This window comes from Nocardia sp., assembly GCF_025465275.1.
Taxonomy (GTDB): Bacteria; Actinomycetota; Actinomycetes; order Mycobacteriales; family Mycobacteriaceae; genus Nocardia.
Genome location: NZ_JAODNK010000016.1, coordinates 1 through 57671 on the forward strand (window position 1 = coordinate 1; position 57671 = coordinate 57671).

50 protein-coding genes and 1 pseudogene (1 of these 51 running past the window's edge) are annotated in these 57671 nt (G+C 64.8%); 23 read left to right on the plus strand and 28 right to left on the minus strand.

What is annotated here, in order from left to right; all coding sequences use genetic code 11:
* A pseudogene (locus JWN03_RS04090) lies at positions 1 to 293 on the plus strand (class I SAM-dependent methyltransferase); the annotation flags it as partial.
* Positions 294 to 313: 20 nt separating this feature from the next.
* Positions 314 to 814 carry a DinB family protein gene (locus tag JWN03_RS04095; protein ID WP_297609883.1) on the plus strand — a complete coding sequence of 167 codons (501 nt, stop codon included), beginning with the start codon at positions 314 to 316 and terminating at the stop codon, positions 812 to 814.
* A gap of 6 nt (positions 815 to 820) precedes the next feature.
* Here the strand turns inward: JWN03_RS04095 and JWN03_RS04100 are convergent, their stop codons facing one another.
* Together JWN03_RS04100 and JWN03_RS04105 are read right to left on the minus strand one after the other, a co-directional pair.
* A complete protein-coding gene (locus tag JWN03_RS04100) occupies positions 821 to 1288 on the minus strand; it encodes a MarR family winged helix-turn-helix transcriptional regulator (protein WP_297609885.1) in 468 nt (155 codons plus the stop codon).
* On the minus strand, positions 1285 to 1998 hold the full coding sequence (locus JWN03_RS04105; protein ID WP_297609887.1) for an SDR family NAD(P)-dependent oxidoreductase: 714 nt from the start codon (positions 1996 to 1998) through the stop codon (positions 1285 to 1287). Before JWN03_RS04105 ends, JWN03_RS04100 begins: the two co-directional genes overlap by 4 nt.
* A gap of 59 nt (positions 1999 to 2057) precedes the next feature.
* Between JWN03_RS04105 and JWN03_RS04110 the strand changes: the two genes are divergently transcribed.
* The gene (locus JWN03_RS04110) at positions 2058 to 3062 is read left to right on the plus strand and encodes a PHP domain-containing protein (RefSeq protein WP_297609890.1); all 1005 of its coding nucleotides are present in this window, start codon (positions 2058 to 2060) and stop codon (positions 3060 to 3062) included.
* 23 nt (positions 3063 to 3085) lie between these two features.
* The gene (locus JWN03_RS04115; protein ID WP_297609892.1) at positions 3086 to 3883 is read left to right on the plus strand and encodes a HugZ family pyridoxamine 5'-phosphate oxidase; all 798 of its coding nucleotides are present in this window, start codon (positions 3086 to 3088) and stop codon (positions 3881 to 3883) included.
* Positions 3884 to 3963: 80 nt separating this feature from the next.
* Here the strand turns inward: JWN03_RS04115 and JWN03_RS04120 are convergent, their stop codons facing one another.
* Positions 3964 to 4695 carry a VIT1/CCC1 transporter family protein gene (locus tag JWN03_RS04120; protein WP_297609895.1) on the minus strand — a complete coding sequence of 244 codons (732 nt, stop codon included), beginning with the start codon at positions 4693 to 4695 and terminating at the stop codon, positions 3964 to 3966.
* 215 nt (positions 4696 to 4910) lie between these two features.
* Here JWN03_RS04120 and JWN03_RS04125 point away from each other — a divergent pair, with 215 nt between their 5' ends.
* From JWN03_RS04125 to JWN03_RS04140, 4 genes are all read left to right on the plus strand, one after another.
* Positions 4911 to 5642, plus strand: coding sequence for a DUF7873 family protein (locus JWN03_RS04125; protein WP_297609898.1), 732 nt, complete (start codon positions 4911 to 4913; stop codon positions 5640 to 5642).
* Between the two features lie 589 nt (positions 5643 to 6231).
* Positions 6232 to 6936, plus strand: coding sequence for a hypothetical protein (locus JWN03_RS04130; protein WP_297609901.1), 705 nt, complete (start codon positions 6232 to 6234; stop codon positions 6934 to 6936).
* A 102-nt stretch (positions 6937 to 7038) separates the two neighbouring features.
* A complete protein-coding gene (locus JWN03_RS04135; protein ID WP_297609904.1) occupies positions 7039 to 8049 on the plus strand; it encodes an alpha/beta hydrolase in 1011 nt (336 codons plus the stop codon).
* 286 nt (positions 8050 to 8335) lie between these two features.
* Positions 8336 to 9274 (plus strand): cutinase family protein, encoded by a 939-nt coding sequence (locus JWN03_RS04140; protein ID WP_297609907.1) that lies wholly within the window; start codon positions 8336 to 8338, stop codon positions 9272 to 9274.
* An 81-nt stretch (positions 9275 to 9355) separates the two neighbouring features.
* On the opposite strand, the gene JWN03_RS04145 is transcribed toward JWN03_RS04140, so the two are convergent.
* The 4 genes from JWN03_RS04145 to JWN03_RS04160 form a co-directional block, all read right to left on the minus strand.
* Complete coding sequence (locus tag JWN03_RS04145) at positions 9356 to 10177, minus strand: YceI family protein (RefSeq protein ID WP_297609910.1); 822 nt, start codon at positions 10175 to 10177, stop codon at positions 9356 to 9358.
* The gene (locus JWN03_RS04150; RefSeq protein WP_297609913.1) at positions 10174 to 12798 is read right to left on the minus strand and encodes an MFS transporter; all 2625 of its coding nucleotides are present in this window, start codon (positions 12796 to 12798) and stop codon (positions 10174 to 10176) included. The genes JWN03_RS04145 and JWN03_RS04150 overlap by 4 nt, the downstream gene beginning before the upstream one ends.
* 11 nt (positions 12799 to 12809) lie before the next feature.
* A complete protein-coding gene (locus JWN03_RS04155) occupies positions 12810 to 13301 on the minus strand; it encodes a MarR family winged helix-turn-helix transcriptional regulator (protein WP_297609916.1) in 492 nt (163 codons plus the stop codon).
* 122 nt (positions 13302 to 13423) lie between these two features.
* Positions 13424 to 14167, minus strand: coding sequence for an AraC family transcriptional regulator (locus tag JWN03_RS04160; RefSeq protein ID WP_297609919.1), 744 nt, complete (start codon positions 14165 to 14167; stop codon positions 13424 to 13426).
* Positions 14168 to 14232: 65 nt separating this feature from the next.
* Between JWN03_RS04160 and JWN03_RS04165 the strand changes: the two genes are divergently transcribed.
* Both JWN03_RS04165 and JWN03_RS04170 read left to right on the plus strand, forming a co-directional pair.
* On the plus strand, positions 14233 to 15207 hold the full coding sequence (locus JWN03_RS04165) for an alpha/beta fold hydrolase (protein ID WP_297609922.1): 975 nt from the start codon (positions 14233 to 14235) through the stop codon (positions 15205 to 15207).
* 174 nt (positions 15208 to 15381) lie between these two features.
* Entirely contained in the window at positions 15382 to 17148 is a 1767-nt protein-coding gene (locus JWN03_RS04170; RefSeq protein WP_297609925.1) for a hydroxysqualene dehydroxylase, read from the plus strand.
* An 11-nt stretch (positions 17149 to 17159) separates the two neighbouring features.
* Here JWN03_RS04170 and JWN03_RS04175 read toward each other — a convergent pair whose 3' ends face one another.
* The 3 genes from JWN03_RS04175 to JWN03_RS04185 all read right to left on the minus strand — a co-directional run bounded on the left by JWN03_RS04175 (position 17160) and on the right by JWN03_RS04185 (position 20095).
* Entirely contained in the window at positions 17160 to 17774 is a 615-nt protein-coding gene (locus JWN03_RS04175; protein WP_297609928.1) for a TetR/AcrR family transcriptional regulator, read from the minus strand.
* A 101-nt stretch (positions 17775 to 17875) separates the two neighbouring features.
* Positions 17876 to 19351 carry a glyceraldehyde-3-phosphate dehydrogenase gene (locus tag JWN03_RS04180; RefSeq protein WP_297609931.1) on the minus strand — a complete coding sequence of 492 codons (1476 nt, stop codon included), beginning with the start codon at positions 19349 to 19351 and terminating at the stop codon, positions 17876 to 17878.
* A gap of 150 nt (positions 19352 to 19501) precedes the next feature.
* Complete coding sequence (locus tag JWN03_RS04185) at positions 19502 to 20095, minus strand: helix-turn-helix domain-containing protein (RefSeq protein WP_297609934.1); 594 nt, start codon at positions 20093 to 20095, stop codon at positions 19502 to 19504.
* Positions 20096 to 20183: 88 nt separating this feature from the next.
* On the opposite strand from JWN03_RS04185, the gene JWN03_RS04190 reads away from it, so the two are divergent.
* A complete protein-coding gene (locus JWN03_RS04190; protein ID WP_297609937.1) occupies positions 20184 to 21185 on the plus strand; it encodes an NAD(P)/FAD-dependent oxidoreductase in 1002 nt (333 codons plus the stop codon).
* A gap of 121 nt (positions 21186 to 21306) precedes the next feature.
* Positions 21307 to 22860 carry an MFS transporter gene (locus tag JWN03_RS04195; RefSeq protein ID WP_297609940.1) on the plus strand — a complete coding sequence of 518 codons (1554 nt, stop codon included), beginning with the start codon at positions 21307 to 21309 and terminating at the stop codon, positions 22858 to 22860.
* A 10-nt stretch (positions 22861 to 22870) separates the two neighbouring features.
* Here JWN03_RS04195 and JWN03_RS04200 read toward each other — a convergent pair whose 3' ends face one another.
* Both JWN03_RS04200 and JWN03_RS04205 read right to left on the minus strand, forming a co-directional pair.
* A complete protein-coding gene (locus JWN03_RS04200; protein WP_297610053.1) occupies positions 22871 to 23134 on the minus strand; it encodes a hypothetical protein in 264 nt (87 codons plus the stop codon).
* Between the two features lie 151 nt (positions 23135 to 23285).
* A complete protein-coding gene (locus JWN03_RS04205; RefSeq protein WP_297609943.1) occupies positions 23286 to 24278 on the minus strand; it encodes a GlxA family transcriptional regulator in 993 nt (330 codons plus the stop codon).
* Between the two features lie 233 nt (positions 24279 to 24511).
* Here JWN03_RS04205 and JWN03_RS04210 point away from each other — a divergent pair, with 233 nt between their 5' ends.
* The 3 genes from JWN03_RS04210 to JWN03_RS04220 all read left to right on the plus strand — a co-directional run bounded on the left by JWN03_RS04210 (position 24512) and on the right by JWN03_RS04220 (position 28689).
* Positions 24512 to 25366, plus strand: a complete 855-nt coding sequence (locus JWN03_RS04210; protein ID WP_297609946.1) for a hypothetical protein — start codon at positions 24512 to 24514, stop codon at positions 25364 to 25366.
* A gap of 644 nt (positions 25367 to 26010) precedes the next feature.
* A complete protein-coding gene (locus JWN03_RS04215) occupies positions 26011 to 27705 on the plus strand; it encodes a hydrogenase maturation protein (protein ID WP_297609949.1) in 1695 nt (564 codons plus the stop codon).
* Positions 27706 to 27798: 93 nt separating this feature from the next.
* Positions 27799 to 28689 (plus strand): MHYT domain-containing protein, encoded by an 891-nt coding sequence (locus JWN03_RS04220; RefSeq protein ID WP_297609951.1) that lies wholly within the window; start codon positions 27799 to 27801, stop codon positions 28687 to 28689.
* Positions 28690 to 28698: 9 nt separating this feature from the next.
* Here JWN03_RS04220 and JWN03_RS04225 read toward each other — a convergent pair whose 3' ends face one another.
* The 3 genes from JWN03_RS04225 to JWN03_RS04235 form a co-directional block, all read right to left on the minus strand.
* Complete coding sequence (locus tag JWN03_RS04225; RefSeq protein WP_297609954.1) at positions 28699 to 29970, minus strand: serine hydrolase domain-containing protein; 1272 nt, start codon at positions 29968 to 29970, stop codon at positions 28699 to 28701.
* Positions 29971 to 30154: 184 nt separating this feature from the next.
* Positions 30155 to 31354 carry a lipid-transfer protein gene (locus JWN03_RS04230; protein WP_297609957.1) on the minus strand — a complete coding sequence of 400 codons (1200 nt, stop codon included), beginning with the start codon at positions 31352 to 31354 and terminating at the stop codon, positions 30155 to 30157.
* Positions 31347 to 31793 (minus strand): Zn-ribbon domain-containing OB-fold protein, encoded by a 447-nt coding sequence (locus JWN03_RS04235; protein WP_441342933.1) that lies wholly within the window; start codon positions 31791 to 31793, stop codon positions 31347 to 31349. Before JWN03_RS04235 ends, JWN03_RS04230 begins: the two co-directional genes overlap by 8 nt.
* A gap of 132 nt (positions 31794 to 31925) precedes the next feature.
* Here JWN03_RS04235 and JWN03_RS04240 point away from each other — a divergent pair, with 132 nt between their 5' ends.
* Together JWN03_RS04240 and JWN03_RS04245 are read left to right on the plus strand one after the other, a co-directional pair.
* Positions 31926 to 32708, plus strand: coding sequence for a GTP-binding protein (locus JWN03_RS04240; protein WP_297609960.1), 783 nt, complete (start codon positions 31926 to 31928; stop codon positions 32706 to 32708).
* Positions 32709 to 33022: 314 nt separating this feature from the next.
* On the plus strand, positions 33023 to 33760 hold the full coding sequence (locus JWN03_RS04245) for a C1 family peptidase (RefSeq protein WP_297609963.1): 738 nt from the start codon (positions 33023 to 33025) through the stop codon (positions 33758 to 33760).
* Between the two features lie 53 nt (positions 33761 to 33813).
* On the opposite strand, the gene JWN03_RS04250 is transcribed toward JWN03_RS04245, so the two are convergent.
* Positions 33814 to 35400, minus strand: a complete 1587-nt coding sequence (locus tag JWN03_RS04250; RefSeq protein ID WP_297609965.1) for an FAD-dependent monooxygenase — start codon at positions 35398 to 35400, stop codon at positions 33814 to 33816.
* Positions 35401 to 35456: 56 nt separating this feature from the next.
* Here JWN03_RS04250 and JWN03_RS04255 point away from each other — a divergent pair, with 56 nt between their 5' ends.
* Together JWN03_RS04255 and JWN03_RS04260 are read left to right on the plus strand one after the other, a co-directional pair.
* The gene (locus JWN03_RS04255) at positions 35457 to 36161 is read left to right on the plus strand and encodes a TetR/AcrR family transcriptional regulator C-terminal domain-containing protein (protein WP_297609968.1); all 705 of its coding nucleotides are present in this window, start codon (positions 35457 to 35459) and stop codon (positions 36159 to 36161) included.
* 129 nt (positions 36162 to 36290) lie between these two features.
* Positions 36291 to 36695, plus strand: coding sequence for an RNaseH domain-containing protein (locus JWN03_RS04260; RefSeq protein WP_297609971.1), 405 nt, complete (start codon positions 36291 to 36293; stop codon positions 36693 to 36695).
* A 139-nt stretch (positions 36696 to 36834) separates the two neighbouring features.
* On the opposite strand, the gene JWN03_RS04265 is transcribed toward JWN03_RS04260, so the two are convergent.
* Both JWN03_RS04265 and JWN03_RS04270 read right to left on the minus strand, forming a co-directional pair.
* Entirely contained in the window at positions 36835 to 37629 is a 795-nt protein-coding gene (locus JWN03_RS04265; protein WP_297609974.1) for a GTP-binding protein, read from the minus strand.
* Between the two features lie 20 nt (positions 37630 to 37649).
* Positions 37650 to 38195 (minus strand): RNA polymerase sigma factor, encoded by a 546-nt coding sequence (locus tag JWN03_RS04270; protein ID WP_297609976.1) that lies wholly within the window; start codon positions 38193 to 38195, stop codon positions 37650 to 37652.
* Between the two features lie 742 nt (positions 38196 to 38937).
* Here JWN03_RS04270 and JWN03_RS04275 point away from each other — a divergent pair.
* Positions 38938 to 39801: a pentapeptide repeat-containing protein gene (locus JWN03_RS04275; RefSeq protein WP_297609980.1), complete on the plus strand. Its 864-nt coding sequence runs from the start codon at positions 38938 to 38940 to the stop codon at positions 39799 to 39801.
* Between the two features lie 61 nt (positions 39802 to 39862).
* Here JWN03_RS04275 and JWN03_RS04280 read toward each other — a convergent pair whose 3' ends face one another.
* Entirely contained in the window at positions 39863 to 40198 is a 336-nt protein-coding gene (locus JWN03_RS04280; RefSeq protein WP_297609983.1) for a hypothetical protein, read from the minus strand.
* A gap of 192 nt (positions 40199 to 40390) precedes the next feature.
* On the opposite strand from JWN03_RS04280, the gene JWN03_RS04285 reads away from it, so the two are divergent.
* On the plus strand, positions 40391 to 41554 hold the full coding sequence (locus JWN03_RS04285) for a hypothetical protein (RefSeq protein WP_297609986.1): 1164 nt from the start codon (positions 40391 to 40393) through the stop codon (positions 41552 to 41554).
* A gap of 2 nt (positions 41555 to 41556) precedes the next feature.
* Here the strand turns inward: JWN03_RS04285 and JWN03_RS04290 are convergent, their stop codons facing one another.
* Both JWN03_RS04290 and JWN03_RS04295 read right to left on the minus strand, forming a co-directional pair.
* On the minus strand, positions 41557 to 43608 hold the full coding sequence (locus JWN03_RS04290; protein WP_297609988.1) for a hypothetical protein: 2052 nt from the start codon (positions 43606 to 43608) through the stop codon (positions 41557 to 41559).
* Positions 43578 to 44297, minus strand: a complete 720-nt coding sequence (locus JWN03_RS04295) for a glycosyltransferase (protein ID WP_297609991.1) — start codon at positions 44295 to 44297, stop codon at positions 43578 to 43580. The genes JWN03_RS04290 and JWN03_RS04295 overlap by 31 nt, the downstream gene beginning before the upstream one ends.
* A gap of 985 nt (positions 44298 to 45282) precedes the next feature.
* Here JWN03_RS04295 and JWN03_RS04300 point away from each other — a divergent pair.
* On the plus strand, positions 45283 to 46680 hold the full coding sequence (locus JWN03_RS04300; protein WP_297609993.1) for a hypothetical protein: 1398 nt from the start codon (positions 45283 to 45285) through the stop codon (positions 46678 to 46680).
* Here the strand turns inward: JWN03_RS04300 and JWN03_RS04305 are convergent.
* Both JWN03_RS04305 and JWN03_RS04310 read right to left on the minus strand, forming a co-directional pair.
* The gene (locus tag JWN03_RS04305) at positions 46649 to 48661 is read right to left on the minus strand and encodes a hypothetical protein (protein WP_297609995.1); all 2013 of its coding nucleotides are present in this window, start codon (positions 48659 to 48661) and stop codon (positions 46649 to 46651) included. The two genes, JWN03_RS04300 and JWN03_RS04305, sit on opposite strands and share 32 nt — an antisense overlap.
* 167 nt (positions 48662 to 48828) lie before the next feature.
* Positions 48829 to 49113 (minus strand): hypothetical protein, encoded by a 285-nt coding sequence (locus JWN03_RS04310; RefSeq protein WP_297609996.1) that lies wholly within the window; start codon positions 49111 to 49113, stop codon positions 48829 to 48831.
* A gap of 650 nt (positions 49114 to 49763) precedes the next feature.
* Here JWN03_RS04310 and JWN03_RS04315 point away from each other — a divergent pair.
* On the plus strand, positions 49764 to 52319 hold the full coding sequence (locus tag JWN03_RS04315; protein WP_297609998.1) for a tetratricopeptide repeat protein: 2556 nt from the start codon (positions 49764 to 49766) through the stop codon (positions 52317 to 52319).
* Between the two features lie 148 nt (positions 52320 to 52467).
* On the opposite strand, the gene JWN03_RS04320 is transcribed toward JWN03_RS04315, so the two are convergent.
* The 5 genes from JWN03_RS04320 to JWN03_RS04340 all read right to left on the minus strand — a co-directional run.
* Positions 52468 to 53052 (minus strand): hypothetical protein, encoded by a 585-nt coding sequence (locus tag JWN03_RS04320; protein ID WP_297610000.1) that lies wholly within the window; start codon positions 53050 to 53052, stop codon positions 52468 to 52470.
* Between the two features lie 21 nt (positions 53053 to 53073).
* The gene (locus tag JWN03_RS04325; RefSeq protein ID WP_297610003.1) at positions 53074 to 54126 is read right to left on the minus strand and encodes a DegT/DnrJ/EryC1/StrS family aminotransferase; all 1053 of its coding nucleotides are present in this window, start codon (positions 54124 to 54126) and stop codon (positions 53074 to 53076) included.
* Complete coding sequence (locus tag JWN03_RS04330) at positions 54113 to 55840, minus strand: ATP-binding protein (protein WP_297610006.1); 1728 nt, start codon at positions 55838 to 55840, stop codon at positions 54113 to 54115. Before JWN03_RS04330 ends, JWN03_RS04325 begins: the two co-directional genes overlap by 14 nt.
* Positions 55837 to 56580 (minus strand): hypothetical protein, encoded by a 744-nt coding sequence (locus JWN03_RS04335; RefSeq protein WP_297610009.1) that lies wholly within the window; start codon positions 56578 to 56580, stop codon positions 55837 to 55839. The genes JWN03_RS04330 and JWN03_RS04335 overlap by 4 nt, the downstream gene beginning before the upstream one ends.
* A gap of 62 nt (positions 56581 to 56642) precedes the next feature.
* Positions 56643 to 57671, minus strand: partial view of a hypothetical protein gene (locus JWN03_RS04340; protein WP_297610012.1) — the 3' portion only. The gene runs 252 nt beyond the window's last position; the window shows 1029 of its 1281 coding nt (coding positions 253-1281); its start codon lies beyond the right edge, outside the window; the stop codon is at positions 56643 to 56645.

Consider the following 57671-nt stretch of genomic DNA (forward strand, 5'->3'; position numbering starts at 1 on the left):
TGCACACCTCCTTCGACCTGGACCGGGCCGCCGTCCTGCGCCTGGCCGCGCACGCGCTGCGTCCGGGCGGGCGGCTGCTGGTCGTCGACCACGGCTCGACTGCGCCGTGGTCGTGGAATCAGGATCCCGGCGTCCGGTATCCGAGCCCGCGGGAGGTCGCCGCGAGTATCGATCTGGATCCGGCGACCTGGATGGTCGAGCGAGCCGAAGCACCCCGCCGGATCGCGACGGGACCGGACGGCCGCACCGCCGAAGTCACCGACCACGTCCTGCTCATCCGCCGGACTGCCTGATCCCGAGGAAGGAGACCACCGTGCCCAGCACTGCACATCGCAAGCGCCACAGTGATTCCCGGCCGCCCCGGGCGGGGAGCAGCGAGATCGAAACCCTGCGCGCATTTCTCGACTATCTCCGGGCGTCGATTGCCGCGAAGGTCGACGGCGCCCCCGAACCACAGGTGCGAACGGCCGCGGTGCCGTCGGGCACCAATCTGCTCGGACTGCTCCAGCACCTGACGTGCGTCGAACGCTCAATGTTCCTGGGGGACAATGTGACCGACTGGCAGTCGACATTCCGGGCAGCAACGGCGGACAGCGTGGCCGATATTGTCGCCCGCTACCGGGAGACGGTCGAGCGGGCGAACGAGGTTCTCGACGGGTGCACGGATCTCGGCGCGCCCGTTCCACGGAAGGAGTCGGATCGCCCCGCTCCCAGCATCCGCTGGGCGCTCGTTCACATGATCGAGGAGACCGGCCGCCACGCCGGGCACGCAGACATCCTCCGCGAATTGATCGACGGCACCACCGGGCGCTGACCGGGACTACCGAGGAGTGGACGACTTCGGTTCGGCCGCATCGACTTCGAGGAGACGCGTGAGAATCTCGGTGAGCCGCTCGAGGTCCTCGGCGGGGAGACTTCGGATCGCCGGGGGCGGGCGCAGCAGGATGGTGTCGGCGGTTGCGATGGCGTTGTGCCCGGCGGCAGTGAGCGTGACCAGCTTGCGACGCCGGTCATCGGGGTGCGGTCGGCGTTCGACCAAGCCGTGAGCTTCCAATTTGTCGACGATCAGGGTTGCGTACGGGGCGTCGACGCCATTGGCCTCCGCGAGTTGGCCGAGGGTCCGCGGTCCGTCGCGAAGCTGGAAGAGGATCTTTCCGCGACCCCCGCCGAGGCGGAATCCAAGCGCCTCGGAGAGCTCGCCTCGGCGGTTGTGCGCCTCCACGAAACGGTGCATCAGGGCCCATGCCTGCTGGACCGGCTCGGCCGCCGGTCTCGCGGAGTCGTTCACCACGCGACTGTCCGGCCGAGGAAGTCGACGTAATGCAGACCGGGTTCCCCCTGCAGGGAGTCGATCGTCTTGACGATGTTCGGGATGCTCTCGTCGATGCCGTACCGGGCGTCCGGGCCGCCGAGTTCGGTGCGCACCCAGCCGGGAGCCATCAGGACCAGAACGCGATCACCGCTCTGGCGCGCCGCGTAGCTGCGCATGAACATATTGAGCGCGGCCTTGCTGCCGCGATACACCTCGTGGCCACCGCGCACATTGTCGGCGACGCTGCCCTGGCCCGAGGACATCGCCCCGATGGTGCCCGCGGGCTCGACACGGTCCTGCAGCGCCTCGATCACCCGCAGCGGGCCCAGCGCATTCGTGACCATGACGCGGTTGAACTCCTGGGTCGAGGTCTCCGCAACAGTGCCTTCCGGCTCGTTGGTGACACCGGCGTTCACGAACAGCAGGTCGAACATCCGGTCCGCCAGCCGATCGTGCAGCGCCGCGATCTGCGCGGGCTCGGTGATATCGACGGATTCGATCTCGATGCGCCCGGCGCTGGTATCAGCCAGGTCGTGCAGCGGGGTGCGACCCGAGCCGCGCACGGTGGCCACGACCTGCCAGCCGTTGCTCGCCCACTCCTGGGCCAGCGCGAGGCCCAGGCCGCGAGACGCGCCGATCAGAAGCACGCGCTTGCCGGGATCAGAGCTCTTATTAGCTGTAGTCATAGCAATCATTGTATGGGATATAATTAAATCTGTACAGCAGCTCCAGGCACACTGGAGGCATGGACCCCGTGGTCGCCCTGCGCCGGATCGCGTACTACAAGGACCGAGCCCGCGAGGACTCGCGCCGGGTGATGGCCTATCGCAATGCCGCCGATATCGTCGAGCGGCTCGACGATGCTCAGCGGGAGACGCTGGGACGGTCGAACGGCTGGCAGTCGCTGCCGGGGATCGGCCCGAAGACGGCCACGGTGATCGCGCAGGCATGGGCCGGGCGAGAACCGGACGCTCTGGTCGAATTGCGTTCCACAGCAAAGGATCTGGGCGGAGGAGCACTGCGGGCGGCGCTCAAGGGCGACCTGCACCTGCACTCGAACTGGTCGGACGGATCAGCGCCCATCGCGGAGATGATGGCCGCCGCACAGGCATTGGGTCACGAGTACTGCGCGCTCACCGACCACTCGCCCCGGCTGACCGTTGCCAACGGGCTGTCGCCGGACCGGCTACGGCAGCAACTCGACGTCATCGACGAACTCCGCGAGCAGTTCGCCCCGATGCGCATTCTCACCGGCATCGAGGTCGACATCCTCGACGACGGCTCGCTCGACCAGGAACCCGAACTGCTGCAACGGCTCGACATCGTGGTGGCCAGCGTGCACTCCAAGCTCAAGATGGATGCCGCCGCGATGACCAGACGAATGGTGCGTGCGGTCTCGGGCGGTCAAGCCGACATTCTCGGGCATTGCACCGGCCGGCTCGTCGAGGGCAATCGGGGCACCCGGCCGGAGTCGGCGTTCGACGCCGAGCAGGTGTTCACCGCCTGTCGTGATCACGGCACCGCCGTCGAGATCAATTCCCGGCCGGAACGCCGCGATCCGCCGACCCGCCTATTGCAGCTGGCACTCGATATCGGCTGCGACTTCTCCATCGATACCGATGCGCACGCGCCCGGCCAACTCGACTTCCTCGGGTACGGCGCGCAGCGTGCGCTGGACAGCGGCGTGCCCGCCGAGCGGATCATCAACACCTGGCCTGTGGACAAACTGCTGGCTTGGGCAGGGTCCTGACACCGGCGCGTAGCCTGTGAGGCGTGCCTCTCGATCACGGTGACCCGGGCGATGCCCCGTCCACTCCCCCTCCACTGACAGCCATCGCCAATGCTGATCGGCCGTCTCCTGCCGAGGAAGCCAGAACCGTTGTGGCGGCGACGAATACCGCCACGCTGGCAAGTCTGACGGCGGAGGGTGCGCCCTGGGCTTCCTTCGTCACCTACGGATTGCTCGATGGTCAGCCGGTGCTGTGTGTCTCGCGGATGGCTGAGCACGGTCGCAATCTCGCCGTTGATCCCCGGGCGAGCCTGTCGATCGTCAGCCCTGATCTGCCGTCCGATCCGCTGGCGGGTTCACGAGTCACATTGGCAGGCATAGTCGAACAACCACAGGGTGATGAGGCGGCCGCGGCTCGCGAGGCGCATCTGGCCGCCGTTCCGGCCGCCAAGTACTACATCGACTTCAGCGATTTCACGCTGTGGGTCATGCGAGTGGAGCGCGTGCGCTGGGTCGGCGGGTACGGCCGGATGGATTCCGCTACCGCAGCACAGTATTCCGCCGCAGCACCCGACACGATCGTGTCCGCGGCGGGCCGGGCCATCACGCACCTCAATGACGATCACGCCGATGCCCTGCTCGCCATGGCCCAGGCGCGCGGCGGTTACCCCGACGCGACGGCCGCCGTCTGCGAGCGCGCCGACCGCTACGGCCTCGACCTGCGTGTCACCACCCCGCGCGGCATCGCCGTCACCCGCATCGGCTACGTCTCGCCCCTCGATTCGGTCGGCGAACTCCGTGCCGCCACAGTCGAATTGACCCGGCTTTCGCGCGCGGAGTAGCAACGACCGCGCGCCGATCGAAGCTATCGGCTCGGCCCGTGCCGCCGCTGGTCGAGCATGCTGCCCCGGAAGTCGGCTCGCTACACGGCGATCCCTACGAGGTGGCCGATGCAGTAGGTCACCGCCATCGCGAGTGCCCCGCCGACCGCTATGCGAACGGTCGACGGAAGGGGCGCCGAGCCGCCCAGGCGCGCACTGATATTGCCGGTCAGAATGAGCGCGACCATAACCGCGGCGAATGTGACGGGTAGTCGGTCGGCGGCGGGCGGCATCAGAATCGCCAGCAAAGGCAGTAGCGCCCCGAGCGTGAACGACACTGCCGAGGACAGCGCGGCATGCCAGGGATTGGTGAGATCGTCCGGGTCGATGCCGAGTTCGGCCTCCGCGTGCGCGGCGAAGGCGTCGTGGGCGGTGAGCTCCTCCGCGACAGCCTGCGCGGTCGCCGCGGTCAGCCCCTTCGCGCGGTAGATAGCGGCGAGTTCGGCGAGCTCGGCCTCGGGCTCTTCGACGAGTTCACGACGTTCGGTCGCAAGGAGCGCGCGCTCACTATCACGCTGCGTACTGACCGAAACGTACTCACCCAGGGCCATCGAGACCGCACCGGCGGCCAGCCCCGCAATGCCCGCGGTAATAATCGGCCCGCGCTCGGAGGTGGCGGCCGCGACGCCGATCACAATGCCCGCGACCGACACGATGCCGTCGTTCGCACCGAGCACCCCCGCCCGCAACCAGTTCAACCGGGACGCCAGACTGCCCGTATGCGGCTCGGACGCATGCGGCGCGATCGGGTGTTCGGCGAGTTCTTCGCTCATAGCGGTGACCGTAACCAATTCCGCAGCAGCATTCCAGCAATGAGAGCCTCACCAAAGTGAGGTAATGCGTTGCATACCAAGGTATTTCAACCCTAACCTGCGGCCCGCCGAGCGCACTGCCGCGGACTCCCCACCGGCCGAGCGGGTTTGCCGAGTGTTCATCCTGCTGTGAAAACGACTGGTTGGGTGGGCACATTCGCCGATACAGTGCCGGGATGACACGTTTGAATCAGATTGTCGCCGTGGAGAAAGGGATCAAATCCCGGACCTTTTCCGAGCTCACCGAGGCCCATCACCAGCTGGCCAAGAACCCGCTGCTGAGCGGCATTTCGCGCACCTACCGTCCCAAGGACGAGGAGGGCGAGCAGTTGCCGCCCGAGTCGACGCGCGTACAGGTGAAGTCCGAGGGCGTTCTGGAGACCACCGCGGAGATCCTGACCAAACTGTTCGATGTGGTGGCAACCAAGGATTGGGCCAACTGCGCGGCGAAAGCCGATGTGGTGGTGGACGGCCGGACCCTGGTGAAAGACGCGCCCGTCACCTACCTGCTGTTCCTGGAGAAGCAGCTGGTGGATCTGCACACCTTCGTGCGCAAACTACCGGTGCTGGATGCCTCCGAATCGTGGGAGTACGACGCCTCCGCCGACTGCTACGCGACCGAACCGGTACAGACGGTGCGTACCAAGAAGATTCCGCGCAACCACGTGAAAGCCGAAGCGACAGAGAAGCATCCGGCGCAGGTCGAGGTGTATCACGAGGATGTGGTGGTCGGCTACTGGCGGACCATCAAGTTCTCCGGCGCGCTGCCGGCCAAGCGGGTGAACGACCTCACCGAGCGTGTCGAAAAGCTGCAGCACGCAGTCAAGTTCGCGCGCGAGGAGGCCAATAATGCCGAGATCACCCAGTTGAAGCCGGGCGAGGAGATCTTCGGATATCTGTTTGGCTGACCGGGCCGCCACCGTCTAGTGTCGGTGGTGCGCAATGAGCGCAAGCTGAATCAGAAGTTCAATGTGACAGGCCCAGCGGACAAGTGGAGGTTCGAACCCTCCCCCCGCCACTCGTGGCGGGGTAGCCCAATCGGCAGAGGCACCGCGCCTTCAAATTCACATTATCGCTCCAGAATCAGCATTCGCCGCCCAATGCCGAATCGAGAGAACGGATTGTCAACGTGGAGGTTGCGGGTTCAACTCCCGCCGGCTCAGCCACCAATGGGCCGTAGCTCAATCGCAGAGCACCGCGTTCTTGAGACTGAGTCCGTTCTTAAACGTGTCGGCATGTTGCAAATGGGCGGACACCGAGGCCCCGGGGCAGGCTAGTCCCCGGGGCTTCCCCATGTCTCCACCGTGGTGATCACCCCTTTTCCAGGCATATCCAACTTGTGACATAACAACATTTCACTAGTTTCCCGATTCCCTAGACAAGCGTCCAGTAGGTGCCGTTTACTCATACGCCAGATGGCCTGTCACCGCCGAGCGGGACAGGTCATCGATCGATGAGGAATCGGTTCCGGAAGCCCTGGAACCACCGGAAGGAAACATGCGCCACACTTCACGATTGCTCGCGGGAATCGCGGCCTCCACCCTGATCGTTGCCGGTGCCGGGACTGCTCTGACCACCGGAGTCGCGACTGCCGATACGTCGACCTGCTCGGTGACCAGCCATGCCAGCAAGAACGACATCAGCACGGTCGGTATTACACATGTCTATGACAAGACCGTCAGCTCCGGTTCCATCGGCGTCGGCACGACCGTCACCTACACGGACGTCATCGGCACCACCGGTATCGGTAATCCCTACGTAAACACCATTACCGATTACCCGCCGACCGGTTTCGGCGCGCCTGTCAAGGCATCCATTACCGCATATCACCTCGTCGGCGGTCAGACCTCCGAAGATGTGACGCCAGAACCGAACGCGGGTGGCTGGAAGGTCACCAGCACCGGCTGGTTCGTCAATTCGGGTAACCCCGTCACCCTGACCATCACCTATGCGGTGCCCTCCAGCGTGAGCGCCGGTCAGCTGGTCACCAGCGGTGGCATCGGCGTCGCGGGCACGGTCGGCGTCAGCAACAACCTGCCGAATCTGACCGCATGCTTCACCGCGCGCAGCGCCAATGCCGGTGAATCGCTGCTGGGCAGCCTGGGCAACAACGGCCTCGGCTCCTCGGACGGCCAGCTCAGCTCGACCGGTTCGGTCGGCGACATCCTCACCGGTGTGCTGAAGAACCTGATCGGCAGCTGATCTCTCCGACTGTGGCCGGCAACGCATTTCGCCGGCCACAGTCAGGGTGGGTGGACCCGCCCGGAATTCCGTCACTATCGAATATTTCCCGAGGATCATTTCTTGCTCGCGCGTAAACATGCGGTACTGATCGCCGCTTCCGCTCTCGCCCTCGCACTGTCGTCCGGCGCGCCGGGTTCCGTGGCTGCCGCCCACGCCGAACCGACCGTGTCGCATCTGGACCACATAGACCGCGCCGGGCAACGGCAGCAAACCTTTTACGTGTATTCGGCCGCGATGGACCGCGTGATACCGCTGCAAGTACTGACACCTTTCGATACCAGCGAACCGCGCCCCACCCTCTATCTGCTGAACGGTGCGGGCGGCGGCGAGGATATCGCGAGCTGGTACAACCAAACCGATATCGTGCAGTTCTTCGCCGACAAGAACGTGAACGTCATTACTCCTGCCGCAGGGGCCTTTTCGTACTACACCGATTGGCAGCGGGACGACCCGAAACTCGGCCGCAACCAGTGGGAGACCTTCCTGACCCGCGAGCTGCCGCCGATCATCGATGCGGCCCTGGGCACCTCGGGCGTCAATGCGATTGCCGGCGTCTCGATGTCGGCCACCTCGGTCCTGGATCTGGCGGGTACCGCACCGGACCGCTACCGCGCCGTCGGCGCGTACAGCGGCTGCGCATCCACCTCCGACCAGGCGGGCCGAACCTACATCCAATTGGTGATGGCCCGCGCAGGCGCGGATCCCAAAAACATGTGGGGCAGCGACGGCGACCCCGCCTGGCGCGACCACGACGCACTCCTCAATGCGGATCGCCTGCGCGGCAAGGCAATCTACCTCTCCAGCTCCAGCGGCCTGCCCGGCCCCGCCGAAGCCATCCTTCCCCCGTTCACCGTCGGCCAGGCCGCCACGAAAGTGAACCAGATACTCCTCGGCGGCCTCATCGAAGCAGCAACCAACTCCTGCACCCACCAACTCGCCGACCGCCTGAACCAGCTGAACATCCCCGCCCAGGTCGAATTCCGCCCCGCCGGAACCCATACCTGGCATTACTGGGAAGACGACCTCCACAAGTCCTGGCCGTTGTTCGCCGAAGCCCTCGGCGCAGCGTAGATCCGGCGACCCCAGGAGCCGGTCTGCAGCGTGGCATGGCGGCCCGCAGACACGCGGGGTGAGGTGCGGGAATGCGGGGACGTGCGAGCTTACGGGCGAAGCGCCAACCGGACTGGGCAGTTTCTTGGTATGTTCGGCGCGGTTCTCCTCCGCTTGCCGGATATTGGCTAGAACTCGGGCAGCAGCTCTGTGCGGGGGTGTGACCGCGAGTGCTGATGTGTTGCCGTCCCCGCGTTCTGGGGAAGAACTGCCAACCTATGTACGGTCTGAGCAAGGAGTGTGGGCCTTGTCATTTCGAACAACTCAGTCTTTCAAGACAGTATGCGCCGCCGCTGCATCGACCGTGGCCGTCGCGGCAGGATTGCTATCGACCATCGGCGCACCCGTGGCTGTCGCGGCGCCGAGCAATTGCCCGGACCTCAATGTGGTGGCCGTACCGGGCACCTGGGAAACCTCCCGCGACAATCCGCATCCGGGCATGCTGTCGCAGGTCACTCGCGGACTGCCCGGCAATGTGCGCACCGACTACGTCAGCTATGCGGCCACCGCCCTGCCCTGGGAAGGGGAGGTCTACGGCCGTTCGAAGCGGGAAGCCGTCACCACCGCACGCGGCATGATCGCCGATATGGCGGCCCGCTGCAGCGCAACGCGTTTCGCGCTGCTCGGTTACAGCCAGGGCGCGGACGCGGCCGGCGACCTGGCCGCGGAGATCGGCTCGGGGCACGGTGTGGTGCCGCCGGATCGAGTGGCGGCGGTCGGTCTGCTGTCGGATCCGCGGCGCGGACCCACCGATGCGCTGATCGGCCCGCCGGTACCCGGTGCCGGTGCGGGCGGCGAGCGCATCGGCGGCTTCGGGTTCTTGAGCCAGAAGGTGCGAACCTTCTGCGCGGCGGGCGATTTGTACTGTTCAGTGCCCACCGATGATCTCGCCGGCCGCTTCGCCGGATTCCTCACCCAACTGTCCGCACCCGATCCGCTCCAGGTCAGCAACTACCTGCTGACCGTCCAGTCGATTCTCGGCGAGGCACTGCTGCCGGGCGGCTCGGCCATCCTCTCCGCCTCCCCCGACGATCCCGCCGGCGAACAGTGGACCCGCCAGGTTCAGGAATTCCTCTCCTCCGGCGTCCACCAGTCCTACCCGCGCTACACGGTGGACGGCAATGGCGAAACAGCTACCGCATGGCTGCACAACTGGCTCTCCGATGTAGCCGACCAGCACCCCTGATAGACCGGACGAAAGCGGGGCCTGTCACCAATCCTGGTGACAGGCCCCGCTTTTCATGACAATGACATCCCGAGACCGCAGTTAGAACGACGGCAGCCGATCTCCCTGCACCAACTCGATGTCGAGCTCGACCTTCACGGTGGTGCCCACCGCGGCGATGCCCACCCGGACCACAGCGTTGTAGTCGATGGCGAAATCATCCCGGTACAGCAGGGTTTCGGCATGGAATGCCGCACGCACACCGCCCCACGGATCGGGACCGTGGCCGCCGTAGGTGACGGCGAGATCTACCGGGCGAGTGTGACCGTGCAGGGTGAGGTCACCCGGCATCACCCAGGTGTCGGCGCCGGTGCGGCGAAAACGCTTGCCGGTGAACGTGATCAGCGGAAAGCGCTCGACATCCAGGAACTCCGCCGAACGCAGATGATCATCACGCATGCCGATCCCGGTGTCCACGGTCGCCGCCTTGATTTCTGCGTATCCCGCTGACTGCTCGAAGGTTTCGGCAATATCGAGCCGCCCGCCGACCTCGGCGAAGCGCGCCTTGATCCCCGCGATCCCGAGATGCCGCGCGGTGACGATGACCGTCGAATGCATCGGATCGATCGTCCACGGCCCCGGCGGTGGCACCGCCACCGCATTCGCCTCCGGCACCAGCCGGATCTCACCGAGCGTGCCCGTGCCCGCCGCCGAGATGCGGGCGAGCTGGGCCACCGGCTGGTGACCGGGCGCGGTGATCACCGCGGTATGCATGCCCGGAGGCAGCGGATCGGTATCCGCCGCCCCGGTCGCACCGGCCACCGCACGGGCGAGCTGCTGCCCGGTCAGATCGGTGACGGTCAATACCGCGCCCGCCACCGGCCAGCCCTCCGCGCTGCGAATCTGTGCGGTGAGACCACTCATGACAACTCCGTGGACCGTTCGACATCGGATTGCTCGATGTTGTAGCCGAGCTGAACATCGTGGTCACCCTCGCCCCCGGTGAGGCGTACCCGGCTGGTCACCGGCGGATATCCGCGAGCGACGAGGGTGTACCCGCCCTCGATCAGATCGGTCACCGTGTAGCGACCCTGCTCGTCGGTGCGAGTGGTCCCGATCGGGGTGCCGTCCTCGTCGAGCACGGTGACCGAGGCGTCCGGCACCGCACGACCCTCGGCCCACACCTTGCCGGTCAGCACCGCCATGGCGGTCAGTTCGAGGTCGTACCGCAGCAGGCCGCTGTCGGGCACGACCAAGGCTGCGGCGGTCGGCCGCATGTGCTCGGCCGCGGCGACCAGCGTGTAGGCGCCCGACACCACGCCGAGGCAGACATACCCGCCATCGGGCCCGGTGACCGCCGCACCGACAACCTCGCCGCGCGGATCGGTCAGCGTAATCGTGGCGCCCGGCAACGGTTCTCCGCGTCCGGCCGTGCGCACGGTGCCGGATAATTCGCCCGACCCCTGCAGGACCAGGTCCCGCTGCTGCGGTCGGCTGTCGACCGTGACGTTCACCGCGGTGGGCAGATGCCCGCCCGCCGAGACGATCAGCACATAACTGCCGGTCGCAGGCGGCTCGATACGGTACCCGCCGCCACTGTCACCCGTGGTACGCGAAACCTGTTGCCCGCGTTGATCGATCAGCGTAACTGCGGCATTGGGCACGGGACGGCCGTCCTCACGCTGCACCCGCCCGCCGATCGAACGACCGGCGGCGGAGGCACTGACGACCGGCAGGGTCGCCGTCGCCGTGCCAGCCGAAACATGGTGCGCGCCAAAACCGTTGGTCGCGACAATCGGTCCTGCGGCGACAAGACCGTTGACCTGCGCAGCGTCATGACCGTCGGCGGTATGTCGTCCTGCGGCGGCAAGCACCGGTTCGGGCTGCGAGATCGCCTGTGCGGCACCCTCCCAGACCTGCTCCTCGGACCACTCGGCCTCGGCCGCCAGTTCGGGATCTGCGGGCACGGGCGGCACCGGCGCGGAATCCTGCAACGGAATCTCCTTCATGAACAGCAACACCACGCACGCCAGCAGTGCCACACCGGCGGCAACCCAGAACACGCCGTGCATCGCATTGGTGAAGCCGATCAGAATCGGATCACGCACCTGCGCCGGAAGCGCCGCGATGCCTGCGGTATTGGACTGCACGCTGCTGAGCTTCGACGCATCGAATCCGGGCGGCAGATGCCCGCCGAACGCGTCGACGATCTTGTTCGGCAGCAGATTGAACAGAATCGTCAGGAATACCGCGACACCCAGCGTGCCGCCGACCTGACGGAAGAACGTCGCCGACGCGGTCGACACGCCCATATCCGAACGCGGACCGGCATTCTGCACGGCAATGATCAGCGTCTGCATGCAGCCACCGAGGCCGAGTCCGACGATGCCGCTGAAGAGCAGCGGCTGCCACAGCGCGCTGTCGAAGTGCACCGTCGCGTACAGCGCGGCGCCACAGGCGATGATGAACGTGCCCGCCACCGGCAGAATCTTGTAGCGCCCGGTACGCCTGGTGACCTGCCCGGACGTCAGCGAGCCGATCATGATGCCCGCCACCAGCGGCAGCATCAGCAGACCCGCCTTGGTCGGCGAGAAGCCGCGTACCACCTGCAGGTACAGCGGGACCATCGTGATCGCGCCGAACATGGCGATGCCGACGATGAATCCGCCGACGATGCACACGGTGAACGTCGAATTCTTGAACAGGCGCAAGGGAATCAGCGCCGCGTCCTTCATCATGTGCTCGATGGCGACGAACAATGCCAGCCCGATCACACCGATGACGTAGCAGAGAATCGCCTTGCCCGAACCCCAGCCCCAGCCGCGCCCCTGCTCGGCGACGATCAGCAACGGCACCACGCAGATGGTCAGTGCCACCGCGCCGCCCCAGTCGACCTTCAACTGGCGCCGCTCCTGCGGCAGATTCAGCACCTTGGCGACAACGATCAGCGCGATAATGCCGACCGGCACGTTCACCAGGAATACCCAGCGCCAGCCCTCGATGCCACCGAGGTGGTCGAAGCCGGACAGCCAGCCGCCCAGCACCGGGCCGAGCACGGTGGCGATACCGAAGACCATCATGAAATAGCCCTGGTATCTGGACCTTTCACGTGGCGGGACGATATCGCCGATGATGGTCATCGCCAGCGACATCAGGCCGCCGGCGCCCAGACCCTGGAACGCGCGGAATCCGGCCAGCTCGTACATGGAGGTGGCGAAGGTGCACGCCGCCGAGCCGATGACGAACAGCGCGATCGCGGTGAGGAAGAACTGTTTCCGCCCGTAGATATCGGCAAGCTTGCCGTACAGCGGGGTACTGATGGTGGCCGTGATCAGGTACGCCGTGGTGGCCCAGGCCTGCTGATCGAAGCCGTGCAGACTGTTCGCGATCTTGACGATCGCCACGCTCACGATGTTCTGGTCCAGCGCGGCCAGGAACATCCCCAGCAGCAGACCGGACAGGATGGTGAGGATCTGCCGGTGCGACAGTTTCGGCGGGGCTACCGCCTGCACGTCCGGCGACGCCTCGAGAGTCGCAGATGTCATGTTTCGAAGCCCTATTTCGGATCGGTTGTCGTGGTAGTTCTTTCGATGTCGCTCACGAGTCGCTCGAGCAATCCGGTCAGCGTCGAACGGTCGGCTGCGGGCCAGTCCGCCAGGAAACTGGCGAGCCAGATATTGCGCAATCGGCGGTTCTCCGCGAAGACACGTTCACCTTCCTCCGTCGCCTTCAGCACGCACGCGCGGCCGTCGATCGGATCGGCTCGGCGTTCGACCAGACCGTGGCCGACCAGGGTTCTGGTCTGCCGGCTGATGGTCGAGATCTCGGCGTGCAATGACTCGGCCAGTTTCCCGGTGCGTTGCGGCCCGTCGTGGACCAGGCAGAACAGCACCGCGTACGCGAGTTGTTCCAGCCCGTCGGGGCCGTTCTTGACCACTCGGTGTTTAGACCTTCCGATGGCCCGCATGAGCCGAACCAGCTGTGCGCCCAGTAGATCGGCACCCTCCAGCTCGGTCGTCGCACTGGGATCACTGGCAACAGTCGCCATGATCGGCCCTTCTCTTTACCACTTATTTACTTAGCGAATACAACTACTTGCCTGCGCCAACTATACACAAAACGGGGCCATCGTTGAAGGGGTGCGGAGGATTCGCTACGGACTCGTGAACGTCATCGGATATCAAGGCTTACTCGCGAATTGAGCACTGCGGTCAGCGAGAGGCCGAACGTGCGCCGGAACGTCTCGCTCAGGTGCGACGGTGAGGCGAATCCGGCGTCGGCGGCGCAGCGGGTGAGGTCGTGACCGGCTTCCATGCCCACAAAAACCATCCGCACCCGAGCCCACTGCCGGTAGCGGCGGAATGTGGTGCCGGTGTGCGCGGCGAACATTCGCAGGAAGTAGTACTCCGACAGGCCCGCGGCGGCGGCCGCATCCTCGGCGCGCGGGTGCGCGGCCGGATCCGCGCGAATCTCGCGCACGATGACATCGATGCGAGGATCGATGGAGCGCAATGGTTTCGGGTCCGAGATCAGTCGCTGCAGGCTTGCGACACCTGCGCGCGCGGCAGCGATGAGGACGGCTTCCTCCGCCGGATCGACCGCACAGGGCCCGGCGCTCCCGGACAGGGCGCAGCCGGTCACCGCGCTGCCGGGTTCGGCGAAGAGCAGTGCGATCCGGCCCTCCGAGACAATCCGGTGCCGCACCCGGGCCGGGACGAAAACGCTGCTGGTGACAAAGGTTCCGTGCTCGGCGGTGTCCACGGTGAACGGTCCGTCCAATGCCAGTCCCAGGCAGGCGATCGCCGTGTCGTGCATGCCGACACCCAGATCCGGACCGAGGTACCCGACATGCCGGGGCCGCATCCACAGCACGGGCGCCGCACCGCAGGTTTGTGAAAGCGCGGCAACGGTCATATCGACCAGGCTAATCGGGCCCGGCGCAGTCGGTGCGAGCAGCAATGACAGGGAGCTGAGCGGATATGACAACCCAGGGAGAAACAGCGAAGCCGAGCTGGCAGACGAGAGCGGTCACAGCACTGTTGCAGGCTTCGGGCGGGCGCAAGCTGCTCGGCGATCCGGCACTGGTGCACGCGGCGCTGGAGAAGCGCGACCGGAAGGTCGAAGAGGTTCGCCCCCCGGCATTCCTGAACAAAGCCGCGACCGCCACCCGGGAAGACCTCGGCGGCTGGCCGGTATACCGGATCACGCCGACCACCGGTCCCACCGACGTCACCGTCGTCTTTCTGCACGGCGGCGGCTTCTTCCGCGAAATCGTGCGCCCACACTGGAGTTTCGTCCGAGACCTCGCCGCCGCCGTGCCCGCGGAGTGCGTGGTCCCCATCTATCCGCTTGTCCCCCATGGCCACGCCGCCGAAATGGTCGCCACCACCGCCGCGATCCTCGCCCGCACGATCGAGCAGCGGGGATCGGGAAAGACTGTGGTGATGGGCAATTCGGCCGGCGGCGGCCTGGCGCTGGCGGCAACGCAGGTACTACTGGAGCAGGGCGGGCCGCAACCCGACCGAGTCGTGCTGATCTCCCCCTGGCTCGACGTCACCATGACCGACCCCACGCTGCCCGCCCTCGAACGGGACGACCCCTTCCACCAAATCCCCGGCCTGCTCGAAATCGGCCGCCTCTACGCCGGCGACCTCGACCCCCGAGACCCCCGCGTCAGCCCGCTCCGCGGCCACATCGAAGGCCTCCCACCCCTCACCGTCTTCTGCGGCACCCGCGAAATGACCGTGGCCGACACCCGGACCCTGGCCCGTCGCGCCGCGGCCGCCGGCACCCCGATCGACTACCACGAGGGCCCGGCGCTCCCCCACAACTACGCCCTCATGCCGTCCCCCGAAGGCCGGGCGGCTCGCAAAGTCATCGTCGACGCCTGCCGCGCTCCGCATCATGTGTCGGCAGCCGACCCGAAACCCAGCCCGCACAACGCCGGGCGATAACGGTCGGCAACCCGAGTCGCCATTCCGGCGAGAATCGCACTTTTCTCTCGACGCTCGTCTCGAGCGACTGCTATTTTCAATGTGACAATGTCCCAGACATTGTCACATTGCTTCTAGCCGAACAGCGTGTGGCACAACGGCACACCGCGTTCGCGAATCGCGAGAGATACACATATGGCTGATTCAGGGCTCTCCCGCCGGACACTGCTCCGCCGCGCGGCCGCGGGTGCGGTTGTCGCAAGTACCTCGTTCCGGCGGGCGGGCGCCGCACCGCCGGGACGGCGAGTTGCGGTGCTGGGCGGGGGAATTGCGGGCCTGACCGCAGCGCACGAGCTCATCGAGCGCGGCTTCGAGGTGACCGTCTACGAGCGGCGAATGCTCGGCGGGAAGGCGCGCAGTATGGATACCGATCTGCCGGTGACCGCTGGCCGCCGCCCGCTTCCCGGGGAACACGGGTTCCGGTTCTTCCCCGGCTTCTATCGCCATGTGCCGGAAACCATGCGCCGAATACCGTTCCCGGGCAATAGGAATGGCGTGTGGGACAACTTCGTTCCGGTGCTCACCGCGACGGCGGCGATCGACGGGCCGAACCTGACCGCGCCGTTCGAACTCAGCCTCGATGCCATCGGAAAGTCCGTTGCCACACCCGAATTGCTGCTGGACACCCTGCTCGGCGGGCTGACCTACGTACCCCGGGTGCCGTACCTCGAGCTGCTGGGCTTCGCGCAGCGGCTGCTGACCTACTTCACCAGTTGCGACGAGCGGCGGATCGGGCAGTGGGAACGTATGGCGTTCCTCGACTTCGCGCGAGCGCGGGGTGCGGATCCGAACTATTTGTTCGTGATCTCCACTGTCACCCGCACGCTGGTCGCGGCGAAGGAGAATCTGGCCAGCGCGAACACCATCTGCAAAGTGGCCGAGTCGTTCCTGCTCGCGCTGATCGATCGTAATGCCGACGGTGCGCCGGACCGGGTGCTGAACGCGCCGACCAATGAGGCCTGGATCGATCCCTGGGTGGACTACCTGAAGCAGCGTGGCGTGCGGTTCGAGGTCGGCAGCGAGGTGCAGGGTCTGGAAGTCGCTGGTGGACAGATCAGTTCGGCGGTCGTGCGCTCGGCGGGCGGGGCGACCTCGAGGGTAGCGGCGGACTATTTTGTCGCCGGACTGGCCGCCGAACAAGTGGTGCGGCTGTGGAGTCCCGAAGTGCTGGCGCTGGATCCGGACCTGGAGCGGATCAATCAGCTGTTCGTGGATTGGATGACGGGCATCCAGTTCTATCTGCGCACCGACAATCCGATCTCGGCGGGGCATATCGGTTTCATCGAATCACCCTGGCGGCTCACCGGAATCAACCAGGCGCAGTTCTGGAAGGGCCGCGATATCGCGCGCGACTACGGCGACGGCGAAGTCCGCGACATTCTGTCGGTCGACATCTCCGACTGGGACGCCCCCGGCATGCTGTACGGCAAGCCCGCCAAACAGTGCAGCCCCGACGAAATCGCCAGGGAGACTTGGGCTCAGATCATGAAGACCCAGTCGGGCCGACTGCTGCTGCCCGACAAACTCCACGACAGCGACCTGCACTCCTGGTTTCTGGACCCGGGCATCCACTGGGACCCGGACGCCGGCGTCAACTCCAATGACGATCGGCTGCTGGTGAATACGGCCGGATCGTGGGACAACCGCCCGACCGGCGCCACCGGAATCCCGAATCTCTTTCTGGCCGGGGACTATTTGCGCACCAATGTCGATCTGGCCACCATGGAGGGTGCCAATGAAGGCGGGCGAATGGCGGCCAACGCGGTGCTCGATGCCGCAGGCTCCTCCGCCCCGCGAGCGGCACTGTTCCCGCATGTTTCCATTGCGGAGTTCGACGGAGCGCGTGCCCTGGATCGGGACCGCTGGTTCGCCGGCCAGCCGAACCTGTTCGACCTACCGTGAATCTGCTCCGCTTATGCGCGCTCGTCCTCGGCGGATTGCGCAATCCCGTGCAGCACAAGCGGAACGATGGCAGCGCGCACGAATCCGCGCGCCTGTTCCGCATCCGAGAAATCCACACCGCCCACCGGAGTGAGCAGCAGCGAGTGCGCGAATCGAGCGAGCAACTCGGCAACCGGACGCGGATCGTACCGGTCGATCACCCCGCGCTGCTGCGCCGCCTCGAGCACGCCCGTTATGTAGTCGATCCCGAGCCCGACGCCGACTTCCCCACGCACCGTGTAGAACTGGAGAATCTCCTCGGGCGCAACCTCGAGCAACTGCCTCACCAGCGGATGCTGACGAGTCTGCTGAATGACGTAGAGCACCGTCTCCTCGATCTGAGCCGGCACCCCCTCGGTAGCCGACCCGATCTCTGAAACCCCCTGCAACACACGCTGATTCTCCCGAACCAGCACCGCGTCGACCAACTTCTCCTTACTACTGAACCGCCGATAGATAGTCATCCGATTGACCCCGGCCCGCCGAGCGATGTCATCCAAACTGCTCCGCCGAATCCCCACCTGAAGTATCCGCGCCAGCGCGGCATCAAGGATCTTCTCCCCGGTCTCATCGCGCGCGGAATCCATGTAGCAATGTTACGGGACCTGCCACATCGCACAGCGCCGCCGCAGCACAGAGCGGGCGGCGACGCCTGGATACCGAACCTTCTGATTACAGCAGGCGCCTTTCAAGCACGGCTGCCGCTTGTGGCGTCGGCGCGATCAGGTGCGCCCAACTGGGGGTAGGTCGGGTACTCGATGCCCGAGATGTACTGCACCGTGCGGACCACCTGGCACGAATAGCCGAATTCGTTGTCGTACCAGAGATAGAGGATCGCGGTGTCGCCGTCGACGATGGTGGCATTGGCGTCGACGATCGATGCCGCGCGGGATCCGATGAAATCGCTCGAGACCACATCGGTGGCCGCGGTGTAGTCGAGATTGCGGCTCAACGGACCGGACAGCGATACCTGACGCAGGTAGTCGAGCACTTCGCTCTTCGTGACCTCCCGCTCGAGCTGCAGGTTCAGAATCGCGACCGAAACATCCGGTGTGGGAACGCGAATCGAGTTGCCGGTGATCTTGGCCTTGAAGTCCGGCATCGCCTTCGCGACCGCGGACGCGGCGCCGGTTTCGGTCAGCACCAGGTTGAACGGCGCGGAGCGGCCACGACGGTCGGCCGGGTGATAGTTGTCCAGCAGGTTCTGGTCATTGGTGAAGGAGTGCACCGTCTCCACATGACCGCGGACGATGCCGTACTCGTCGTCCATCGCCTTGAGCGGCGGCACGATCGCATTGGTCGTGCACGAGGCGCACGAGACGATCTGCTCGGACAGATCCACATCGAGGTGATTGACGCCGTGCACGATATTCGGCACGTCGCCCTTGCCGGGCGCGGTGAGCAGGACCTTGGCGATGCCGGGGCGCAGGTGCTGCTCCAGGCCCTGACGGTCACGCCATTTACCGGTGTTGTCGATCAGGATCGCGTTATTGATCCCGAACTCGGTGTAGTCGATCGTGGCCGGATCATCGCTGTAGATGAACCTGATGACATTGCCGTTGGCGATGATCGCGTTATTGCCGGCGTCGACCTTGATCGTTCCGTTGAACTGCCCGTGCACCGAATCCCGGCGCAGCAGGGACGCGCGCTTGGCCAGATCATCGGCACCGCCCTTGCGCACCACCACGGCCCGCAGGTTCAGCCCGTTGCCGGACCCGGTCTTCTCGATCAGCAGACGCGTGACCAGACGGCCGATACGCCCGAAGCCGTACAGCACCACGTCCCGCGGGCCCTGCGACGCGGCCTTGTTGCCATCGGTCACATCGGCCAGCACCGCGGCGGTGAACTCGGGAATCGACAGGCCGCGATCGTCGGCGCGATAGGCCATGACCACACGACCGAGGTCGATCTTGCACGGACCCAGATCCAGCCCACTGAGCACCTCGAGGATCGGCAGGGTCTCGTCGATCGACAGTTCCTCACCCTCGATCTGCCGCGCGAAACGGTGCGTCCGCAGAATGCTGATCACCGATTTGTTCACCAGCGACCGGCTGTGCAGAAGGATGGTCACCCCCTTCTCGCGATACAGCCTTCCGATGATCGGAATCATCGCCTCCGCCGAGGCTTCGTGAGCGTTCCAGCGGTCAAGATGGTCGTTAGTCAACACACGTCCTCGGGGTTTCCTAGATCTGTTCGACCACCCGATGTTATCCAGCGCCGCACTATCACAAAGCCCCGCTACCCCGCGGTGAGTTCGGAAAGCTACCGCGGCACCGGGTCGTCGACGAATTGCCTTGCGAGGCACCGCGTGCCGTCACTGTGACGGGTGCGTCACATTTCCGGCGCCCTCGCCGCGCTGGTGGCCGCGACGGGCGTCGCGGTCGAAGATGCCCAGGATCTCGCACGGTCCGCCCTCGGCGCCGATGGCGTGCGGGAGCATGGTGGGAAACTCGGCCGACTGGTTGGTCTCGATCCGGAAGCGACGATTGCCCAGCAGCAGGATCGCGGTGCCGGAGAGAACGACGAGCCATTCGCGGCCGGTGTGGGCGCGCAGGCGCGAGGGACTGTCGGGCGGCGGGTTGGTCATGCGCTGGCGGACGACGGTCATGCCGGGTTCCGCCTTGATGGGCCAGCGCATCAGCCCGTGGGTTCCGTCGATCATCGGATTGGAGACGACGTCTTCCGTGGCGGTCTCGACCAGCTGGTCGAGCGAGGTGTCCAGCGCGCGGGCGAGGGTGACGAGCTGGTCCAGGGCCAGGCGGCGCTGACCGGTCTCGATGCGGCTGAGTGTGGACTGGCTGAGGTGTGCGCGATCGGCCAGCTCTTCCAGCGACCAGCCCTGGGCCACACGCAGGGCGCGGATGCGTTTGCGCACGAGGCTGTCCAACTCATCATCGTCTTGCGTCATAGGCAAGATGATATGCCCTGATAGCAAGATCGGGTTAGCGTCGATCGTGTTCGCCCCGGCAACTGGGGCGGCGATGGAAGGGGACGATATGCCTGCGACGACTACCGCACACACGACCGACGAGGTGACCATCGACGCTGTGGTGATCGGCGGCGGCGCCGCCGGACTGAACGGCGCACTGATGTTGGTCCGGTCCCGGCGCTCAGTGGTCGTGATCGACAGCGGCACTCCGCGCAACGCGCCCGCCGAGGGCGTGCACGGGCTGCTCGGACTGGACGGCACTCCCCCGGCCGAGCTGCTGGAACGAGGCCGCGACGAAGTCCGTCGCTACGGCGGCACCGTGCGCAGCGGCGAAGTTGTTGCGGCCGTGGCTGATCCGTCCGCCGGCGGGGATCCGCGCTTCACTGTCACCCTGGCGGACGGCAGCACCCTGCACGCGCGCCGACTCCTGGTCGCCACCGGTCTGCGGGACGTGCTGCCCGACCTTCCCGGGCTGGCCGAGCACTGGGGACACAGCGTGGTGCACTGCCCCTACTGCCACGGCTGGGAAGTACGTGACGAGCCCATCGGCATCTTGGCCGTCGGCCCGGCTTCCGTCCACCACGCACTGCTGTTCCGTCAGTTGACCGACGACCTCGTCTACTTCACCGGCGGCACCCAACTCGACGAGAACACCCGGGAACGCTTCTCCGCCCGCAATATTCGCATTGTCGACCTCCCCGTCGACCAGATCGTGACAGCCGAGAGCGGCGGGATCGCGGGCGTCCGGTTGGCGGATGGACAGCTTGTGCCCCGGCGCATCCTGGCAGTCGCGACCACCATGCAGGCGCGTACCGAGGGCCTGGAGAAACTGGGGCTGCCGATGCAGGATCTACCCGGCGGGATGGGTCGCCACTTCGTCACCGGAATGGCCGGGACCACCGCGGTTGCGGGGGTGTGGGTAGCCGGCAATGCCACCGATATGACCGCCCAGGTCGGCGCGTCCGCGGCAGCCGGCGCTCTGGCCGGCGCCCACATGAATGCCGACCTGGCTACCGCCGACACCGACGCGGCGCTCGCCGCCGTACTGCAGGACATCATCGACGCCTGAGCCGATTCGACGGCCCCGCTCCCCAACCGCATGAGCGAAGGGTCGGGACTTCCGCATTACCCACTGGCGCTGCGTCTTTCGATACTGCGCCGATATCAGCACGCCCTGTCGAGAGGAATCCATGAGTACCAACCCCCGGGTGAGCGCTGACCCGAGCACCGACCCTGACACGGGTGTGCCCGACGCGCGCCAGCGGCGCATGATCCTGATTGCCGTCTGTATCGCATTGATGGCCGTCATCGCCTCGGTGTCCGGACTCAATGTCGCCCAGCTGGACCTCTCCGCGGCCTTCGACGCCTCGCAGAGCACGGTCCTGTGGATCATCAATATCTATACGCTCAGTCTGGCCGCGCTCCTGTTGCCACTCGGCGCGATCGGTGACCGCTTCGGACGTAAGCGTATGCTGCTCATCGGGCTCGTCATCTTCGGTATTGCCAGTGCGACAGCAGGTTTCGCCCAATCGTCCGAGGTCATGCTCGCTGCCCGCGTATTCAGCGGCATCGGCGCGGCGATGATCATGCCCATTACCCTCGCCGTCATCACCTCGACCTTTCCCCAGGAGGAACGGGGACGGGCGATCGGCGTGTGGACCGGCGTGGCCGGTGGTGGCGGCATCCTGGGCATGTTCCTCTCGGCCGCCCTGGTCGATGTGGCGAGCTGGCGGTGGCTGTTCGTTCTACCCGTCGCGCTCGTTGTGGTCGCTCTCGTCATGACACTGCGATCGGTCCCCGACTCCCGCGAAACATCAAGGCACGCTTTCGATATCGTCGGTGCGCTGACGTCCGTCGTCGCGGTCGTCGGGCTCATCTTCGCCCTGCAGGAGGGACCCGAACGAGGCTGGAGCGCCCCTGCGACCCTGCTCGGCCTTGCCATCGGCGTCCTCGCCGCCCTCGGATTCGTGAGCTGGGAACTGCGCCGCCGCGATGCCGCACTCCTGGACGTGCGCCTGTTCGGCGAGCGTTCCCTTGCTGGCGGCTCGATCACGCTGCTGGCGGTCTTCGGAGTCCAAGCCGGGATCTTCGTGGTCCTCTTCCCGTTCTTCCAAGCCGTGCTCGGCTGGTCCGGGCTGCGGTCCACCCTGGCGCTGATGCCCATGGCCGTCCTGATGATGATCGCCTCCGGCCTCGCCCCGAAGTTGGCCGCGCGCACCGGCCCCCGGGCAACCATGGCCACCGGCATCCTCCTGGCAGGCGCAGGCCTGGCCCTCATGGCCACCCTCGTCTCCGTCAACGGCGGCTACCTGTCCGTACTCCCCGGCATGCTCGCCATGGGCTTCGGCATGGGCCTGTCTATGACACCCTCCACCGAGGCCATCACCAGCACCCTCCCCCAGGAGCGCCAGGGCGTCGCCTCCGCCCTCAATGACGTCACCCGCGAATTCGGCACCGCCCTCGGCGTAGCCCTACTCGGAGCCCTGCTGTCCTCCGGCTACCGCAACGCCATCAACCCCCAACTCGCCGATATCCCCCAGGCCCCCGCCGCCTCCGCCCGCGAAGGCATCGCCAACGCCCTAGACGCCGCGAATCAGGCAGGCCCCCAAGCACAATCACTGATCCGCGCCGCCCAGGAATCGTTCGTCACCGGCTGGCAGCACGCCATGTGGGCAGGAGTAGCCATCATGACCACCCTCTTCCTCTACATCCTCACCCGAGGACCCCGCCCCTCCTCCCGCTAGGCCTTGCCCGCTAATCCGAAGTTATGGCGAGCTGCCCGAACCGATTGACGGCCGCATGGTGGTGCCCATCCGGGCTGGTGAGCACAACCTCGGTCGGATTGGTCAGCGCAATGCAGCAGTAATTCCCACGATCCTGCTGCACGCTGACGGACAACAACCGTTTGTTATTAGCCTGCTGCCATCCCTCCATGCTGTCGTACAGCCCACGCATGGAGGGATTTTCGAAGTAAACGAGATTCTGCTTGTTCATATCCGACACGACACCGGTCTCCATTCCTGCCACAGGGGCAGTCCACAACACCCCTACACCCATCGTAGAACCCAACGACTGCCACTCTGACGCAACATATTTCGCAATCCCGAACAGAAACCGCCGCTGATCCCCACTCGTGGGTCGCCGAAGGATCAGCTGTGGTGTACCGGGCTCACGGGTGGCTTTCGGGGGCGGTTGGGCCGGTGGCGAAGTGCTGGCGGTAGCGCTCGGGGGTGGTGGAGAGGCGGCGGGTGAAGAGGCGGTGGAGGGTTTCGGGGTGGCGGTAGCCCACTGCGCGGGCTATGGCGGTGATGGTGAGTTCGGTGGATTCCAGGAGGCGGCGGGCGGCTTCGATGCGGAGGTCCTCGACGAATGCTGCTGGGGTGCTGCCGGTTTCGAGGCGGAAGGCGCGGGCGAAATTGCGTTCGCTCATGCCGGCGCGGTGCGCCAGAGCGGAGACTGCCAGATCGCCGTCGAGGTGGTCGGGGAGCCACTGCTGGACAGCGCGGATGGCTGGGGTGCGGGCGGGCTGGGCGCGCATTTGAGCGCTGAACTGGGCTTGGCCGCCGGAGCGGCGGGTGAAGACGACGAAGGCGCGGGCGATCTCCTGAGCCTTTTCGCGGCCGTGATCGTCCTCCACGAGAGCCAGGGCGAGGTCGATGCCGGCGGCGACACCGGCGGAGGTCCAGCGGTTGCGATCGTGGACGAAGATGCGGTCGGGCTCGACGGTCACACGCGGGTAGGTGCGGGCCAGTCGATCGGTCGTGCCCCAGTGGGTGGTGGCGCGGTAGCCGTCGAGCAGGCCGGCGGCGGCGAGCAGCAGCGCACCGGAGCACACCGAGGTCACTCGGCGGGATTTGCGGGCCAGGGCAGGCAATTCGCGGACCACTTCCGCGGACACCGGCCCGGTGATCCAGCCGCCGACAACCACCAGCGTGTCGATTTCCTCAGCGGAGGCGGCCAGCTCATGCAGCGAATGTTCGACCGCGATGGTCAGACCGCCGTCGGCCGTGATCGACCGGCTCTGCGGCGAGGCCGTCACCAGCCGGTACACCTCATCCTCGGCGAGCGCGTTGACGAACCCGAAAACATCCATCGGCCCAGCCAATTCGACCAGTTGCATGCCCTGGTAGGCGACGAAAACAATGGTGCGCGACGCGGGCATTCCGCCATCATCGCAGCCTGGACAGGTGGCCGCCACGGTCAGCGCATGACTGTGACGGTCAGAGGGCCGGCCTGACCTGATTGGAGTGGGCAGCAGAAGGCATTAGCGATGCTAAATTCCCGACAACTCGGACGCGTACCAGATTATACCGACCAACCGCGTCGCCCGTGCGTAATACTGTGCCGCAGTGCGCCGGCTTCGGGCCGGTGAACGCGATACGAAAGGGGTCCAAGTTGGCAGTCTTTGGTGCGCTTTTGGTGATTGTGAGCATGTTCGCTTTCGTAGTCGGGTTCATAGCGCTGTTTCAGGGCCATATCAACACACTCAGAATCAATAATAAGAAGTCAGCGGCCGCGCTCCTGACGATGGCCTTATTGATATTCGTCGCGGGCGTGACAATACTGCCCCACAACGAATCAGATACTACTTCAACAGCTGCAGAAGCTCAGCCGACAACTAATACCGCGACACTGTCGGCAACGAGTCGGACAACATCCGACTCTACGACTGCAATCGCACCGCCGACCCCGTCGAACGTGGTTCGAGGAATATTGAGCCAAATCGCTTATTGGCAGCAGACTTTCACTCCCGCAACCTCGAACGAGTGCGCCACCGAGGGCGAAAACCAGCTGAACTCGGAAGACGCATGGCGATTGCAGGGCGCCGTTCTGGCCTGTGCCCAAGATCCGATCGCCCCGATCTCGAACGCTTGGAACGGGGAGATAGTCGACGCTGATCTTTATTTCAGCCCACATCAGGATTCCGCAGCAGCTCTGGCGGCCGCCGCCGCTCTCTTACCCCCCGATATTCAGCAGATCGGCGCATTCGACGGCGCCAATTCCAGCACCTCGCCGAATCCGAGCGGATCATGTTATACATTCGTCTACCATTCCGACGCGGCCGCCGCCGCGGTCCGTCAAAGTCAGCCGACCTGGTCCGACCCTGACAAAGTCTCGATCACTCTGTACACAGGAAACACGACGGCGTCGGACGGCTCCGACAGCAACTATGTGCCGACTGATATCCACCTGGCTGTGGTCGGCATAGGAGGCGAAACCAGAGGCGCGGACGGCGCTGTTCATTGCTGAGTCGGCGCAGCCGGCGGTGGCGCCCGCAACAACGCTCAGGATTCGAACCGAACTCCGCTACGTCAGCAGCCGGCACGCGGTTGCTGACCTGACGTAGCGCCTGTCGTGCGCCGGTGACGGCGACTCGTATACGCGCCCGCCCGAGCGGGTCTCACCACTGCGGGCGTCGTACCCGCCCCGCCGCCGCCATCGCGGCCCACAGGCGAGCTGATCCGGCTTGTACACGGCTACCGGTCGCCTGGTGTGTAAAACCATGGCCTGCCAGGCATTTAACGATGTCGCTGAGGGTTCGCCGGTTCCTTCATTCCGCCTACCCGAGAGGGAACCCCGGCCGCCGCATCCCACCGGATGGGCAGGCGATGATCCGCATCTATTGGCAGTGTGGCGCATTTGAGAACCTGGGTCGCCACGATCGCCGTTGCGGGCCGACGGATTCACAGCGGTCAAATATGGCTCTGCACAGGCGTTTTGTCATGTTCACGCACCGAAATATCTGCGACGGAACAGGTTTCCGCACGGCTCGTGCCATCCACTCCGAGATGCGCCACGTCTTTCACATTGCTAACTTCTATTGTAACAATTTGACCACGAACGGAGCCCGGCAGAGATGCGCCGAACAGTAACCACCTGATGGAAGGAAGCACGTGCGAATCCTGCTGGTCGCCAGCGCATTCAACAGCCTCACCCAGCGAGTTCATGCCGAGCTACGCGAGAGCGGACACCGAGTCGGCGTTGAACTGGCCCTCGGCGACGACATGCTCCGAGCCCGAGTCGCGCAATTCGAACCGGACCTGATCCTCGCACCGATGCTCACCCGGGCGATCCCGGAGGACATCTGGACCGAGCACACCGTGCTGATCGTGCACCCCGGACCCATGGGCGACCGAGGGCCGTCCTCGCTGGATTGGGCGATGTACGAGAACGCACCGGAGTGGGGCGTCACCGTGCTGCAAGCCGTCGCCGCGATGGATGCCGGGCCGATCTGGGCCAGTGCGCAATTCCCGATGCGGGACTGCGGCAAAAGCGAGCTGTACCGCAACGAGGTCGCCGACGCGGCCGTGCGAGCGGCACTGGCCGCGGTGGCCCGGTTCGAATCCGGCGACTTCACACCCGAACCGCTCGACTACACCCGCCCGGACGTGCGCGGACAGCTGCGGCCCTACCACGGCCAGCAATTCCGGCGCATCAACTGGAGCGCCGACAGCACCGCCACCGTACTGCGCAAACTGCGCGCGGCCGACTCCCAGCCGGGCGTCGTGGACCAGCTGTTCGGCCGGGAGTACTTCCTGCACAGCGGACACCACGAAGACCGGCTGCGCGGAGTCCCCGGCACCATCATCGCCACCCGCGACGGCGCGATCTGCCGGGCCACCATCGACGGCGCGGTGTGGCTGCCGCAGCTGCGCGCCCGCCGCGCACCCGGCGGCCCGGTGACATTCAAGCAACCCGCGACCGATGTGCTCGGCCCCGAATTCCTGGTCGGCATCCCGGAAATCCCGGTCACCCCGTTCGAGGCCGCCACCCGTAATACTTGGTCCGAAGTGCGCTACCGCGAGCACCGCGAGGTCGGCTACCTCGAATTCGCCTTCGCCGGCGGCGCGATGAGCACAGCCCAGTGCCGCCGCCTGCTGGCCGCCTACCGGCAGGCCTGCGATCGACCGATCGACGTACTGGTGCTCGGCCCGGCCCGGGACTTCTTCTCCAACGGAATCCACCTGAATGTGATCGAGGGGGCCGCCGACCCGGCCGAAGAATCCTGGCAGAACATCAACGCCATGGACGACCTGGTGGAGGCGATCCTCACCACCACCGACAAGCTGGTGATCTCGGCGGTGACGGGGAACGCGGCCGCCGGCGGCGTCATGCTGGCCCTGGCCGCCGACGAGGTGTGGTGCCGCGAGTCCGCGGTCCTGAATCCGCACTACCGGCTGATGGGTCTGTACGGATCGGAGTACTGGACCTACACACTGCCCCGGCGCGTCGGGGCAGAGGCGGCCGCGCGACTGACGCGAGAGACGCTGCCGGTCAGCGCCCGGGCAGCCGGAGCACTCGGCCTGGTGGACCGAGTTGTGCCCGGTGACGCGACCGAGTTCCGGAGCTGGGTTCGCCAGACGGCGGAAGAGCTGGCCGCCGCCCCGGAACTGCAGGACCGACTGGTGCACAAGAAGCAGCGCCGGGTCGAGGATGAGGCGCGCAAACCGCTTTCCGCTTACCGCGCAGAGGAATTGGCTCACATGCGACAGAACTTCTACGCCATCGACGAGCCGTACCACCAACTTCGGCGCAACTTCGTGCACAAGGTGTGCCCGCTGGCGACACCGACACATCTACTGGCCTGACAGCACGAATCCCACAGAGCGAGAACGTCACTCGCACGAGTGTCGCTTGCCTTCCGAGTCTTCAAGGCTCAGAACAGATTCCATGAGGTGCACATGTTGGAACTCGACCACTTCAGCTCCGGATTGGCGAATCCTGTTCTGGCCTACGTCATGTCCGTCATCGGGTCGGCGCTCGGACTGCGCAGCGCGGTCCACGCCCGCGCATCGCGGCGGCCCGGCGGCTGGCTCTTCGCCGCGGCCGTCGCACTCGGCGGCTGCGGGATCTGGGTCATGCACTTCATCGCAATGCTCGGCTTCTCCATCGAGGGGACGCGCATCCGCTACGACATGCCGACCACCCTGCTCAGCGCGGCCATCGCGATCGCGGTGGTATGGATCGGGCTGTCGATCGTGGTGCGGGTCCGGCGGGAAGCGGTAGGGCTACCGATCGGCGGCGCCATCACCGGACTCGGCGTGGCCGCCATGCACTACCTGGGCATGCACGCAATGCACTCCGGGGCGCACATCGAATACCGGCCGCCGCTGGTAGCGCTGTCGATCGTGATCGCCGTGGTCGCGGCGACGGCGGCACTGTGGTTCATGCTGCATGTCCAGGGCTTTTTCGCCTCCATCGGAACCGCCCTGGTCATGGGTGTCGCGGTGTGCGGCATGCACTACACGGGCATGGCCGCAATGCGCGCCCACTCCATGAATCACCTGATGCCCGAGTCCGGCTCCGACCCGATCCAGCTGCTCACACCGTTGATCCTGGCCGTCACGGTCGTGACCATGACCCTGATCGTGGTGGTCGGACTGGCCGAGATCGAGAGCTCCACCCAGCGCGAACTTCCCGAAATCGACCTCGATCTGGTCGACAGCGGCCGCAACTGGCCGCGCCTGGACCCGAACGCCGATATCCCCCGCCCCGAACCGACCGCCAGCCTCCGCACATTCGCCCGAGCTACCCCGAAACCGTCCTCCGGCCGACAGCCGGCCCAACCCTGAGCTGATAGGTCAGCGGCCGGCGGTGGTCGGTCCCGGCGCGCTGCCGGGCGAGGCCGCGCTCGCCCGGGCCGGGTCGCCGGGCAGGGCATCGGCGCCGTAGAAGACCGGCATCATGCCTTTGAGCAGCGTCACCGCCGACCCCTCACCCGATGGCACCGTCGCGAGGTTCGTGGCGACCACAATCGTGAGGTCCGAGGCGGGGTCATTGGTCATGACGGTCATGTACCCGGGGATCTGCCCATCGTGTCCGATGAGATGGGTACCGAATCGGACGATGCCGAGACCGTATCCGGCAACCTCGGGTTCGGCCGGATCGATCGGCTGGATGCTGTCCATGCGCACCTGCTGCATCTTCGCGTCCAGCAGGCCGCCGTGGACGAGTGCCTTGACATACGTGGCCATGTCATCGACCGTCGAGATCACACCGCCGGCGGTCCATGTCCACGACGGGCTCGCATCGGTCGCATCGGCGGGTTTCAGCGTGCCCGCGACGGCGGCGGCCTGTTCGGCGGGCGGCAGGGCGAACGTGTCGATGGTGGAGACATTGGTGCCGAACGCGTAGCCCTGCGGATGCGGATCGGGGATCGAGGAATCCGTCGCCGCGGGCAGCGAGGTGTGCTTCAACCCGAGCGGTTCGAAGATGCGCTGCTGGAAGTTCTTCGCAGCCGACAGGTTCGTGACCTTCTCGATGACCAGGCCGAGCAGGATGTAGTTGGTATTGCAGTAGTCGAATTTCTCCCCCGGCGGAAAGCTGACCGGGTGCGCGAACGCGATCGCCAGCAACTCCTGCGGCGTCCACACCTTGTTCGGGTCACTGTCGAGCGAGGCGTTGAATTGCCGATCGGCCGTGTAACTATATAGCCCGCTTCGCATTTCAGCGAGCTGGGCAATGGTGATCCGATCCCCATTCGGCACATCAGGCAAGTATTTGGCAATCGGATCGTCGAGTGCGAGCTTGCCCTCCTGCGCCAGTTGCAGAATGACTGTCGACGTCATTGTCTTGGTATTACTGGCGATGCGGAAGTAGTCGTCCGCCCGCATGGGTTCGGTCGTACCGATGGCTCGGGTGCCGAACGTTCCGGTCCAATCGCCCTGCTTCGGTGATTTGACGACCACCACCGCGCCCGGAATGACGTTGTCCCTCATCAGCTTGGTGATCACCGGCGTAATACTGGCAACGTACGCGGGCTCGGCCCTTGCCGAGGCGCTCGTGGCACTGCCACCGGAGTCCGACGACGTACCGCAGCCCGCGGCGATGAACAAACCCGCGGTCGCGAACAATATTGCGATACTCCTCCGGTGTCCCATAACTCTCCGTTCGGCGTGGGAACGTGGTCATGTAGCGCAGTGCAACTCTAACTCCGTGCCATGGAGCTTCGGGGAGGAATCAACCAGCTAACCCGGTGACGGTGAAATAGACCGAGCACCCGGACATAAGCCCGGGTGCTCGGAATATAGAGCTTGTTCAGCGAGTGGCGATGATTGCCGAACCATGACCGAAAAGGCCCTGGTTCACCGCAATACCCGCGCTGGCGCCCTCTACCTGGCGGCCGTCGGCCTGCCCACGCAACTGCCACGTGAGCTCGCAGATCTGCGCGATGGCCTGCGCCGGGATCGCCTCGCCGAAACAGGCCAGTCCGCCACTGGGATTCACCGGCATCCGTCCGCCCAATGTTGTTGCGCCGCTGCGCAGCAGTTCCTCCGCGGCGCCCGTTTCGCAGAGCCCGATGTCCTCGTACCAGTCCAATTCCAGAGCGGTAGACAGGTCATAGACCTCCGCGAAGGACAAGTCCGAGGGCCCGATCCCGGCCTCTTCGTACGCGGCGTGCGCGATAGCGGAACGGAATGTACGCGACTGCGGCTCGACGGCCACAGAGGAATCCGTCGCGAAATCCGGCAGATCGAGAACGGTCTTCGGGAACGTCGGCGTGACCGTCGACAGCGCCTTGATGCGAACCGGGTCGGCGATGCCGTGGCGGCGGGCGTACTCCATCGACGTCAGCACCAGCGCGGCCCCGCCGTCGCTGGTGGCGCAGATGTCGAGCAGCCGCAGCGGGTCCGAGACGATCGCCGAGGCGGCGATCTCCTCGACCGAAACCTCTTTGCGATAGCGAGCATTCGGGTTGTTCAGGCCGTGCTTCGAGTTCTTCACCTTGACCGCGGCGAAATCGTCCAGCGTGGCACCGTGCAGCGCCATCCGGCGGCGGGCATAGAGCGCGAAGTAGATGGGGTTGGTCGCACCGAGCAGATGGAAGCGCAACCAGTCCGGATCGTCGCGGCGTTCACCGCCGACCGGCTGGAAGAAGCCCTTCGGAGTGGTATCCGCACCGACCACCAGCGCCACCTCGCACAGCCCCGCCAGAATCTGGGCGCGAGCATTGGCGATGGCCTGTGCACCGGAGGCGCAGGCGGCGTAACTGCTGGAGATCTGAGCGCCCGACCAGCCCAGTGCCTGGGCGAAAGTCGCGCCGGAGACGAAGCCGGGGTAGCCGTTCCGAATGGTGTCCGCACCCGCGATATAGCCGACATCGCGGTGGTCCACCCCGGCATCGGCCAGCGCCGCACGCGCGGCGACCAGCCCGTATTCGACGAAATTGCGCCCCCACTTGCCCCACGGGTGCATACCCGCACCGAGGACGGCGATATCGCGATTCGTATCAGTCATTGACCGGCCTCCACATCCACACCGTGTGCTCTGCCTCGTCGTCCTCGTACAGCACGCCGGTCGTCAATTCGACCGCCATGCCGACGGCCAGGTCATCCACGGTGAGGCCACGGACGACCTGCCCGAGAATCACCATCTGCTCGACCTCGAGCTCCACTGCCGCAACGACATACGGCACGAACGGATCGGGCGAGACATAGGGCGGGGGTGGCTTGTAGCGGGCATCCGCATACGACCAGATCCGGCCACGCGTGGAAAACAGGTACGCGGCGAGCTCGGAGCCGTCCTTCTTACCCGAACATTGCGGGTTGCGGCAGGCGAGCGTGTTCTTCGGGAAATACGGTGTGCCGCAATCATTGCAGCGAGTTCCCTGCAGACGCACCACACCGTCGTCCGCACTGAACCAGTCTGCCACGGCGGGCCGTTGTTCTTTCTGCACAAGGCCGACGGTATAGGAACACGTTCTACTTTGGGGCGGAAACCGGTCACAGCTTTGCGCGACCGGAGGTACGGTGAGGACGAATTGAGGATGCCCTGACATCCTCGAGCCGATCTGGAGTACCTCGACACGATGGGCACCAAAGCTATTGACCCGCAGGCGATCCGCAATGTCACGATCGTCGGGGACCCCGACGAGACGGCACAGGTAGTCCACCGCCTGCTCGGCAGGACCAGTTCCGGCCCGCAGGCTGTAATCCACTGGTCAACGAGCGGCATCGAACACACGATTCGCCTCACCGAGCTCTCGAGCCACACCCCCGCCGCAGACCTGGAGCGATCCATCCGCGTAGCCGACGGAGTGATCGCGGTCGTCAACGCAGCCGCACACAGCACCCCCCGACTCGAAACGACATTACGAGTCGCCGACGACCACCAGGTCGCCAGGCTGTGCCTGCTCACCGGACTCGATCAGCCCCACGCCGACTTCGACCGCTGCATCCGAACGATCGCCGCCACTCGCGGAGCGGTACCGCTGACCCTCCAGATCCCCCTCGGCATCGGCGCCGCCTTCGAAGGCACCATCGACCTGGCCCCGATGTGGACGCTCGAACCGATGGCCGCCGAATTCTACGGCGCCCATTGGGAAGTCGCGGTGCAGTGGTATCACACGCTCGCGAAAACGATCATGGACCAGAGCACCGCAGATCCGGATCCATCCCTCGCCCTGCGCAAGATCTCACTCGACCGGCTACACCGCCGCATCCGCCGCCTCACCCGCATCGGTGACGTCGTACTCATCCTGTGCAGTGCGGCACCCAGCAGCGACGACATCACCCCACTCCTGGACGCCATAGTCCGCTATCTGCCCTCCCCCCTGGACGTGTGCCAACCGGAACACGCCCTCGACTACTGACCGATGTGGGCGTGAACCCCTGACAACGGCAGTCGGACGAGATCGCGCGCTTCCGATAGTCGACTCAACGTATTGACCACCGGAAATCGGCGTACTCGCCGCGCGTCGGCCGGATTCTCCCGGCCCGGCACCATTACGATCGTCGCGAGATCTGCGATCAACTCCGCGAAACACGGCATAGGAGATCCATGTCTTACTCGCGCTTACCCGCTGCGCTCGCATTCGTCCTGGGAATCGGAATCGTCTCGGCGGGCTTCGCCGACGCAGATCCGATTACCCCGCAGCCCGCCCCCGAACATGCCTTCGGACTCGATGTGCAGGCGGCGAAGGCCAGCCAGAACAAGGACACCAGCGTCGGAGACGCCCTTCCTATTCTTCACTTGAGCACCATCAGTGAATCACCGGCGGAATTCTCGCTCAGGCAATACGCATTGCCTGCCGGCGACCAGGGACAGGTCGGAGCGTGTGTCGCCTGGGCGACCGGCTACACCGGGTATGGCGTGCTGATGAACGAAATGAACATCAGCGGCGGGCCGATGGCTCCGATGTTCATCTACTCCCAGATTGCCAAGGGACACGACGTCGGCACCTCTGCCTCGGTCGCGTTGCCGATGGAATGGAGAGTGGGCAATGACACCAAATCCGATTACTGGCAGGGCGATTTCGACTACAACACCCAGCCGGACGCCAAAGAGTTCTCCAACGCCGCACACTACAAACTCTCCGGCGCCAAAGATCTGTTCTCCGGAGACAAGGTAGCCAACATCAAGAAGGCGATCGCGGCTGGCCTACCTGTCCCGATCGGATTCGATGCTCGGCAAAGCTTCATGAACCTGAACTCGAGCAACTCCATATATGCCCCTGCACCCACCGAGCCGGTTCTGGGTGGTCACGAGGTCACGATCGTCGGCTACAACACGAACGGTGTCACCCTCGAAAACTCGTGGGGGCCCGGTTGGGGTGACAGTGGATTCTTCACCGCGCCATGGTCGTTCATCACCGGCAGCGATATTGCCGAAATCCACGCGATGGGCAGACTGGTCACCGAATGAGGCCTCTTCATCCTTGTGGGGTGTGAATCTCCGCAGCCTGATAGCGCCTCCGTTCAGGTGCTCGGGACCGGGGTCGGCCTGGCCAGCACCTGGTCCAGGACCTCGGTGAGGTACCGCACCGGGTCCGCCGCCGGCGCCGTGGTGCGCATCGCGACGATCCCGTCCGGACGGACGAGCAGGGCACCTTCGGGCGGAAGCCACGGGACCGCGACGCGATGCGCGGGGAGTCCGACCTCCACCGCGGCGGTGAGCCAGCGTTCGCCGCCGGCGCCGACCAGCAGGGTCCACCGGGACGCCACCAGGTCGAGGGTTGATACCCCGTCGATCCACGCGTGGGGCACCCGTGAACCCGGTGAACCATCCAGTGCCGCAGCAAGATCCACTGTTGACGGCAGTTCCGGCCGCGGATCGACGACGGCGGCCGAGTCGTACCGCTGGCCGAGGTGCACAACCGGTGCCGCCCACACCCCGGCCGCCACCCTGGCGGCGTCGGCCTCGGGTCCGCGGCCCCAATGCAGTTGCGGGTCGGCAAGTCGGCGCATCGCCTGGTCCAGCGTCGCCGCGGCGACCGGTTCACGTTCGTGCGCGTAGGTGTCGAGCAGGCCGGGGCCTGCCTCACCGTGGTGGACGGCGGCCAGTTTCCACGCCAGGTTGTGTGCGTCGGCGACACCGGTATTGAGGCCGAACGCGCCCAGGGGTGACACGGTGTGCGCGGCGTCGCCGACGAGGAACACACGGCCGACCGCGAAGCTCTCGGCCGCGGCGCTGCGCGGGCGCCAGGGCAGCACACTGCGCACCTCGACGTCGAGGCCGGGATCACCGACCGCCGACCGCACGATCGCGGCGCAGTGCTCGGGCGTGAAGTCCTCGGGGCGTTCGCCGGCGTCGATATCGCAGGCCGCGTGGAAGACCCAGTTCGTCTCGCCGTCCACGGTGACCAGCAGGCCGGGCGTCTCCGGCACCGTGATGGTGCAGGTGGCGAAGGACATGCCCCGCAGGTGGGGTCGGAGGTCGGCGCGGAACAGGATGTTGATCATCGCCTTGCCGAGGTCACCCGGACCGGAGGTGCGTACGCCGAGGGCGGTCCGCACGGTGCTGTGCGAGCCGTCGGCGGCGACCACGTGCGCGCACCGCAGCGAATAGCGGCCATCGGGTCCTTCCAGTTCGACGTCGACCCCGTCGGAGTCCTGCGCGATGCCGACCAGACGGGTCGACCAGCGCAGGTCCGCTCCGCGGCGCGTCAGGTCGGCGGCCACGACGGCGTCGAGCCGGTCCTGGGCGCAGACGCCGCGCAGCCTGAACGGCGTCACATCCAGTTCATGGGCAGACGGGGTCGGCATGGGCACGGTCACGACATCGCCCGCGCCCATCTCGACGACGGTCCGCGCCACCGCCTTGCCCGCGCCGCCCCGGAGGTCGACCGCAGTGGCGTCCACGGCGGTGTCGAGCCCGAGTTCGCGGAGGATTTCGACGGTGCGCGCTCCAATTCCGGTGGCGCGTGGGTGGATCGACGGACCGGACCGGCGTTCGACCAGTACCGCGTGGATGCCGTGATGGGTGAGCAGCGCCGCGGTGAGCAGGCCGACGCTGCCGCCTCCGACCACGAGCACAGATACTTCTGGATACGTTGTCTCCGTCATGGATACACTGTAGCCAGAAGGTAGGATGCGGAGCAACGAGGAAAGGAACCGCCCCGATGACCGAACCCATTGCCTCATCGGTGTGGACACGGCCGCGCCCCGAACCGCGTCGACGCGCTCCCGGGGTGGACCAGTACGTGGCCGCCGCACTGGCCGTTGCCGACGCGGAGGGATTGGCAGCGGTGTCGATGCGAAGGGTCGCAGGCGATCTCGGCTCCGGAACCGCCTCGCTCTACCGGTACATCACCAACCGCGACGAGCTCGTCGACCTGATGATCGACGCGGCACAGGGCGAGGATCCGCTACCCGAATCCACCGCGGACTGGCGTACCGACCTGGGAGCCGTCGCGCACGGAATGCGCACAACGCTGCTGCGCCACCCTTGGCTGGCAGGTGAACTGACAGGAAGACCCGCCCTCGGCCCGAACTCGTTGCGGCGCTCCGAGTCCGCGCTCCGAGCCGCCGTCGCACTCACACCCGACATCACCCAAGCCGCACGGGCGCTCACCGCCGTGCACGCATACGTGCTGGGTTCGGTCGCCGCCCAACAGTCCTCTCGCCGCGCAGAGCAGCGCACCGGCCTGACCGAGGAACAGTGGCAGCACAGCGTCGGCCCCTACATCACCGAGGTCATCGCAGCCGGCAAACACCCAATGCTCGCCCGCCGAGTCCTCGAAGCCGAGGACCTCGACCCCGACACCGAGTTCGCCTTCGGCCTGAACTGCGTCCTCGACGGCCTCGCAGCCCGCCTGGCTCACTGACCGGTCAGTGCGTTTGCCCCACGAAATGGCATGTGGGGCATGAAAAACCGGCAGATACATGCTGTACCTGCCGGTTGATGGTGGGCGCAGAGGGGATCGAACCCCCGACCTCGGGCATGTAAACCCAGTTTGGCCACGACTGCCCACCTGCTTTACGCCAATGGCGTCGGCTGCCGCAGCCTCTGGCCCGGACTGGCCAACCGAAATCTCGGGCTCGACGAACCCGATGCGCACTTAGGCCTCGTCAACGCCGACGACCATCAGATCGCTCTCGTCCGGGTCATCACCAACGACGACAGCGAGCTGTTCCAGCCCGTACGCCCCACTTTCACAACAACTTCCGATAGGCCTGCCGTAGGAATCAGCACAAAGCTCCACAAGCTGCTGGGAGCGCGACACGACGCCTACTACCTCATCAATCAGTCGCGAAGCGACAAAGCGTTCAACAATCAGGTACGCGCCGGCGGCAGTCCCAAACGCGCTTCGACGTCGTTGACGATGACGGCGAACTCGCCGCGCCGTGGCCAGCACTAACCTGCACCGAACTCACCATCCTGGACCAAGCCGAATGGACAGCAGACGAACTCGGAGCACTCCGCAGCCTCAGCACGATCACGGGCAGCCAATTCGGCACACGCGGGCCACACGCACATACAGTGCGGACCGCTGAACTCTAGACCTCGCTGCGTAGCAGCGACACCAGCACCCGCTCGGCCAAATCTTGTTCCTCCATATCTCCGAGAATGCACTGGTTCGCATATTCGGCAAGAACCACGAGCGCCCGCCTTGCAGAGTCGAACTGACGCACATCCATGAACAGAATCGGAACCTCTTCGGCAACAGCTGTGGCCTGCCTGAGCTCAGCGACCGAGCAATTCAGACTGTCGCCGAACTGATTGACTATCAAGACAAATGGCAAATTCCTTGCTTCGTAATAGTCTATAGCAGGGAAACTTTCCCGAAGGTTGCCGAGGTCGAGCAGGACAATGGCACCAATAGCACCCCTGAGGATCTCGTCCCACAGAAACCATCGATTGTAAACTCCCGGGACACCGAAAATATGCAGAGCCAAATCATTTGCAAAGCGGATGTGACCGAGATCGAACCGAAGCGCTTCGGTTCCGTCGATACCATTTTTGACTATGCAATCGAAATCGGCAGTATAGTCGGAGACGGTCTTGACCATAGCGGTCTTGCCGACCCCCGATCCGCCAGAGATTAGTATCTTGGCTCTAACTGAGCAAGAAAAGGGCCGCGGAAGTGCAGAGCACACTTGCGCACTGTCATTCGAGGGCAGTATTGCCGCCAGCCCAGCTTCGACATCGAGTCGAGCTCTTAGCCCGTCGATGAAACTGACGTGACGGGCTGGGAGGCTCAGCTCCCGCAAGCCGGCCCCAAGATCGAGCGCCCCGCCAATGCCGCGCAAAAAATCCTCACTGCGCCGGGTGAGCCATCGGTCGACTGCCATGGAGTCAGAGCAGGAATCGTTCACAGTCGCCCGCCCTCTTCTAGCTTAATCGCGATGGTGCGCCTAGCTTTTCGCAGATGCGAGCGGACCGTGGCCTGACTGATCTGCAACAACTCTGCGATCTCAGCCGCCGCACAGCCTTCCATAGCCCACACCATCACCTGCCGCTGGCGCGGCGGCAAGCCACTCACTACCCGGTAATAGTGGTCCCGCGCAATCCACTCATCGATATCCGAGGTCCGCGAGCACAACGCCGAGTTCTCTGGGAACTCGCCGATCAAGTCTTCCTCCAGGGAGGCAATCCGTCGCAGCCACACGCGGCTAGCCGTTTTGCGCGCCCACGCCATGGGCAAGTTGATTGTGGACCATGAATTCCAAGCCTTGGTCATCGTTTCCTGCACGATCTCAGCTGCGTCGGCTCGCCGTGCACCCTGAAGGATCAAGAATCCAACCAGTCGCGGAACCGATTTTCGGTAGAATTCGATAAACTCCTCTTGCCACACCGGTGCTGCGATCAGTCTCTCGGGCAACCGGAGATCGGCTGTTATCCTGTCAGGCTCGTCCACGATGCCCCCACATACCAACCGCCACGGTTGTATGGATACCGCCGAGACCATCCCGGCAGTCAACGAGGCTACCTTCGGGCAGATCCCTCGTAAGCAGGACAACGTGCTCACGGTGACCCCTCTGCTGGAGCACTTTCCACCGTAGCCATAACCATAAGACAAGCGCTGACAACGCATTTCCCGAAAGACCGGCAACTGGTCCGAACAGTATCTCGCTCACAAGAGGTTAGAGCCGATTTCGGCCACCAGCGTGCACCTCGACCATCGAAAATTTCTACGACACACCGACGCCACGCCAGCCACAATCTCGTGTGTCCTACCACCGTCTCCGACAAACCCGAACGCAGGGTTCATCACTCGGCGGTACCGACCTGACACGTCCAGATCGGGGCGTTCCCCGGATCTCCCCTACTTACGAGGCGCCGAGACCGCCCAGAGGATCAGCCTCGACGATCCGCCGCCCCCTCGAGCATGGATACCCCTCCCCAGCTCGCACAACTCGACCGCTCCGCACCAGCCTCGACGATCGCCGGAAGGATGCCGTTGACCGACCTGATCGACATACGTCGACATTGGCGGTAGCCGTCATACATCACCGCGCGCTCCTGGGTGATGGGCAGGCCGACCGTGATAGGTCACCCCTTCACGGTTGAGATTCATCCGACGCCGCCTCGTCGCCGCCGAGAACACTTACCAACGGCGATACGCACGAGAGTTCCTATCCGGCAAGAATTCTGATGCAATGAGAGATATGAGGGGGATGCGGCGGTGGCTCGGTTGGGGCGGAATAGGCGCGGGACTGACCGGCTTGTTCTGGCTCTATTTCAAGGTTCCGATCTGGTTGCTCCATGACCCCAAGGACGCCGATGCCTTTCGCGGCCAGCTAACCACCCTGCTCGGATTCGTAATCGCCTCCGCCACAGCACTATTCGGAATCACCAAGTACTACCTCGATCGCGAGAAGCAGCGCACCGACATCTTCAACGCGGCCATCGCCAACCTCGGCTCACCCGACCCGGTAATCAGAGCAGGCGGAGTGCGCGCACTCGCCCGCATGATGGCGTACTCGGCACAGGATCGCGACCGGGTACGGGCCACCTTCGCCGATATCCTCCGGCATCGAACAACATCCGCCGAACGCCTCGAGCCCGGTCAGGAACAACCGAGCGATATCTCCGCGATCCTCACAGCTCTCCAGGAAGCGCCGCACTTGCCGGAAGATCGGGCGCTGAACCTGCGCAGTGTCCGCCTGCCAGGTGCCCCTTGGCCGGATGTGGAATTGCCTGGTGCGCTGCTCGCCCGGGTCGATTTCGCCGGAGCAACACTGCGCGGCATCATGCTGGTCGGCGCCGACCTCGATCAAGCCGTTCTCACCAATGCCGACCTCGCAGGGGCCGATCTCCACGGTGCACGCTTGACCAGGAGCCGGATGGTCGGTGCAATCCTGACCGGAAGTCGTGTCGACGGCGCCGATTTCACGGGCGCTGCGCTGAACGGGGCGGACCTGCGAGGCGTAGACCTGCGGGCGACGATCGGACTCACCAGTGCCCAAATCGACAGCGCAAAAACAGATTCGGATACCCAACTACCCGAACCCCGCAACTGACCTCGACGCCCGGACGAACCCCGCACAGATCACTCCAATTGGTCATCCGCCCGGGACCATGCTAAAGAGAAACCATGTCTACACGATTCACACGTGGCCGGTCGCAGTGACGCCCAGCCATACGAATGACATCGCGTGGCAAACCCATTCCACCGAGCGAACAGTCCTGCTTGTCGCGCACAACATCACCACATTCAGCCGGCTGCTCGACATTCTCCCCGCCTTCGACAGCGATTCCCGCATCGACCTGGTTTGCGCCGCCACACCGGACGAGCCATTCCGGCACGGCATCGACGCCATGCTCGCGACCCTCGGCCTGCGAGTGCTGCCCTGGGAGACCGCGAAAACTGCGACATTCGATTTGGCGATCGCGGCCAGCCATCACGATGGAATCCATGAGCTGACAACGCCTTTGGTGCTCATATCGCATGGAATCGGATACACTAAATACTCTCCCCAGGAGCCAGGAGCCAGGAGCCAGGAGCCAGGAGCCAGGAGCATTTTCGGTCTCTCGCCCGAATGGACACTCCGGGACGGTGCTCCGTTCGCGCGCTCTCTCGTGCTCTCCCATCCATCTCAATTGGCGCGGTTGACAACTGCCGCACCCGCCGCCGCTTCCTCCGCCTATATCGCCGGCGACCCTTGCCTCGACAGGATCACGGCCAGTCTGCCGTTCCGCGAACGCTACCGACACGCTCTCGGCATCGGTGACCGTACCCTCGTCGTCGTCTCGTCCACCTGGTCGGATCAATCGGCGCTCGGAAGCCGGTTCGAGTTATTGCGCGAACTGCTCGCCGAACTCCCCCGCGACTCCTACGCGGTCGCGGCCGTCCTCCATCCGAACATCCGCCATCACCACGGCCCCGGATTGATCGCGCACTGGTATGCCGATTGCCTCCGCTCCGGGCTCATCATGCTCGACGAAATCGACGGCTGGCGAGCAGGTCTCATTGCCGCCGATGTACTGATCGGCGATCATGGTGCGGTCACCGGCTATGGCGCGGCGATCGGCCGGCCGACTGTGCTGGCGGCATTCACCGACACCCCGCCCGGCACAGCCATCTCCGAACTCGGAGATGCTGCTCCCCGGCTTCCCGCGCATGGTCCGTATCGCCCGATAGTCGATGCCATGCGAGGAGCGGAATTCTCCGCAGCGGATCGGATTGCGGGCTTAGCCACCTCCGAACCCGGACGATCACTCGAACTGCTGAGGAAGCTGTTCTACGATCTGCTCGCACTGCCGGTCCCGCCCCTTGCGGCCATTGCGGCGCTCATACCGCAACCCGAAACGATCAGTCCGACTGGCTCTTTCGCGGACGATGTGCTCGTGACCCCGATAGCGGGATGCGCCGGGGTTGATATCGAGCGACGTCCTGCGGAAATGCGCCGGTTCACCGATACGAACAGTGACAGTCATGTGTGCTGCCACGCCGACTATCCGGTACGCACGCTCCGTTCCCACGCCCGTGTCCTTGTCGCGGACCGCATGGATGCCGGCCCGGACGCTCTGGGCTGGTTACGATCGCTGTTGCAGGCCAATCCATTGTGCGAACTCGTCGCCCTCCTGTCCGATACGCACCTGATGGCGCTGCATCGCGACGGACGCCGGTTCCAGGTCGACTGTGCGGGATGCCCGGGCAACGCGGCGGCATCGGCCCTCTATGCGATCATATGCGCGGGAACGACACCTGCGGCGATTGCAGTCCGGCTCGGCCGCGACCGGTTCCGGATTCTCATCGAAGCCGACGAGTGAGTTCATTCGGTTCCACGTAAGCGATGCAACGCATCTCGATGCGATTCGGCATCCTCGAACCGGCCCTGCCGATCCGCCAGCTGCAGCAGTTTCTCATGCAGCGAGAGGGATTCGGCGGTCTTGCCATACCGCAACATGACATCGAGAGCTTCCGCCCACAGCACCTCGGCCTCGGCGTAGCGCTCGTGGTGGTCCGCGATATCGCCACGGAGGGCACGACACAGCGCCGCATTACAGGCATCGAGTTCACCTCGGCCACGGAAGAATGATTCCGCGGTGGTCAGCTCCGGTTCCGCCGCATCGAAGTGCGCTGTCTTGACCCCGATTCGGCAGCGGTGCATTCGAATTAGGTGATATGCCCGTTCCTCGTGCACGGGATCGCCCATGAGCGGTACAGCTGCCCATGCGTGCCCGAGAGTCACGAGCGCGGCATCGACATTCCCCGCCCCCTCCTCCGCGAGCGCGCGCCACTCGAGTTGGCTGGCGATACCTGGCCCGCAGCCGAGGGCGGCCGCGCGATCCAGGTACTTCATCGCGCCGTCGGTTTCGCCTATCCGCTCATGCAGGCCCGCCAGGTCGCGCAGCAACTGCCAGCGAGTCATGAGATCGCCCGGCGCTGCCACCGGATCCGATGATTCAGGCAGGTCAACCAGCGCGGTGAGCGCGTCGATCAGTTCCGCTACCCGCGAAGTCTGGTACGCGAAAGGCCAGAGCGCGATTGCCAAAGCGGCTGCGTCCGAGCATCTACCGGTAATCAACGCCGACTGTAGAGCCGCCACGAATATCGACCAGCGTGCGGCGAATTCGGCGGATGCTCGCTCGACAGCTTCCGCACCCGCGTAGCGCGGCTCGATAGCCCCGAATAGCGACGCTGTTATACCAGCGAGAATCGGCCGGTCCGACAGCGACTTCGACAGGGAAATCGCACGCTCGGTGCACCAGTGGATGATTCGGAATTCCGCCATGCGCCGATCAGCGGCGGTATCGACCACCGCGTGCAGTGCACGCGCATGTAACCGCATCACGTGCGGGAACTCCACGAACCGCGCGTCGTAACGACGCAGCATGGACCTGTCGACCAGCAACCGCAATTGTCGCTTGGTCATAGCCGAGGTTCGGTCCAGCAAGGCGGCCGCAGACTCCACATCGAATGCCGCGCAGGGCAATAAACTCAGCAGCCGATACGCTCGCGCGTCCTCGGGCGCGAGTCCGCCGTAGACGGCGTCGCAGATCGCGATGGCGACCGGCTGCTCGTCCAGGCTCAGCTCACGTGCCAAGTCATCGATCACGCCGGTCTCTTCCAGCTCGGTCACGAACTGCGCGGCAGAATCGGCATCGTCCACGATCCGCATTGCGGCGGCCGCAAGTAGTTGCGGCATACCGCCGCACACCGATACCAAACGCGCCAGCACCGACGAATCAACCTGCGCCGCAGAGTGTCCCGCGAGCGCTCGAATCAATTCGACACCCGCGTCGTTCTCGAAGCCGCGCAGTGGCATCGACACGAATTCAGCGACGCGCAGTGCGTCCAGCGGCCGCCGACCCGTTACCACGACTGCCGCGGCGCGGAGGTCGCCGAGCAAAGGCAGTACCTGCCCCGCCGATTCGATACCCTCGAGCACGATCAGTGGCTGATGCTGCTCTATCAGTGCTCGCAGCACAACGCAGCGAAGGGGTGGCGGCGGCAGCTCCTGCCACGGGATCCCCAACTGCACCAGCAGTTTTTCGGCAATCTCGTCGGGGCCCTCCACGAGAAGCGTTCCGGCCTCACCCGCGCTGTAGTAGGCCACCTTCCCGTAATGCACCTTGAGCTCGTAGGCCACGGTGCGCGCCAGCACCCTCTTCCCCACCCCGGCTGCTCCGGTAATCGCGAGCAAGAGCGGCCCGCGGTTCAGCTCGGCGGTGGCACGCACATTGCGCGCCAGCTCGAGTTCCGCGAAACGGTTGACGCACAATGGTTTCAACGGAAGTGATCGGTAACGGTCCACGGCGTTCCCTCCTCCTGGATCTCCCGTACCGGACCTTAGCGAGTTCCGAACGAAAACGGTGCGCAACTCGAGCCATACGCTCGATCCGCCAGATCGAGCAGAACCTCAGCCGCCCGCTCCGCACCGCGCGCGGCCAGCGCGCGCTCACGCAAATGATCGAGTCGACTCCGTACCGCTTGATCACTGCTCAGCGCCTCGGCGGCCTCCGCCAGCCCAGCGCGCGGTAGTGGCACTCCAATCCCCAACTGCCGCAGCCTATGTGCCGTCCGGCGCTGCTCCGGCGACCGGGGAGCCAGGAACATCGGCACGCCCGCCGTGATCGCCTCGTGAACCGAGTTGATACCGCAGTGGGTGACGAATACGTCCGCCAACCGTAACAGCGCGGTCTGCGGAATCCATTGTCGGACATGAATATTGCACGGAATTTCGCCAAGTTCGGCTGGATCCACCCGGGGGGAGGCGAGCACAACCGTCCAGTTCGGATGTGCGGCGAAGTCGTCGATGATCTTTCGAAAGAACCGTGCGCGCCTTTCGAAGACGGTTCCCGGAGACGCCACAATCATGCGTTCGGCCCCGCCGCGCCAGTCGCAGGCCGAACCCGCCCGCGACAGATCACCGGTCAGCGGTCCGACCAAGTGCACCCCGGGTGCTCGTGGCAGCGGGGCGGGGAGCAGGTCCGGTAGCAGATTGACCAAGGCCGGACCCCACCGCCCCGGCCTGCGAGTATGGGTCGTCCAGAACGGAATCGCGGGCACGGCAAGGCTATGGACGAAGCCAACCGCCCAGGACACGTGCGGGTCGAGCACACACACCGCACCCGAATCTAGAAGCAATTCGGCGGCAAGGCTATCCTTGGTCGCCCGCCATGCTTGCTGTCGGTCCCGCCACAACCGCGCACGCTCTGACAATTCCCGCGGCGAGCGTCCCGGCGGTACACGCACAGCGTGTTCGACAGCCGGTGCGGTCAGCCGTGCACCCGCCGTTTCGACATCGGATCTGAACGATTCACCTGCGATAACCTGAACTTCAGCGCCGTTGCGAACCAATTCGCCGGCCACTTTCATCATCGGCAGCACATGCCCGGTAGCCGAGTAGGGCAAGAATATGAATTTCAATGAACGCCCCCTCCGTTGTTCAGCGCGGCAGGCTCGGTTGAGCACGTGCCCGTTATCGCCTAGTGTTCAAGCGTTCATCGCTTCGGGCAAGCCGGCACGGGGCGGCCACCGATCGAGTCGTCGCTGCCCATCGATGCCCCGCCCTGCCGATTGCTCAGAGTGAAAATGGATCCACCAAAGTGAAAGTACGCAGAACGAGAACTGCACGAAGTTCTCTAATCGCTGATGTCACAACGCATTCAAATATACAATCAGAATTGACCGCGAGACCGCGAGACCGCGAGACCGCGAGACCGCGAGACCCTAAGCGAGTTCAGCGAGTCGCATCGTGAAGGCCGGGTTCGGTCGCACATGGAAATTTCTGAGCCGTAGCGAGAATCCAGAGTGGGGGACGTTCGGCGAGAACCGATATACCGTTCTCGTGGTCGCACGCACTCTGACATCGACCAATCGTCTACTTGAAGCCGCGGAGTGGTTCCGCGACGATTTTCGCATTCGCCTGGTGTTCACTATCGACGGTACTTCGGCATTCAGCGGCGGGGTTGCCGAATTTCTCCGAGACTCCGGTGTGCGGATCGTAGAGTGGAGCAGGATCGAAAAGGGAACTTTCCCTTATCAATTAGCTTTGTCAGCCAGTGAGAATATCGACTTCTCCGCGATTCGAACGCACACCATCCTGCTGCCACATGGGCTCGGCTTCAACAAGATGGTGCCACGCAAGACCGGATCACGGCTCCGGCTCGCCGGACTACCGCCGGCGAAGGTCATTCAGGCCGGGGCTGTGACCATCACGCTGTCGCACCCCGAACAACGCGCACAACTCTCGGACCTCATCCCGGCCATCGCGGCGCGCACCGCGATCGTCGGCGATCCCACCTTCGATCGGCTGCGGGCAAGTCGTGATCTGCGCACCCGTTATCGGGATGCCTTCGGCACGGGTGATCGAACGCTGGTCGTCGTGGCGTCCACCTGGGGCCGGGATTCGGTGATCGGGCGATGGCCCAGCTTGCCTGCGCGACTACTCGCGGCCCTGCCCGCCGACTCGTATCAGGTTGCGGTAGTGCTGCATCCGAATATCTGGACCTACTACGGCAGGTTCCAGATCGAATCATGGTTGTCGGAGGCGCTCAATGCCGGTCTTGTGCTGGTTGGCCCCGAATCAGGTTGGCACGCAGCGCTTATCGCCGCCGATCAGGTGATCTCCGACCATGGGTCACTCGCACTGTTCACGGCGGGCCTGGACATTCCGCTGCTACTGGCCGGTTCCACGGTCGAAACCGTCGCGGGCACACCCATCGACGCGCTCACCGCCGCCGCCGAGTTCCTCTGTCCAGATGGCGATCTGCGCCAGCAAGTCGACGATGCTCGGAAACGCCATATGCCGGGACAATACGAGCACATCACCGATCGTGTCTTCGGTCATCACGGCGACGCGGGCCTGAACGTCCAACGTTTGATCTACGGACGGCTCGGCATCACACCACTGAACCGAAGCAGCTCACTCTCCCGTATTCCCGTGCCGGACATACGAGTTCGTGCCATCACCGCCTTTGTGGCGGGTACCGCCGAGATCCGTGACGCCACATTGTCGATCGAGCGTGTTCCAGCGGCTGTATGGCACCATCGCGATCACAGCGAGTATGGGGACTTCCACGTGGTTGCCGCCGAATCCGAGCGCGATCCACGCATCCTCGAACGTGCGGCCGTCATTACCTCGGACCTCCTGCACGATCCCGCTGCGGCAATCGTATGGGCGGAGGCGATGCTGGCTCACTACCCCGGCGCCCGAATCGCGGTCGCGGCCACTCGATTCGGGTGCATCGCCGTCTCGCGGAACGGAACAGCGGTTGAAGCCCGTGCCCACGACGCCGACTCTGGATATCGACAGGTGATCGCATCGGCGATCTATTGCTATCTGATCACTTCGGACCACAGCGACCTGGATGTCACTATCCGCGTGGGAGCGACGGCTATCGCGGTGTCGTTCAAGGTCAGTCGGCGAGATGGTCCAGTAGCGCGGTGAATTCAGCCGCGCGCGCACTGCCGAGCCGGGTATGCAGATCCACCAATCGATTCAACGATTCGCGCTGTTCCTGAACGTCGTTGTCACGCTGCGCGAATCGCAGGCGCTGCTCCTGGGCCTGCGCCTCGTAAACTTGATACCCGCTCGCCGAGAGGATGTCGATCGCAGCAGCCACCGCCAATCGGCCCTCCCGATCATATCCACGCTCGTCGGCGATGAGGCCGAGCTCGCACAGCGCACGACCTTCCATCCGCCGGTCACCAATCCGGCGAATATGAGTTACGGCGGTCCGGACCGTTGACTCCGCCTGCGCCAATTCCCCGGTGCGGTGCTGCGAACAGCCGAGGAAGAACATCACGAACGCCCTGCCGCGGGCATCGCCATGAATATCGAACAGCTCCAATGACTTCCGATACGCTTCAATTGCCCTGGCCGGATCGGCGACATCGCGGTATCGGCCGATCAACTCCCAAACCGACGCCAGCAATCGGCCATCCCCCGACGCCTCCGCCAGCGGTAATGCCAAGGTAACCAGTTCCTCGTGCGCCCGGTCCGCACAGCCGGTCTCCATCCACGCCCGTGACGCGAAACTGCGCAGACGGGCCTCGGCACGCGGATTTCGCGCGAGACGGGCTGCGGTAGCACCGAGTTCGCTCGAGACAGTCCATTCGGTGTAGTAGCGCCGGGTCACGTAGAGTGCAGTCAGCGCTTCTGCCAGCTGCCATGTCCAGTCGTGCCACCCGTGCTCGAAGGCAACACGCTGTACGGCCAGCAGGTTAGCCCGCTCGGTCTCGAGCCAATCGAGTGCGGGCTGCCCCGCATCGGCCCCCGTGAACGAGGACTCCTCGCCCGCCGTTACGGACGCGTGTGTACATCGGTAGCGGTCGGGCCCCAGCACCGCCAGATCGGCGAACGCCGCTTTGACGACCAGATACCTTGCTACCCTGCGCAATCCGTCAGTTCTTTCCGACTCAGGATCAATCAGCCGAGCGAGTTGGGCCGCATGACGTTTCAGCAACGGGTGCAGTGATAGCCGCCCGTTCGAGTCCTCGGCCAGCACACCGGCCGAAAGCATGGCATCGACAGCGATACTCACACTCAGCGTGTCCGTGCCTGCCAGCGCGACCGCAGTGTCCAGCGTCAGATCCTGTCCGGGATACAGTCCGAACATTCGATACAAGCGCGCCGCCGCCTCTCCCAGGCCGGCGTACGCCTGCGAGAAGGCCATTGTGACAGTATCCCGGCCCGTCAATACAAATGGTCCGAATCCGCGCTCATCGGCGACGATCTCGGCGACCACCGCATCGACCCGCAAGGCCGGACGGGCCTTGAGCTTGCTGGCGAGCGCCGTCAAAGCCACCGGCAGCCCGGCACATTGGCGGACGAGCTCGGCGACCGCGGTGGGCTCGGCTCGGGCGCGAGAACCGATGATTTCTGCGATCAGGTGTTCTCCGGCCGCACCGGTAAACGGCGCCAGATACCGGAATTCGGCACCATCGGTATCCAGCTCGCTGAGCACTCGATGACTGGTCACAAGTAGCGCGCTCGCCGGGCTGTTCGGCAAGAATGGCAATACCTGCGCTGCCTCGGTCACATTCTCCAGCACGATCAGAACCGGATTGCACGCGGTCAAACTGCGCAGACGATTGGCCCGCTCGGGTAACGTCGCGGGCATCACGCCCGGCGACACGCCCAGGGCTGCGAGACAAAAGGCGAGCGCATCCGTCACCGAAAGCTGTACTCCCGGTATCGAACCGAAATCGATGTGCAGTTCACCGGCGGTGAACATGCCTGCCGCACGGCTTCTTTCGACGCAACGCCGGACGAACGCGGTCTTCCCGACACCCGGCAACCCCGTGATCACCGCCATCCGCGAGACTCCCGCGTCGAAGGCAGCCCAGAAGTCCGTCATCCAGTCGAAGTCCGGCTCTCGGTTGATGAATCCGCGCGGTCCCAGCGGAACCTCGTGCGGCACAACCATTGAGACCTCCCGTGTCCCGCTCGACCACCCGCGCATCCGATCGCGATCGGACCTGACACCATCGTCGCATCACATACGATCTTGTGAAGGGTGAAATCGGCCGAAAGGCGTTCATAGGAGGGTCCCCAAGCCATGTGGCTCGACATAAATCATTCCGCAAGGACGCCCTAGCTCAGCGCGCGGCTCTCAGTGTCCAGTTCGGCCTCGGTGTTCGAGATGAGGATGGCGAGCGCGGCGACTGCGTCCCAGCGCGCGCCGCTGAGCATGATGTCGGCCAGCCGATATGTCCGGATCTCGGCGGTGCTGATGAACGATTTCGAACAGCGTAGCCAGATCAACGATGCCCTTGTCTGCGAGCCGTTTTCGCCTAGCGAGGCCTTGAGGATCACAGTCGCTTCGAGATCCGGTACGGGAACAGCGAATTCAGTGGTTCCGCCCGCGAACAGATTCACGCGGGCGTTTGCTATGACCGCGTCACTGGCCACAGCGGTGCAGGTGGGACTGCACCTGGTTCGGTTGAGTCAACCGAACTCGGGGCAGTCTCCCGAGATGATCCTCAACCGTGGAACTTTCAAATCGCTGGGTGCCACTTCGGACCGCATGTGTTGCTGCGTTTCCGTGCGCGGCGACGTGTGTTGTCCGCACATTGAAGTGCCCTATGCTGTCGAGCATGGCGGGGATGCACTCGGCGCATTGCAGTGAAAGCACTTCGGCGCGGCAACGTTTCGCCCAGCAACTAGTTGAATTGTTCGATGTGGCTGGGAGACCGACCCTCGATCAGGTGTCGAGGGTTACCGCAGATCGGCTGCGGGCTACGCGACGTCCCGGGCAAGGCAAGATCGTTCCCGTTCAGCGGATCAGCGACTGGCGAGCAGGGCGCGCTTTGCCCAGTCAGTTCGAGTCTTTCCTGCCGGTGCTGGTAACACTTTTGACGCTGGCGAGAGCCGGGGCGACCTCGGTTCCTGCCGAGTTGGGCGACCGTCGTTCATGGGAGCACTGCTGGAAAGCGGCGGTCGCGGAAGCCGGCACTCCTATCCGTCGGTCGCAAACAGGGCAAGACTCAGTGTCGCGGCCAGTGGCGATCAGAACGTTGCCTCGCGATGTGGAGACCTTGGTAGGCCGCGACGAACAACTAGCGAGAATCGCGCAGGCCTGCGTGTCCGGGCGAGTGGTCTCGATCCATGCCATCGACGGCATGGCCGGGGTCGGCAAGACCGCGCTGGTGATCCATGCTGCGCATCTCGTTTCCAACCAATTCCCCGACGGGCACTATTTCGTCGAATTCAATTCTCACGTACCAGGACTCGCCCCGGCCGATCCCTTCCATGTCCTCGAGCGACTGCTCAGCGATCTCGGCGTGGATCCCCGCCATATTCCGAACTCTCTGGAGCGCCGCCGCGATCTGTGGCGTGATCGCCTGGCCGGGCGGCGCGTGCTGCTCGTCTTCGACGATGTCGGCGATCACGCGCAGATCGAACCACTGCTGCCGCCCGGCGAGGACAGTCTCGTGCTGGTGACCAGCCGCCGCCGGCTCATCGGCCTCCGCGGCGCGACCCCGATGCCTTTGGACAGTCTCGCTCCCGATGCCGCGATCGAAATGTTCTGGAGTGTGGCGCACCGGGATCCGGCAGGCGAGCAGGCCGACGCTGTCGCCGAGATCGTGCGATTGTGCGGATACCTGCCACTCGCGATCGTGGTGCTCGCGGGGCGCCTTGCCCACCATCCCGTGTGGACGCTCACCGATCTGGCGGCCGCACTGTCCACCACTCACGATCGCCTCACCGAACTCGAGGCGGGACAGCGTGCTGTGCGCGCCGCGTTCGCAACCTCGTACGAGGCGCTGACGCCTCCGCGGCAGGCTATGTTTCGGCAGCTGGCTCTGCACCCGGGCCCGGAGCTGGATGTGTATGCCGCCGCTGCCCTCGCCGGCGTACCGGTCCCAGAGGCACGAGAGCACCTCGAGGCCCTCTACCTCGACCATCTCCTCGAGGAACTCGCACCGGGCCGCTACCGATTCCATGACCTACTGCGAGAATTCGCCCGCACACTGGCCGAGAGCGATCAGCTCGCGGACAACGACGCCGCACTCGAGCGGCTTCTCGATTACTACATCGGCGCCTCGCGACGGGCTGCCCGCCCTGCGCAACACACATCGGGCGGCACTTCGGCGGCCGCCGGGTATCCGCGGGTGCCTGCGACCGATGTGGCCGCCTTGGCATGGATGCGAGCCGAGCGCCCAAACTTGTTGGCGTGTCTGAGTTATGCCAGCTCGAAGAATCTGCTGGTTCGCATGATCGAGCTGACCGGCGCGCTCGCCGAGGAGTTACGGCTGCACGGTCCGTGGCAGATCGGCATCGCCTACAGCCAACGCACCACCGTCGCCCGCCACACTATGAACGACTCCGATGCGCAGACCCTGGCGCTCAAAGATCTTGCACCTCTGGGGTTTCTGGCCGACGGATATCTGCTCGCGGCAAAGCTGTTGCACCAGCAGATCACCGCGGACCCGTACCTCGAGCCTGCACTGAAGGCGCTGGCGCTGCAATGCCTGGGCAGAACTCGCCTCCTGGCAGGCCAGTACTCGGCCGCCATCGAGGCGTTGTCGCAGGCCTTGGATCTCATCCGGGAAACCCGTGAGAGCACGGCAGAAGGATTCGCCCTCACCACCCTCGGATGGGCGTATCACCTGATCGGCGACTACCCAACAGCCACCGAGCATCTGCAGAAAGCGTTGGCCATCCATCTCGCCAACCAGCATGGTCCCGGTGAAGCCGCTGCCCGCATGAACCTCGGCTGGATCTTGTGCCTCGAGCGCCACCACGGCGACTCGATCGAGCAAGTCCTAACCGCGGAGGCGATCTACCACCGCCTGGGACGCCGCTCCGACGAGGCTTTCGCGATGATCATCCAACTATGGAATTCACACCTGATGGGTGAGTACGTCGATATCGACGTTCCGTCACTGCGGGTCTGCGAGCTCTACCGGGCTATCGGCATTCGCTCCGGTGAAGCCTTTATTCTCGGTAACTTCGCCGCGGTCAAGATGGTCACAGGCGACTATCTCGGCGCCGCGCAGCTGCTCGAACAAGCACAGGCACTCTATGAACAACTCGGCAACCATTCCGGAGTCGCCTCCACGTTGAACAACCTGGGGTTGGCACAGTGTCACCTGGGCGAGCATGCCGCCGCCGCGCAGCTCATCGGCCAAGCGGTGAAGATGTATCAAGCCATCGGCAACCGAACCGGGGAGGCCGAAGCACACGCGAACCTGGGCTGGGTCAGCCACTGCCAAGATGACCACTTGGGCGCTACCGAGCTGCTGCACCTAGCATTGGGGAGCTGCCGTGCCATCCGACACCACACCGGAGAAGCCGAGACGCTCAATCGCATCGCCGCCCACGCCGAAGCCCTCGGCGACATCGCGCAGGCGCTGTCGAGCTACGACCAAGCCGCGCAATTGGCCGCACGCATTGGCTCGCCCCTCGAGTTGGCACGAGCCCTCCACGGCATCGCGCGATGCCTGCTATCTTTCGGCCACCACGACTGTGCGCGGACATCCCTGACCGAAGCGCTTCCTCTCTATCGTGGCCTGTGTGCTGTCGAAACTGATTCCGCCGCAGCGCTACTCGACCAAATCGATACCGAGGTGCGCTCGTAATGATCAGATGCTCACCCCGGACGAGGTGAAGAGATTACAGCAGCGACCCTCCGTCGAAATTCAAGCCAGCCCGTACGGGTCGCCGACGTAGTTACCCGGCTATCTCACTCACCATCTCAGCACCCAATTCCATTGCGCGGCAACGTAATCACACCGTCTGCACCGGACACTCGCCAGTTCGGCAGCGCCCGCAATGGGGTATCAGCGACACCGACTCTCCGGGCGGCGGCAAGCGGACTGATGTCGGGCAGCACGACCCAGTGACACTCCGGCAGTTCGGGCGATCACGTTCGACGAGAAAGGCCGCGATATCGATGATAGTCCGATACTTGGTGCCGGAGAACCGCAGCGGCGATACCGGCGAATTCTCGCTCTCGGCCGTGGCGAGCGTGACCCTGGAGATGATGAGCTTCGAGAACAGCGTCGTTTCGAAAATCCTTCGAGCCGTGTCGATATCGTCGCTGCTCGGTAACGCCGTCCCCCACGTGCCGCGCGAATGCCACACGCCGAGATACCCCAATCCGTATCGTGCCACGATTTCGCGTCGATCCGATCGGCCCGGGCCGAGTACCAATTGCACTGCGGCTGAACCGTTGTCCGTCCATAGGCCGAACAGTTCCCCGCGGACGTCACGGAAGCGGTTCTCGACTGACCAACCCGCCAGGTTGTCCAGTTCCCCGGCGTGGATGAGCATTTCGAACGGTGCGCCGTTGCCCAGATTGTTCATATTCATCACCAGCTCGTGATCGATATTTCAGTGGCCGATCGAATCCGAAGCTCGATTCGATAACGACGCAGCGGGCACCAGCCGTATCCGATGCGCAAGGTCGCGGAGCAGATGCCCGTCTCGCACCGCCGGTAATACGACAGCGCCGGTTTTTCCCGCTCCGAAAAGTTCCTTTTCCGCCCCCAACACGGGAACCGTTGGGCTGGCATTGGTTCTGCGACTGCCATAGCCCAGCACCATAAGAGCCGGGTCGGCGGCAAGCACCGCGGCCGATTCGTGATGTACCAATTCATCTGCTTCCGCATCCCATTGGGCAATCGCGTCCCGGGCAAGAATCGCGGTAAGTGGATGCGGGCGCATGATCATCGCGCCTGGATCCACCTCGAGGCCCGATAGTCTCGCGCGCAGCGGATGGACGCACGCGGCCAGTGCCCGTCGATAGGTACGCCGATCGCATGCCAAAAGGACGCCGCCTTCCCCCGCATCGATCCGCTTGCCCGGGCCGAAACTGAAGACCGCGACGTCACCCATCGTGCCGGCGCGATGACCGTCGAGACTGCTGCCCAGCGCTGATGCGCAGTCTTCGATCACTTGCAGTTCCGGTAGAGCCGCACGCAAGGCAGGGATGTCGGCGCAGACTCCGTGCAGATGACTGGCGACAATCGCAATCGTGTGCGGTGTGACGGCTTCGATAGCTGCGACCGGATCGATCGTGAGCGTGGCGGCGTCGACGGCCACCGGGACAGGACGGGCTCCTGCATGCAGAACTGCCGCGTAGCTGGCCGGCCAATCCAGCACGGGCAGCAGCACATCGTCCCCGGGGCCGACACCGATCGCCGACATCGCCACAGTAAGTGCATAGCTGGCAGACGGCAGCAAAATCGCTGGAATATCGTTGTGGTGCGCCGACATAACGGTCTCGACCGCCGCTATCGCACCGGTGCCCAGGATAGAACTCGTCGGGGTTCGCGCGGACGGGTCTGTGCTCCAGCGATCGAGGGCGGCACGCACGCGCGCGATCAGCCGCTCGTCGGGGTGTGCTGCAGCGGTGTAGTCGTCGTCCTTGTCAGCGGTAAACACTGGTCTTCTCCAGCTCGGTGATCCGATCGCTGATCATTAGCGTGTCGACCTTCCCGTCGGGTCGCAGATATGTGGTCAGCGCGCCCGGAGTGTCGTACTCCTCATTCAGCCGCTGCGCCGCGACCCACGGCCATGCGTCCGCGTTATCGACCGCCAATATCGATGTGAGCGTGCTGTATTCGGCAGCCGGCGTCCAGTCGTCCCCGACGTAGTCAGCGAGGGCCTCCTCCACATCGGCTGCGCTCACCTCGTCCCGATGCGCCCAGTGCGCTCGAATCCAGGCTTTGGTCAAAACCTTCGGCGCCGAGCGACCTGACAGCGCATGGCCGTCCGCTACGTACCCGGTCATCTGATCCTTCAGATCTGCCTGCAAGGGAATTCCATTGCGGCGGGCATGAATTGCCATGATCTGCGCTAGTTCCGGCCCGGAGGGGAACAGCACAGGCAGTACCGTGAACCGGGAGCGCACGGCTTCGTCGAGCCGAGCGGGAACATTGGTCGTGGCGACCACCGAGATGCCGTTGTCCGCCCCGGTATCGCCGAGGAATTCGAACAACATGGCCCGCAGATTCTGATAGGTCTCATGCGTCTCGGTCGAGTGCCCGCGGTTGCCGAGCCCACGCTGATCGGCTTCGTCGATGAACAGCACCAGCGGCGCGAGTTCGCGCAGCACATGCAGGGCACGGTCCATATTGCTCTCCGAAACCCCGAGGAATTGGTTGAGCACCGAAGCGAAGCGCACCACCGGGACCTGCAGGAGCGCACCGATTGCGGTGGCGCACAATGTCTTTCCGGTTCCGGGTGGGCCGCTGAGCAGTACCCTGACGGTCTTCTGCCCGATCAGCTGCATTTCGTGCAGATGCAGGCGAACGCTCGGCAGACCGGCGACATCCGCACCGAACGCCAGCCGATCGGGCATCAATTCCAATGTGCCCTGACTGAGTTGGCGGATCGCCGCCGACTTCACCTCCGTGATTTGCGCGGCGGTCAGCGGCGCTTCGGGTGAGCTGATCAGGCGGCGTTCGTGAACGGTGAGATTGAGGAGGCCACGGGTCAGTCGGCCGGCCTCTGCGACGCTGAGATCGGGATGCAGGTACAGCCGCTCTCGATTCTGCGCGTTGGCGGACTTATTGATGAACAGCGTACTTTCGTCCTGATCGGGGGCTCCGAGATGTACCGTCCGGATGCCGGGTTGCGAGGCCAATCTCGGGCTGATCCCGCCGCCGCGATCGACGATCACCAGTTGCATGCCCCGTCGCTGCCAGCTGCTGACCTCCTGCGTGACGGCCCGCAGGTGCTCGATCAGCAGCGATACTTCGAGCGAAAGTGCCTGGGCTGCAGGAACAATGGAGTCTGCGAAGTCGAGCACGAACACCGCCGGAGTCGGGCACGTGCGCAGTTCGGCCAGAATCTGCGCAATCGAGTGCGCCGGTCCGTCTCCAATGCCCGGCAACCGCAGCGTGACGGCGCTGCCGTCGGGCAGTGTGGGCAGCGTGGTGGCTCCGGCGCCGAGCCGGTAAACCACGAGGCCGAGTTCCCGGTGTACGCAGTAGCTGTGAAAGGCACCCTGCAGGCGCAGCGCACGCCCATCACGGTCGATCAGGATGTCGTTGACTCCCGCGCCGGTGACGAGAACCTGGGTCTGCGCGGCCCGTGCATCGTCGAGGTCGCCCTCGAAGCGAAGGGTGCGGCGCAGTGCGAATGATGCTGTCACGCTTGAATCCTCGGTCCTTCGAGTTCAGCTTCGGTCGTATAGTTCCAGGCCTCGGGTTGCGGCGACGTGTGCTCGATCTGCCGGGCCGCCGACAACGCGAACGCTCCCGGATCGCCGAGCAGCTCGGGATGATCCCCGACCGCAGCGCGAATCAACTGTCCACCCGAGTCGTCACGATGATCATCGCGGCCAACTTCCACTAGTTCGACTCCGCGGGAACCAATCTCATCGAACAGCTCGCTGTGGCGGCGCAGGCAGGTCGCGTCAGCGAGGCCGGCATGATCCAAGGCGATCGTGCCGCCACGAACCACCGCCAGCACGATCTCGTGGTCGCGGCGCATATCGATCGCGGTCGTGCAGCCCTCGCGCCGCCGCGTCACGCGATAGCCCAGTTGCTGTCCGCTGGCCACGACGGCCTGGGCTGTCGACTCCGCGCTGGCCGTGTCGATTCGGCGGTGCGCCTGGCTCAAGGCCTGGGCAAGTTGTTCTTTCGCTTCCGCCACTTGATTGACGATCTCGGCTCGAGACGAGTGGCTCTGACGTTTGCCGATGGTGACCGCCCGCGTGACTGCGGACCGGGCTCGGGCGATTTCGTCTGGGGACAGGGTTGCCAAGGTGCTGGTCAACGCGGGGCTCCAGCCCGACATCACGCTCTCCAGGGCGGCGAGATCCTCGGGGGTGACCCGCAGTTCGGCACGGGCGGCACGCACAAGGGTGCTGTCTTCGAGGGCGATGCGCAATTGCTTGGCGACCTGCGCTGATCGTGTCGCATTGAGTCGGACGGTGCTTGTTGTGCTTGTGCTCACGGATTTCCCTCCGAGCCACGCGGTTGGGTGCTCATTTCGTCCTCTGCGTCGAGCAGCATCTGCGCCGGTGAACGCCCATCGGGGGTCGGTGCCGAAGCGGAGTTTTCCGCCACGGGACCAGCGCCTTTCCCATCGGAGCCGGGTTCGCCCGCGCCCGCCGCATCCAGTTCGCGCGGCCGTGCGACTGCGTCCCAGACCACGTTCATTTCTTGGAGCCGTATCCACGCCAGTCGGAGCGGTTCCATCCCGTGACCGTGCGCGGCGAGCAATTCGAGCATGTCCGCACGCATCCTCGCATCGGCCTGTTCTATGGCGTCGAGTGTCTGTTGATGCTCTCGCATGGCCTCGTCGCGGCGCTGTCGCGCCCGAAAGCACAGCAGGACCTGGGATCCGAAGAGCATGCCTTCGGTGAGCGGGATCTCCAGGAAGGTGATCCCACCGACGCTGACCCTGTCGACTGCGGCGTCGGTCCGCATGTTCAATTTCGCCCTGGCGAGGGCATCGGCTGCGTCCTTCGCCCTTGTCGTCGTTTCGTTTGTCGGCGGTGTCAGGGTTTCGTAGTAGGAGCGCTCGTTCTCGAACCCCGTGATTTCCTCGGAGTCGTGTGTGGCAGTGCGTTTGGGTGCGATCCACACCATGGCAATAAGTCCCGCGACTGCGAAAACGACGCCGGCTCGGGCGACCACACCGCGGCGGAATCGAGTCCAGTCCGCACCCGCCAGCCCCTTGTGCCACCCCATACCGAGTCCGATCAGGACCGACGACACGGTCATGATCAGCACCGTCAGCACGGACAGCAGAACTGGAAGCAAGACAGTATTGTTGACGCCGCGAAATGTCATGTAATCCAGTACACCCGCCACCAGCGAACCCACTCCGAACAGGGGCACTGCGGCGAGGACGGCGTAGCGAGTAGTACCCGAGTCACGCAATGACTCCGGTAGTTGCGCCAACTGGTCGACATACTGCTGCGACCGATCCACTCGAATCGCGTCGGCTGCGTTGGCTGCCGCATTGCGGGGAAT

Excerpts from the sequence above, each read along its gene's own strand:
- JWN03_RS04175 (WP_297609928.1), bottom strand. The coding sequence starts at position 17,774 with ATGGATTCCGCGCGCGATGAGACCGGGGAGAAGATCCTTGATGCCGCG.
- JWN03_RS04205 (WP_297609943.1), bottom strand. The coding sequence starts at position 24,278 with ATGCCCGCGTCGCGCACCATTGTTTTCGTCGCCTACCAGGGCATGCAA.
- JWN03_RS04105 (WP_297609887.1), bottom strand. The coding sequence starts at position 1,998 with ATGACTACAGCTAATAAGAGCTCTGATCCCGGCAAGCGCGTGCTTCTG.
- JWN03_RS04220 (WP_297609951.1), top strand. The coding sequence starts at position 27,799 with ATGTTGGAACTCGACCACTTCAGCTCCGGATTGGCGAATCCTGTTCTG.
- JWN03_RS04195 (WP_297609940.1), top strand. The coding sequence starts at position 21,307 with ATGAGTACCAACCCCCGGGTGAGCGCTGACCCGAGCACCGACCCTGAC.
- JWN03_RS04155 (WP_297609916.1), bottom strand. The coding sequence starts at position 13,301 with ATGGCGACTGTTGCCAGTGATCCCAGTGCGACGACCGAGCTGGAGGGT.
- JWN03_RS04320 (WP_297610000.1), bottom strand. The coding sequence starts at position 53,052 with ATGAATATGAACAATCTGGGCAACGGCGCACCGTTCGAAATGCTCATC.
- JWN03_RS04125 (WP_297609898.1), top strand. The coding sequence starts at position 4,911 with ATGACACGTTTGAATCAGATTGTCGCCGTGGAGAAAGGGATCAAATCC.
- JWN03_RS04120 (WP_297609895.1), bottom strand. The coding sequence starts at position 4,695 with ATGAGCGAAGAACTCGCCGAACACCCGATCGCGCCGCATGCGTCCGAG.
- JWN03_RS04200 (WP_297610053.1), bottom strand. The coding sequence starts at position 23,134 with ATGGAGACCGGTGTCGTGTCGGATATGAACAAGCAGAATCTCGTTTAC.
- JWN03_RS04185 (WP_297609934.1), bottom strand. The coding sequence starts at position 20,095 with ATGACGCAAGACGATGATGAGTTGGACAGCCTCGTGCGCAAACGCATC.
- JWN03_RS04130 (WP_297609901.1), top strand. The coding sequence starts at position 6,232 with ATGCGCCACACTTCACGATTGCTCGCGGGAATCGCGGCCTCCACCCTG.
- JWN03_RS04230 (WP_297609957.1), bottom strand. The coding sequence starts at position 31,354 with ATGACTGATACGAATCGCGATATCGCCGTCCTCGGTGCGGGTATGCAC.
- JWN03_RS04160 (WP_297609919.1), bottom strand. The coding sequence starts at position 14,167 with ATGACCGTTGCCGCGCTTTCACAAACCTGCGGTGCGGCGCCCGTGCTG.
- JWN03_RS04250 (WP_297609965.1), bottom strand. The coding sequence starts at position 35,400 with ATGACGGAGACAACGTATCCAGAAGTATCTGTGCTCGTGGTCGGAGGC.
- JWN03_RS04305 (WP_297609995.1), bottom strand. The coding sequence starts at position 48,661 with ATGGTTGTGCCGCACGAGGTTCCGCTGGGACCGCGCGGATTCATCAAC.
- JWN03_RS04255 (WP_297609968.1), top strand. The coding sequence starts at position 35,457 with ATGACCGAACCCATTGCCTCATCGGTGTGGACACGGCCGCGCCCCGAA.
- JWN03_RS04280 (WP_297609983.1), bottom strand. The coding sequence starts at position 40,198 with ATGGATTCCATCGTGATGGCTGGCCGCGATCGCCAAATCGAATGTCGC.
- JWN03_RS04165 (WP_297609922.1), top strand. The coding sequence starts at position 14,233 with ATGACAACCCAGGGAGAAACAGCGAAGCCGAGCTGGCAGACGAGAGCG.
- JWN03_RS04145 (WP_297609910.1), bottom strand. The coding sequence starts at position 10,177 with ATGAGTGGTCTCACCGCACAGATTCGCAGCGCGGAGGGCTGGCCGGTG.
- JWN03_RS04265 (WP_297609974.1), bottom strand. The coding sequence starts at position 37,629 with ATGGCAGTCGACCGATGGCTCACCCGGCGCAGTGAGGATTTTTTGCGC.
- JWN03_RS04240 (WP_297609960.1), top strand. The coding sequence starts at position 31,926 with ATGGGCACCAAAGCTATTGACCCGCAGGCGATCCGCAATGTCACGATC.
- JWN03_RS04150 (WP_297609913.1), bottom strand. The coding sequence starts at position 12,798 with ATGACATCTGCGACTCTCGAGGCGTCGCCGGACGTGCAGGCGGTAGCC.
- JWN03_RS04170 (WP_297609925.1), top strand. The coding sequence starts at position 15,382 with ATGGCTGATTCAGGGCTCTCCCGCCGGACACTGCTCCGCCGCGCGGCC.
- JWN03_RS04190 (WP_297609937.1), top strand. The coding sequence starts at position 20,184 with ATGCCTGCGACGACTACCGCACACACGACCGACGAGGTGACCATCGAC.
- JWN03_RS04275 (WP_297609980.1), top strand. The coding sequence starts at position 38,938 with ATGAGAGATATGAGGGGGATGCGGCGGTGGCTCGGTTGGGGCGGAATA.
- JWN03_RS04110 (WP_297609890.1), top strand. The coding sequence starts at position 2,058 with ATGGACCCCGTGGTCGCCCTGCGCCGGATCGCGTACTACAAGGACCGA.